Annotated in this window: 43 protein-coding genes and 1 pseudogene (1 of these 44 running past the window's edge); 33 read left to right on the top strand and 11 right to left on the bottom strand. The window is 70.8% G+C overall.

Translation table 11 applies throughout. The features are described from left to right. Both ACWC97_RS29600 and ACWC97_RS29595 read left to right on the top strand, forming a co-directional pair. A protein-coding gene (locus ACWC97_RS29600) for an amino acid adenylation domain-containing protein (protein WP_450652599.1) crosses the window boundary here: on the top strand, positions 1-3,078 show its 3' portion. Its footprint begins 2,004 nt before the window's first position; only the last 3,078 of its 5,082 coding nucleotides appear in the window; its start codon lies off the left edge, out of view; the stop codon is at positions 3,076-3,078. Between the two features lie 529 nt (positions 3,079-3,607). Further along, a complete protein-coding gene (locus tag ACWC97_RS29595; protein ID WP_352279122.1) occupies positions 3,608-4,567 on the top strand; it encodes a helix-turn-helix domain-containing protein in 960 nt (319 codons plus the stop codon). Positions 4,568-4,650: 83 nt separating this feature from the next. On the opposite strand, the gene ACWC97_RS29590 is transcribed toward ACWC97_RS29595, so the two are convergent. From ACWC97_RS29590 to ACWC97_RS29580, 3 genes are read right to left on the bottom strand one after another with little or no spacing between them, the layout of a single operon-like run. Further along, positions 4,651-5,307, bottom strand: coding sequence for a response regulator (locus ACWC97_RS29590; protein ID WP_385216014.1), 657 nt, complete (start codon positions 5,305-5,307; stop codon positions 4,651-4,653). Next, the gene (locus ACWC97_RS29585; protein WP_450652597.1) at positions 5,286-6,383 is read right to left on the bottom strand and encodes a hypothetical protein; all 1,098 of its coding nucleotides are present in this window, start codon (positions 6,381-6,383) and stop codon (positions 5,286-5,288) included. The genes ACWC97_RS29590 and ACWC97_RS29585 overlap by 22 nt, the downstream gene beginning before the upstream one ends. After that, complete coding sequence (locus ACWC97_RS29580) at positions 6,376-7,509, bottom strand: sensor histidine kinase (protein WP_450652595.1); 1,134 nt, start codon at positions 7,507-7,509, stop codon at positions 6,376-6,378. The genes ACWC97_RS29585 and ACWC97_RS29580 overlap by 8 nt, the downstream gene beginning before the upstream one ends. Positions 7,510-7,994: 485 nt before the next feature. Between ACWC97_RS29580 and ACWC97_RS29575 the strand changes: the two genes are divergently transcribed. The 3 genes from ACWC97_RS29575 to ACWC97_RS29565 all read left to right on the top strand — a co-directional run bounded on the left by ACWC97_RS29575 (position 7,995) and on the right by ACWC97_RS29565 (position 11,001). Further along, positions 7,995-8,828 carry a peptidoglycan-binding domain-containing protein gene (locus tag ACWC97_RS29575; RefSeq protein WP_450652593.1) on the top strand — a complete coding sequence of 278 codons (834 nt, stop codon included), beginning with the start codon at positions 7,995-7,997 and terminating at the stop codon, positions 8,826-8,828. Between the two features lie 151 nt (positions 8,829-8,979). Then, positions 8,980-9,753 carry a D-Ala-D-Ala carboxypeptidase family metallohydrolase gene (locus tag ACWC97_RS29570; protein ID WP_352279114.1) on the top strand — a complete coding sequence of 258 codons (774 nt, stop codon included), beginning with the start codon at positions 8,980-8,982 and terminating at the stop codon, positions 9,751-9,753. Positions 9,754-9,903: 150 nt separating this feature from the next. Next, positions 9,904-11,001: a M23 family peptidase gene (locus tag ACWC97_RS29565; RefSeq protein WP_450652591.1), complete on the top strand. Its 1,098-nt coding sequence runs from the start codon at positions 9,904-9,906 to the stop codon at positions 10,999-11,001. Positions 11,002-11,126: 125 nt separating this feature from the next. On the opposite strand, the gene ACWC97_RS29560 is transcribed toward ACWC97_RS29565, so the two are convergent. The 3 genes from ACWC97_RS29560 to ACWC97_RS29550 form a co-directional block, all read right to left on the bottom strand. After that, on the bottom strand, positions 11,127-11,714 hold the full coding sequence (locus tag ACWC97_RS29560; protein ID WP_450652589.1) for an HAAS signaling domain-containing protein: 588 nt from the start codon (positions 11,712-11,714) through the stop codon (positions 11,127-11,129). Continuing rightward, positions 11,711-12,103 (bottom strand): PadR family transcriptional regulator, encoded by a 393-nt coding sequence (locus ACWC97_RS29555; RefSeq protein WP_352279109.1) that lies wholly within the window; start codon positions 12,101-12,103, stop codon positions 11,711-11,713. The genes ACWC97_RS29560 and ACWC97_RS29555 overlap by 4 nt, the downstream gene beginning before the upstream one ends. Before the next feature lie 141 nt (positions 12,104-12,244). Then, positions 12,245-12,646 (bottom strand): PP2C family protein-serine/threonine phosphatase, encoded by a 402-nt coding sequence (locus ACWC97_RS29550; protein WP_450652644.1) that lies wholly within the window; start codon positions 12,644-12,646, stop codon positions 12,245-12,247. A 666-nt stretch (positions 12,647-13,312) separates the two neighbouring features. On the opposite strand from ACWC97_RS29550, the gene ACWC97_RS29545 reads away from it, so the two are divergent. Both ACWC97_RS29545 and ACWC97_RS29540 read left to right on the top strand, forming a co-directional pair. Next, positions 13,313-14,794, top strand: a complete 1,482-nt coding sequence (locus ACWC97_RS29545; RefSeq protein WP_450652586.1) for a sensor histidine kinase — start codon at positions 13,313-13,315, stop codon at positions 14,792-14,794. 60 nt (positions 14,795-14,854) lie between these two features. Then, a complete protein-coding gene (locus tag ACWC97_RS29540; RefSeq protein ID WP_385215984.1) occupies positions 14,855-15,559 on the top strand; it encodes a response regulator in 705 nt (234 codons plus the stop codon). Positions 15,560-15,616: 57 nt separating this feature from the next. On the opposite strand, the pseudogene ACWC97_RS29535 reads toward ACWC97_RS29540, so the two are convergent. The 3 genes and pseudogenes from ACWC97_RS29535 to ACWC97_RS29525 all read right to left on the bottom strand — a co-directional run. After that, positions 15,617-16,336, bottom strand: a pseudogene (locus tag ACWC97_RS29535) (phosphatase PAP2 family protein); the annotation flags it as partial. Between the two features lie 449 nt (positions 16,337-16,785). Beyond that, positions 16,786-18,216 (bottom strand): endo-1,4-beta-xylanase, encoded by a 1,431-nt coding sequence (locus ACWC97_RS29530; protein WP_450652584.1) that lies wholly within the window; start codon positions 18,214-18,216, stop codon positions 16,786-16,788. 787 nt (positions 18,217-19,003) lie between these two features. Then, positions 19,004-20,080: a lytic polysaccharide monooxygenase auxiliary activity family 9 protein gene (locus ACWC97_RS29525; protein ID WP_450652582.1), complete on the bottom strand. Its 1,077-nt coding sequence runs from the start codon at positions 20,078-20,080 to the stop codon at positions 19,004-19,006. Positions 20,081-20,938: 858 nt separating this feature from the next. Here ACWC97_RS29525 and ACWC97_RS29520 point away from each other — a divergent pair. Together ACWC97_RS29520 and ACWC97_RS29515 are read left to right on the top strand one after the other, a co-directional pair. Next, positions 20,939-23,530 (top strand): glycoside hydrolase family 9 protein, encoded by a 2,592-nt coding sequence (locus ACWC97_RS29520; RefSeq protein ID WP_450652581.1) that lies wholly within the window; start codon positions 20,939-20,941, stop codon positions 23,528-23,530. A gap of 38 nt (positions 23,531-23,568) precedes the next feature. Further along, a complete protein-coding gene (locus ACWC97_RS29515) occupies positions 23,569-24,684 on the top strand; it encodes a glycoside hydrolase family 5 protein (protein ID WP_450652579.1) in 1,116 nt (371 codons plus the stop codon). Positions 24,685-24,852: 168 nt separating this feature from the next. Here the strand turns inward: ACWC97_RS29515 and ACWC97_RS29510 are convergent, their stop codons facing one another. Then, positions 24,853-25,884: a LacI family DNA-binding transcriptional regulator gene (locus tag ACWC97_RS29510; protein WP_352279094.1), complete on the bottom strand. Its 1,032-nt coding sequence runs from the start codon at positions 25,882-25,884 to the stop codon at positions 24,853-24,855. A gap of 141 nt (positions 25,885-26,025) precedes the next feature. Here ACWC97_RS29510 and ACWC97_RS29505 point away from each other — a divergent pair, with 141 nt between their 5' ends. The 19 genes from ACWC97_RS29505 to ACWC97_RS29415 all read left to right on the top strand — a co-directional run bounded on the left by ACWC97_RS29505 (position 26,026) and on the right by ACWC97_RS29415 (position 46,308). After that, positions 26,026-27,327, top strand: coding sequence for an ABC transporter substrate-binding protein (locus tag ACWC97_RS29505; RefSeq protein WP_352279092.1), 1,302 nt, complete (start codon positions 26,026-26,028; stop codon positions 27,325-27,327). Between the two features lie 32 nt (positions 27,328-27,359). Continuing rightward, complete coding sequence (locus ACWC97_RS29500) at positions 27,360-28,295, top strand: carbohydrate ABC transporter permease (RefSeq protein ID WP_352279090.1); 936 nt, start codon at positions 27,360-27,362, stop codon at positions 28,293-28,295. Continuing rightward, on the top strand, positions 28,292-29,113 hold the full coding sequence (locus tag ACWC97_RS29495; RefSeq protein WP_385215960.1) for a carbohydrate ABC transporter permease: 822 nt from the start codon (positions 28,292-28,294) through the stop codon (positions 29,111-29,113). The genes ACWC97_RS29500 and ACWC97_RS29495 overlap by 4 nt, the downstream gene beginning before the upstream one ends. Further along, positions 29,110-31,581, top strand: a complete 2,472-nt coding sequence (locus ACWC97_RS29490; RefSeq protein ID WP_450652576.1) for a beta-xylosidase/alpha-l-arabinosidase — start codon at positions 29,110-29,112, stop codon at positions 31,579-31,581. The genes ACWC97_RS29495 and ACWC97_RS29490 overlap by 4 nt, the downstream gene beginning before the upstream one ends. 161 nt (positions 31,582-31,742) lie before the next feature. Then, positions 31,743-32,777 carry a 3-oxoacyl-ACP synthase III family protein gene (locus ACWC97_RS29485; RefSeq protein ID WP_450652574.1) on the top strand — a complete coding sequence of 345 codons (1,035 nt, stop codon included), beginning with the start codon at positions 31,743-31,745 and terminating at the stop codon, positions 32,775-32,777. Between the two features lie 2 nt (positions 32,778-32,779). Beyond that, positions 32,780-34,720 carry an HAD-IIIC family phosphatase gene (locus ACWC97_RS29480; RefSeq protein ID WP_450652572.1) on the top strand — a complete coding sequence of 647 codons (1,941 nt, stop codon included), beginning with the start codon at positions 32,780-32,782 and terminating at the stop codon, positions 34,718-34,720. Next, entirely contained in the window at positions 34,717-34,944 is a 228-nt protein-coding gene (locus ACWC97_RS29475) for an acyl carrier protein (RefSeq protein WP_352279086.1), read from the top strand. Before ACWC97_RS29480 ends, ACWC97_RS29475 begins: the two co-directional genes overlap by 4 nt. Further along, positions 34,941-35,741: a 2-oxo acid dehydrogenase subunit E2 gene (locus tag ACWC97_RS29470; RefSeq protein WP_450652570.1), complete on the top strand. Its 801-nt coding sequence runs from the start codon at positions 34,941-34,943 to the stop codon at positions 35,739-35,741. The genes ACWC97_RS29475 and ACWC97_RS29470 overlap by 4 nt, the downstream gene beginning before the upstream one ends. After that, entirely contained in the window at positions 35,738-36,838 is a 1,101-nt protein-coding gene (locus ACWC97_RS29465; RefSeq protein WP_450652568.1) for an alpha/beta hydrolase, read from the top strand. The genes ACWC97_RS29470 and ACWC97_RS29465 overlap by 4 nt, the downstream gene beginning before the upstream one ends. Beyond that, positions 36,835-37,629 carry a thioesterase II family protein gene (locus tag ACWC97_RS29460; RefSeq protein ID WP_352279081.1) on the top strand — a complete coding sequence of 265 codons (795 nt, stop codon included), beginning with the start codon at positions 36,835-36,837 and terminating at the stop codon, positions 37,627-37,629. The genes ACWC97_RS29465 and ACWC97_RS29460 overlap by 4 nt, the downstream gene beginning before the upstream one ends. Positions 37,630-37,764: 135 nt before the next feature. After that, entirely contained in the window at positions 37,765-38,298 is a 534-nt protein-coding gene (locus ACWC97_RS29455; RefSeq protein WP_385215933.1) for a flavin reductase family protein, read from the top strand. Between the two features lie 189 nt (positions 38,299-38,487). After that, positions 38,488-38,706: a DUF5988 family protein gene (locus tag ACWC97_RS29450; protein WP_352279078.1), complete on the top strand. Its 219-nt coding sequence runs from the start codon at positions 38,488-38,490 to the stop codon at positions 38,704-38,706. Between the two features lie 141 nt (positions 38,707-38,847). Beyond that, positions 38,848-40,491: an ABC transporter substrate-binding protein gene (locus ACWC97_RS29445; protein WP_450652565.1), complete on the top strand. Its 1,644-nt coding sequence runs from the start codon at positions 38,848-38,850 to the stop codon at positions 40,489-40,491. A 32-nt stretch (positions 40,492-40,523) separates the two neighbouring features. Then, positions 40,524-41,459, top strand: coding sequence for an ABC transporter permease (locus ACWC97_RS29440; protein ID WP_392278311.1), 936 nt, complete (start codon positions 40,524-40,526; stop codon positions 41,457-41,459). Next, positions 41,456-42,313: an ABC transporter permease gene (locus ACWC97_RS29435; RefSeq protein WP_352279075.1), complete on the top strand. Its 858-nt coding sequence runs from the start codon at positions 41,456-41,458 to the stop codon at positions 42,311-42,313. Before ACWC97_RS29440 ends, ACWC97_RS29435 begins: the two co-directional genes overlap by 4 nt. Further along, the gene (locus ACWC97_RS29430; protein ID WP_450652562.1) at positions 42,306-44,192 is read left to right on the top strand and encodes a dipeptide ABC transporter ATP-binding protein; all 1,887 of its coding nucleotides are present in this window, start codon (positions 42,306-42,308) and stop codon (positions 44,190-44,192) included. Before ACWC97_RS29435 ends, ACWC97_RS29430 begins: the two co-directional genes overlap by 8 nt. Positions 44,193-44,201: 9 nt before the next feature. After that, a complete protein-coding gene (locus tag ACWC97_RS29425; protein ID WP_352279072.1) occupies positions 44,202-44,498 on the top strand; it encodes a DUF6059 family protein in 297 nt (98 codons plus the stop codon). Positions 44,499-44,614: 116 nt separating this feature from the next. Beyond that, entirely contained in the window at positions 44,615-45,088 is a 474-nt protein-coding gene (locus ACWC97_RS29420; RefSeq protein ID WP_450652560.1) for a nuclear transport factor 2 family protein, read from the top strand. 185 nt (positions 45,089-45,273) lie between these two features. After that, positions 45,274-46,308, top strand: a complete 1,035-nt coding sequence (locus ACWC97_RS29415; protein ID WP_352279069.1) for an LLM class flavin-dependent oxidoreductase — start codon at positions 45,274-45,276, stop codon at positions 46,306-46,308. Positions 46,309-46,478: 170 nt separating this feature from the next. Here the strand turns inward: ACWC97_RS29415 and ACWC97_RS29410 are convergent, their stop codons facing one another. Beyond that, positions 46,479-47,078 (bottom strand): TetR/AcrR family transcriptional regulator, encoded by a 600-nt coding sequence (locus tag ACWC97_RS29410; protein ID WP_450652558.1) that lies wholly within the window; start codon positions 47,076-47,078, stop codon positions 46,479-46,481. Between the two features lie 229 nt (positions 47,079-47,307). On the opposite strand from ACWC97_RS29410, the gene ACWC97_RS29405 reads away from it, so the two are divergent. The 5 genes from ACWC97_RS29405 to ACWC97_RS29385 all read left to right on the top strand — a co-directional run. Then, complete coding sequence (locus ACWC97_RS29405; protein ID WP_352279065.1) at positions 47,308-48,801, top strand: MFS transporter; 1,494 nt, start codon at positions 47,308-47,310, stop codon at positions 48,799-48,801. Positions 48,802-48,919: 118 nt separating this feature from the next. Continuing rightward, positions 48,920-50,122 carry an acyltransferase family protein gene (locus ACWC97_RS29400; protein ID WP_450652555.1) on the top strand — a complete coding sequence of 401 codons (1,203 nt, stop codon included), beginning with the start codon at positions 48,920-48,922 and terminating at the stop codon, positions 50,120-50,122. An 81-nt stretch (positions 50,123-50,203) separates the two neighbouring features. Beyond that, positions 50,204-51,439, top strand: coding sequence for a cytochrome P450 (locus ACWC97_RS29395; protein ID WP_450652553.1), 1,236 nt, complete (start codon positions 50,204-50,206; stop codon positions 51,437-51,439). Positions 51,440-51,515: 76 nt separating this feature from the next. Next, positions 51,516-53,021 (top strand): FAD-dependent monooxygenase, encoded by a 1,506-nt coding sequence (locus ACWC97_RS29390; RefSeq protein ID WP_385215904.1) that lies wholly within the window; start codon positions 51,516-51,518, stop codon positions 53,019-53,021. Positions 53,022-53,088: 67 nt separating this feature from the next. Continuing rightward, positions 53,089-57,671, top strand: a 4,583-nt coding sequence (locus tag ACWC97_RS29385; protein ID WP_450652551.1) for a beta-ketoacyl synthase N-terminal-like domain-containing protein, incomplete at its 3' end; no start/stop codon positions are given.

The following is a 57,671-nucleotide window of genomic DNA, read 5'->3' as shown; positions in this document are numbered from 1 at the left end:
GACGGCGAGGCGATGCAGGAGGTCCTGCCCGGCTTCGAGCTCGGCATCACCGTCACCGACCTGCGCGGCGACCGTGATGCCGAGCACCGGGCACTCGACGTGCTGGCGGACCGCGTACGCGAACCGTTCGACCTGACGGCCGGACCACTCGTCCGGGCGCACCTGCTGCGACTCGGCCGGCAGCGGTATCAGGTGCTGGTGACGGTCCACCACATCGTGTTCGACGGCTGGTCGGCCGAGCTGTTCCTGACCGGCCTGGGCCAGGAGTACGCGGCGGCGCTGCGCGGCGCGACAGCCGGTCCGCCCGCCTTCGAGCTGTCGTACGGAGACATCGCGGCCTGGCAGGACCATCGGCACCGTTCCGGCGGGCTCACTCCCCAACTGGACCACTGGAAGCGCCGCTTCGGTACGCTGCCGCCCGCGCTGGACGGCCTCGCGGACCGGCCGGGGCGGGACGCGGGCGGACGCGGCGTGGCCGGGCGGGTCACACGGTGGCTCGATGCGGCGCTCACCGGTGCCGTACGGTCCTGCGGGCAGCAGCACGCGGTGACCCTCTTCGTCACCCTGCTCGGCTGCTTCACCGTCCTTCTGTCGCGGCTGACCGGCGAACACGACATCACGGTCGGCACCCCGATGGCGGGACGCGACCGCGAAGAGGTGCAGGACCTCATCGGCTTCTTCGTCAACACGGTCGCCCTGCGCACGGACCTCACCGGCACACCGACGTTCACCGAGGTGCTCGGCCGGGTGCGCGACGAGGTGCTCGCGGCCCACACCCACCAGGACATTCCCTTCGAGGACGTGGTCGCGGGTGTGTCGGCCGCCGGATCCGTGGGCCGCAACCCGCTCTTCCAGACCTGGTTCAACCTGCTGGGCGGCCCGGACCGGCCCCCGCGCATGCCGGGCCTGGACACCGGGATGATCGAACTGCCCGCGCACGCGGCACTCTTCGACCTCGGCCTGTACGTGACCGACCACGAGGACCGGATCCGGCTGGACCTCTCCTACGACCGGGGGCTGTTCGGTGACGCCCGGGCCCGGGTGATCCTGGACCAGCTCGCCCATGTCATCGCGGCCGTGACCGCCGATCCCGGGGTGCGGATCGGCGGGATCTCCCTGGTGACCGACGCGCATCGCGCGATCCTGCCGGACACCGGGGCGGCGCTGGAGGGTGCTTCGCCGCCCGCGCTCACCGCCGGGGTGCGCAGGGGGATGGCGACGGCGGCCGTGTACGACGCGTCCGGGACCGGGCCGGGACTCGCGGGCGGGCACCTGGCCGCGCTCGCCTCCCGGGCCACCCGCGAACTGGCCGCACTCGGGGTGCGCGCCGGGGACGTCGTCGCGCTCCACGCGGCCCGGACGGCGGCTCTGGTGCCGCTGCTGGTCGGCATCCTGGAACGCGGCGCGGCATTCGTCCTGCTCGACCCGGCCCACCCGCCCGCCCGGCTGCGGGCCCAGTTGGCGGCCGCGGCGCCGGCCCTGCTGATCCGCTTCGAGGAAGCCGGTGCGCCGCCGGAGGCGATCACGGGTTCCGGGGTGCGGGTGGCCGATGCCGGGCGGCTGCTCGGCGCCCCCGACGCGGCGACGCCCGAGCCGTCGCGGACACCCGCGCCGTCGGCCCCCGGCCCGGAGCGCCCGGCCTACATCATGTTCACCTCGGGATCGACCGGGCCGTTGCCGCGCGGGGTCCTCGGCGGACCGGCCCCCCTGGCCCACTTCCTCGACTGGTACGTCCCGGCCTTCGGCCTCGGCCCGGACAGCCGCTTCGCGCTGCTGGCCGGACTCGGCCACGACCCGCTGCTGCGTGACGTCTTCGCCCCGCTGTGGGCGGGAGGCGAACTCCACGTACCCGGCACCGAGCTGATCGGGAACCCGCTGTCGCTCCTGCACTGGCTGGCGGAGCGCCGGATCACGGTCCTCCACCTCACCCCGCCTCTCGCCCGTCTGCTGGCGATCGCCGCGGGGGAGACCGGGACGCGGCTGCCGGACGTACGCCTGATCTGCTACGGCGGTGACGTCCTGCGGCAGGGCGATGTGGCCGCGCTCGCGGCGGTCGCGCCGTCGGCCCGGCACGTCAACTTCTACGGGGCGACCGAGACCCCGCAGGCGATGGCGTTCCACGTCGTCGATCCGGGGGCCGCGGACCACGGCGCGGACGCGGCCCGCCCGGTGCCCGTGGGCAGGGGCATCGCGGACGTACAGATCCTCGTCCTCAACGGCTCCGGGCAGTTGGCCGGGGTCGGTGAGGTCGGAGAGATCGTGATCCGCACGGCGTACCTCGCCGAGGGCTATCTGGACTCCTCGGGCGCGTACTCCTCCGGCAGTGGGGGATTCCACCACGACCGCACGCCGGGGGTACGCAGATACGCCACCGGCGACCGGGGCCGCTACCTGCCCGACGGCACCGTCGAGATCCTCGGCCGTACCGACGCCCAGGTGAAGATCCGGGGATTCCGGGTGGACCCGGCCGAGATCGACGCCGTCTGCCGACGGCTTCCCGGCGTGAACGACGCGGTGACGGTCGCGAGGCAGCACGCGGAGGGTGACATCCGGCTGACCACGTACGTGGTGACGGCCGGCGGCCGGGCGTCCGAGCCGGGTCGACTGCGCGCGGATCTCGCGGCCCGCCTGCCCGAGTACATGACCCCCTCCGAGGTGATGGAGATCAGCAGCATGCCCCTGACACCCAACGGCAAGATCGACACGCGGGCACTCCCGGAGCCGGCACCGGACGTGGAGCCCGGACAGCAGGCGTCGGGAGGGGAAGTGGAGGAGATCGTCCGGGGCATCTGGCGGACCGTGCTGGACGTGGACGACATCGCGCCGGACGACAACTTCTTCGACCTCGGCGGTACATCACGCCTGATGGTGCAGGTGCAGGTGGCACTGCGCGAACGGCTGGGACGGGACATCACACTCGTGTCGCTGTTCAAGCACGCCAGCACGGGGGCGCTCGCCCGCCATCTGCGACAGGCGTCGGCACCCGCCCCCGCGGGGACCGCACCGCCCCGCGCACGCCGCCGTGACCACACGGCGGCCCGTGCTCAGCGGCTCGGACGCCGGGGCGGGCGCGCCTGACACCTCGCCAAGAAGCGTTCACCGCAGTTCGGATGCCTCGCCGACGGAGTTCCGCATGCTCCGGTCGGCGAGGCTTTTCCACGTCGTTGTGATGAGTCGGTCGCCGTTGTGACGAGAGGGTCACAAGGTTGACATGGCCGTGTCCTGGCGGCGCGCCCGGCTGGATTTGGCTGGTTAATCTAATCCGACTCCGTGACCGTGTGTGATGTCTCGGAATTCAGCTATTGCGCGATATAGAGGTACATCATGGGACGAAGTGACGTGTCGTACCGACGGGCGTGTGTGCTGGCCGGGACGCTACTGAGGCATCGCCCCGCGGTTCCAGCCGCGCACTGAGTTCGGCATTCCCCGGGACCGGTAGGCGCCCTCCTCTCGGCCACCGCGCGAGCGGGGCGGCCGGGCCCGCCCGTCCCGCGGCATCGATTCGTCGGACGGCGGTCCGAGTACTCCAAACCGTCCGGGCCCTTTCTGCCCCCCATCCGTGAGCGGCATGACGAGCCCTTGCGAAGACATTTTTCGAGAGGTTGAAGTGGCGCTTTCCGTAACCGGTCTCGAAGCACGTGCGGAGCTTCTCTACCGGAAGCTGCTCCAGCGGACCCATTGGCGGACGCAGGAACTGGCCCGGGCCGTGAAGTGTCCGGTGGGCGAGGTCGCACAGGCGCTGCAGGCACTGAGCGGCGACGGCCTCGTCGGCGTCTCGGCGGACGACCCCACCTCCTTCCGCGCGGTCGAGCCGTGCGTCGCCTTGCCGGCCCTGCTGGCACGAGCGATGTGCGAGGGGCGGAATCTGGGGCTCAACCCGGTGGAGGTCGACCGGTTCATCGCCCTCCACGAACTGGCGGCCGAGCGGGACGAAGGCGTTGCCCGCGGCCGCGGCGGCCATCGGACGGATGCTTCCAGCGTGGTCGAACGGATGGTCGCCAAGGCCGAGGAGGACGTGACCTTCCTGGTCCCCGGCTACGTCGACGGCGGATTCGCCTTCTCCCGCCCCAGCGTGGACCTGGGGCTGCGGCGAGGCATACGCCTGCGGGCCGTCTGGGCATCCTCGGTCTTCGACGTCGACGGCGCCATGGATCACGCGCTGTGGCTGGCCCAGCAGGACGTCCCGCCCCGCATGGCCGACGTGGTGCCGGTTTGCGCCATGATCATGGACGGCGCGGCCGCCGTGGTGATCGACGATTCCCGGACACCCCGTATGGTGCGCTCCGGTGCGGAGCTGGAGTCCCTGTGCTCCCTCGCGGAGCGGCTCTGGGGGCGCGGCGCGGAGGTGAGACGACTCAGACGGACGCCCGGTACGGGCGCCGCGCAGCCCCGTATGCAAATGGTGCTCCGTCTCCTGGCCGACGGCCTGACCGACGACGCCATCGCCCGTCGGCTGGGCTGCAGCGTCCGTACCGTGCGCAACGACGTGGCGGCGGCGATGGCCGCACTGGACGCCCGCAGCAGATTCCAGGCCGGCGCACGCGCCATGCGGGCCGGGCTGATCTGAGGCGGTGGCCGGGGGCCTGAGCTGCGGCCGGGGCCCGGGCTACGGCCCGGTCGCTTCGGAGCGAGGGGAGGGGAGGGCGCGGGTCACAGGTCGTCGACCTGGACCAGTCCGTCCTGGATCGCCCGCGCGAGGAGTGCGGCCTTGGTGGGCGCCTCCCTGCCGATCATCGCGTACTTGACCCGGATGTGTTCGAGGTGGGTGTTGACCGTGCGCGGCGAGATACCGAGGCGTTGGCCCACGAAGTCCTTGGACTCGGACTGGAACCACTCGACCAGCACCTCGGTCTCGCGCGCCGAGAGCGTCGGCCGGTTGGCGGAGCGGTCACCCGCCAGCGCTCCCGCCAGCGACGGCGGGGTGTACGCGCGGCCCGATGCCGCGGCGACGGAGGCTTCGAGGAGATGTTCGGCACCCTCGGCCTTCGTCAGGTAGCTCAAGGCCCCCAACTCCAGGCACTGCAGGGCGATCTCGTCGTCCGCGCGCATCGAGTAGACGACGACCCTTCGCCCCGCCTCGGCCAGCCTGCGCAGCTCGCTCATGGCCGGTGTCGGCCCGCCCAGGTGCAGGTCCAGGATCACCACGTCGGCGGCGGCGCCCTCACCGGTCCACGCGACCCGGACATCGTCACCCGACGCCGCGACCTGGATCGGTGGGGTGCCGGTGACCAGCCATTGGGCGACCCCGGCACGCACTGCGGGGTGGTCGTCGACGATGACGGCGCTCAGCTCCGTTGCTTGCGCCATCTTGCCTCCAGCCGCACGTACTCACCGTAGACATCGCACTCGACCCCGACCCGGCCGGTGGATTCGACGACCAGCTCGGCGCCGGCGTCGGCCACCACCGCGATGCGTACCTCGTCATCGGTACGCAGCATGCTCACCCTGGCACGAATCCGTGCCGCCGACAATGCCGTGACCACCGGCCCGGTCAGCTCGTGACGCACCTGCGAGGGCACCGGAACAGCGGCGCCGCTGATCGCGAACGACACGTCCACACCCCGTCGCTCCGCCGCGTCGACGCACGCGCCGACCTCGTGCACCAACGGGTCGGGAACGTCGTCGTTCTCGGCGAACAGCCTCCGCAACTGCGTCGCGGCAAGCGCGCAACGCCGTTGGGTGTCACTGTCGCGCGGGTCCAGTTCGCCGTCGGCCAGGCCCGCGAGAAGCGACAGGGTCGACCCCAACTGGTCGGCGAATGCGATCCGTTGGCCCTGCTCCCACCGCTGCGCCGTCAGTACCCGGATCTCCAGCCGGTCCTTCTGCTCGGCCACCGCCATCGCCTCGTGGGTCTGCCGGCGCAGCACCTGCGTGATCACGACGACCGCCAGCTGGACGTTGACCGCGCCGAACGCGGCGGCACCGGCCGCGCCCAGCGTGGCGCGGTCCGGAACGCCTGCCGAGAGGAACAGTCCCATGCTGGTCACCAGATGCGCGGCCAGAACCGTGATCAGCACCCGGACCCGGTCCAGCAACAGCAACAGCAGATGCCAACCCACCAGGCCGAACGACCAGTCGGACGCCTGGAACCGCTGGTCCGGAGCGAGCGCGGAAAAGGCCCCGAACGACGCCGCGAGTACCACCGCCGTGCCGGCGGCGACGAGGGCGACGGGCAACGGCTTCCGCCGCAGCACCCACCCGCAGCAGACGGCGGTGACGCAGGCCAGGGCGATGAAAGCGGCCATGGCGAGCCACCGGTGCCGGTACTCCTCTGTGAGCAGGGGGTGCAGGGACAGGCCGAACTGGAGAATGCCGGTGGCACAGACCAGGATGATCCGCGTCGTCGCGTAGACGTGGTCACCCGCCGCGCGTCGCTCACTCACCGGACCATGCCAATCCCACGGTGGTCCCCGCACCGGGACGCGAGGTGATCGTGGCGTTGCCGCCGACGGCGACCATGCGCTCGACCACCGAGCTCCGGATACCGCGCCGGGAGCGTGGCACCCCGTCCGGGTCGAACCCAACCCCGTGGTCGGCCACCGCGACGACGACCCGGCCGCCTTCCTCGCGCACGCTCAGCACGGCGGTGCCGACCTCGGCATGCCGCTCGACGTTCACCAGTGCCTCGCGCACCGCACGCACGAAGGCGAGCGCCACCGAGGCCGGAACCAGCGGGGTCCCCTCCGCGCGGACGTCGACGGCCAGTCGGCCGCGGTCGACGACGGTGTGCAACGCGGCCGTCAGGTCCACGGTGCTGTCCTGTGCGGTCGCCCCTCCCGCGGTACCGGTGAGCACCGCGAGGTCGTGCCGGGCGTACTCGGCGACCTGCGCCGGGTCCATCTCCTTCGCCTGCACCGTCACCATGAGGAAGGTCGACGCCGCCGTGTCGTGCAGCAGCGCGAGGTACTCGCGTTCCTCCCGGTGCCGGGCCAGCGAGGCCGCCTCGGCACGTGCCAGCGCCGATCGGCGTTCCCGCAGAGCGTCGACTCGCCCGGCCGATCGGCGGAGCAGCACGAATCCCAGCCGCGCCAGCAGGCACTCGAACACCAGGCGCGGCAGCAGCGTGCCCAGGGCACCGGTTCCCGCCGAGGCCAGGTCGACCGTGACCAGGTCAACCGCGAGCAGCCCGGAGGTGACGGGTACGGCGACCGCCGGGGACCACTCCAACTGGAGCGTGATCGCCGTTGTGGTCAGCATGTTCAGCGCCCACAGGTTCAGCGGCCCCCCGGTCCACTCCTGGGTGCCGCAGACCGCCGCCACCCTCAGCACCGCGAACCCCAGGGACAGCATCGCGCCGCGCCCCGTGAACCCCGCCCAGCAGTCCACCCCCGCCCCCATGAGTACCAACCCGAACAGGGCGAACCCCAGCGGCAGGGACTCGTCGGGTACGGCGAGCAGGCCGAAGACGCTGATGACGACCAAGGCGATCCCGCGCACGGGAGGGACCAGCCGCCGGGCGGACGCCAGGAATCGAGCCTCGACGCTGCCGTGCGGCGGGAGCGGCGGCATGCCGCTCACCGGGCCGGTCCGGGGGCGGGGGCGTTCGTGCCGCCGTCCGCGCGGGCGAGTGGACAGAGCCCTCGAACAGCCGGTGCGACATCGAGGGGTGACAAGACGGACATCGGTTCACCGTCCTCCTCTTGGTCCGGCCACCTCGTCCGTCGAGGAGGAGCCCCGACGACGCGGGACTATACCGAAGCCGCACGACCGCTCCCCGGGGTCGGGCGTGCGTGCCCGCCGACCGCTCAGGGGCGGGGGCGGAAGTGTAGGCGCCGGGTGAAACCCGACCGCCGCCGGGAAGGAGCGACACGGCGGACATGTCGTGTTCCGTACGTCGGTCGAACACCCGATGCCGACCGGGCCCGGCCGTTGCTACTTTTCGGCCCGCACTATTCCTCGGCGTAGGAGTCGGGTTGATATCGGAAACAAGAATCGGACGCGCGTGGGTCGCGATCACCGCGGTGTGCGCGGCTCTGGTGGTCTCACTCGGAGTCGTGCCCTCGGCCACCGCCGCTCCAGCCTGGCCCGCCCTCGGCAAGGGCACGACCGGTGCGAACGTCGCCACCGCCCAGTACCTGTTGCGTGGTCACGGTTACGGCCTCGCGGCCGACGGTGATTTCGGCCCGGCGACCGAGAACACGGTGGTCGCCTTCCAGGAGTCCAAGGGATACGCCGCGGACGGTGTCATCGGGGCCGAGACCTGGCCGGGGCTGATCGTCACGGTCCGGGAGGGCAGCAGGAGCGAGGCGGTCGCGGCGGCGCAGACCGCTTTGAACAAGTACGGCTACGGACTGGCCGTGGACGGTCAGTTCGGTCCGGCCACCGCCTCCGCGGTCACCTCGTTCCAGAGAGACAAGGGCCTGTCCGTGGACGGTGTCATCGGCCCCGAGACCTGGCAGAACCTCGTCGGCCAGGGCGGCGGCGGTGGCGGCGGGGGCTGCACGGTTCCCGACGACCCCGATCCCGAGGTGCTCAGGGTCGTCCACCGCACCGGCGTCGGACTCGGCGTCAGCGACCGGGTGATGCTCGCCGGGTTCGAGGCGGGCGTGGTCGAGTCCCACATGAACAACCTGGACTGCGGTGACCGGGACTCGCTCGGAGTGTTCCAGCAGCGTCCGTCGCAGGGCTGGGGCACGCCGGACCAGATCATGGACGTGTCGTACGCGTCGAACTCGTTCTTCACCCGCGCCATCCGGGTGGCGGCGGACAACCCGGACCTGTCCGCGGGGCAGGTGGCGCAGGCCGTGCAGGTCTCGGCCTACCCGGACCGGTACGACGCGGTGGAAGGCACCGCCCGCGAGTTGATCGAGCGCGCATCGCACCTCTGAAGTCCCGGCGACCCCTCCGTCACACCCGGTGCAGCCGACCTCCCGCCATGTCCCTTCCCGACCGGACCTTGATAGCGGATGGTCCGATTCGCGAGGCCGCCCCCCTGACCGTCCCATCCGTCCATGTCTTCCTCCGAACAGAGGCCCCCACATGACATCGCGTCCCTCCCTGTTGCTCGCGTCCGCCCTGACCGGCGTCAGCCTGCTCTTCGCCGCACCCGCGTCCGCGGCCACCGCACCGTCCCCCGCGCCCGCCTCGGCAGCCACCGGCCTCGGATCCGCCGCCGGCTGCTTCACCTGGGGCCGGTCCCTGAGCGAGGGAACATCCGGCGAGGACGTACGGCAGCTCCAGATCAGGGTTGCCGGATACCCCGGGTACGGCGGCGAACTCGCCATCGACGGCGAGTTCGGCCCCGCCACCAGGGTCGCGGTGCAGCGCTTCCAAGCGGCGTACGGGCTGGAGGCCGACGGCATCGCCGGTCCGATCACCTTCGGCACGATCTACGACCTCCAGAAGGGCGACTGCTCCCCGGCCAACTTCGACTGGTCGGAACTCAACCAGTGCGGCACCGACTGGTCCGGCGGCCAGGTCGACGCCGCCACGGTCCGGACCAACGTCCTGGTCACCATGTGGAAACTGCAGGCCCTGCGGCACGCGATGGGCGACCGGCCCATCGGCATCAACGACGGCTTCCGCGACCACGCCTGCAACGACGCCGTCGGCGGAGACCCCGACAGCCTCCACATGTACGGCCTCGCAGCCGACATGAGCGCCGGGTCCCAGGGCTTCTGCGCCCTGGCCTTCGAGGCCCGCGAGCACGGCTTCACCCAGATCCTGGGACCGGGCTACCCGGGCCACGACGACCACGTCCACGTCGCGGGCGGCACCGGCCGGTACTGGTCGGCCCCCACCTGCGGCCTCTGACCCACCAGGCCCCCAGAGCCGGCCGGTCCCCTTCGGGAAGTGCCCGTCGGCCCTTCGGCGTCACCAACTCGTCCGGCGTGCCGCGCGTTCCTCCACACTCCCGCTACCGGTCGGCCCGGCAAGTCCTCTTATGCAGAAGGGATACCTCCCATGCTTTCCAAACCGTTGGTGAGAACCGTCCTCGCCGTCTTCGCCGCCACCGGGCTGCTTGCCGCCGCGCCCTCGGCGGTGGCGGGCAACCGCCACTCGGCCGCGACGGCGGCCTCGGTGGCCGCCGCCCCGTCGTCACCCCCCGGTGTCACCGTGAAGATGCCGGCCACGATCGCCGACCGCCTCGGCGCCGACCGCGAAGCACTGATAGACGCCGTCTCCGCCGATGTCCTCTCCCGGTCCCACGACGCCAAGGGCCTCACCCCCAAGGCCGCCGTCGCTGAACTCGCCGCCGAGGACCGCAAGGTGGTCGTCGACGTCCGGACCGCCTCGCGCGACTGGGCACGAGGCGTCGCCTACGTCGAAGCGCCGCGCACACGACACGGCGAGCCGGAGGGCTGGCTCTACATCGCCCACCGCACGGGCGGGCGCTGGGTCGCGGGCCTCGAAGGGGACCGCGAATTCGCCGACCACGTGGCGAAGTCCCCGCTGGTCGGCACGGCGGAGCGGCAGACCATGACGGCATACGCGCAGCGCAAGGCGGCGCCGCAGCCGCAGACGTCGTCGGTGGGGGCCATGGCCAACACCAACGGGCTGCTGCTGCCCTGGATGCCCGACTACTACATGACCCTGACCGGCGGCCCGCACTCCAGCGACGGCTCGACCGGCTACTGGAGCAGCCTCGACTTCTCCGGCGGCAACGCCAGTGGCCGGGTCCGCTCCTCCCGCGAGGGCACGGCGACCTCGATGTGCGGTGCCGGCGGCGGCTGGACCAGGGTGATCCACCCGGGCGGCTTCTCGACGGACTACTACCACATGTGGAACGCCACCTACTACAACGGGACGTCGATCGCCCGCAGCGCCCTGCTCGGCAACATCGGCACCGACACCTGCGCAGGCGGTTCCGCGACCGGAGCCCACGTGCACTGGAGTCTGCGGACGTACGACGCGAACTACGTCGGCCAGTACACCTGGCTGAACGGCCGCACCATCGGCGGCTGGACCTGGTGGAGCGGCGCGAGCCAGTACAACGGCTGCGCCACCCGTTCCGGCGTCACCGCCTGCCCCGGCACGGCGATCTACAACCGCATCAGCTGACAACCCGCTCCGCGGCTCCGCACCCGGCCCCGCGCCGGGTGCGGAGCCCCGTGGGCCGGGCTCGTGGCGGAGAGGGCGGTGTTCTGCACTCGTGGCGCCGGGACCAGAACCCGGAACCTGCGTGATCACGGGCGCCTGGTGCGCCACAGCCATCCCGCGCCGCCCAGAGTGAGGACGAGGCTGACCGCGACCAGTGGCCAGCGCCAGGTGTCGATCACCGAGGTGTTCCCGGGAGCGACGAAGGCCAGGTACCAGGTGGTGCTGATGATCGCGGGAAGGAGTGTGGTCAGGGTGAGCCCGATCCACTTCCGGGCCGCCGTCCAGTGGCGGGAGCGGCACACCATCACCACGGCGGTGACCTTCATGACGAGGCCGATCCAGTTCAGCAGGACGAGGTCACCCACGTAGGGCAGCACAGCGCTGATCGTCAGCAGCACGAGAGGCAGCCAGGCCGGGGAGCGGCGACGGCGGGAGGTCGGGGGCTGCGGCTCGCCGGGGTGGCCGAACTCGTGGAGGGCGGTGCTCGCGATCACGCGAGGGTCGCCCACCTCGCGGAGGATCGTCCGGACCTCGCCGGGCCGTTCCGCGCGTGCGACCTCTATGTGCTCGCTGAGGTCGGCGATGAGCTCCTGGCGGGCCGCCTGGGGCAGCGCCGTGCTCTCTCGCTCGACGGCCGCGAGGTACTCCTGGACCAGAGTGTCGTTGGTCTTCAAGGCTGCGCCTTTCCGGGGGTGCGCCGATGCGTGGTGGCCGGCGTGAGGAGATGGTCGACGGTGTCGCGGAATCCTGGCCAGATCCCGGCGAACGCGGTGAGTGCCGCGCGTCCGGTCTCGGTCAGTTGGTAGTACCGCCGCGGAGGGCCGGACGCGGACTCCTGCCAGGTCGTGGCGACGAGTTCGTCGCGTCGCAGCCGTGACAGCAGCGGGTAGACCGTGCCCTGGCCGGTGGCCAGGCTGCCGGTGTCCTGCAACTCGTTGAGCAACTCGACCCCGTACTTGGGGCCGTTCCACAGAAGGGCCAGGACGCAGTACTCCAGAACCCCTTTGCGGAGCTGGACCTCGACCTTCTCCAGTGCCTTGTTACTTGCGGAGCCAGGTTCCATGCATAACAAGGTACCAGTTGATGCGACCATGATGGGACGTGGAGTGCGACGCCGGAAGTTCCCCGAACCGGCGGTCCGCCGCCACCCCGGCGCAGGGGGAGGAGTCCCCGCTCCGCAATCACGCGGCGGGGGAGGGCGAGCTCAAGGCTGCGGAGGCTTCCACTCGAACATCAGGATGGTTGCGTCGTCCCGCAGGCCGGTGCTCTCCGATTCCAGGAGGGAATGGGTGAGCCGGCGCAGCGTTTCCGGAGCCAGTTCTCCGCTTGCGGCGGCGCGTACGACGTAGTCGACGAAACGTTGGAGTCCGAACTCCGTGCCGTTGCGCATACGGGACTCCGTCGCGCCGTCCGTGTACATCAGCACACGGTCTCCCGGCTCCAGGGTGATCTCGTGAACGTGACGTCGGCCGGGCACAAGGGTCGACGGGAACCCCATCGGCGGGTCCGCTTCCTTCTCCATCGCATGGGTAACGAGCGCCTGGCCCCGGATGAGGAGAGGCGCCGGGGATTTCGTTGTGCGGGCCGACGGTGTCCCGGACCTTATCGGCGATCTTCCCCGCGGCCGCCGACACCGGGTTCTTCTTCTCGCTCACTGGTATTCCAATCCTGGGGACGGATAGTGCCGTGCGCGGAGTGGTCGGCACGCGCTGGGGACGGCATCGCCCGACGCGTACCCCTTGGCCCGTGACAGGACACAACGGTTGAGCCATCCGCCCCGGCGGCCCGTTCCAACGAGCGACGTGCTGTCGGTCGGCCGCCCTCCACCGTCCGTCGGGGCACGCCGGGCATACGGGCTCCGTGAAAGCGTCGCGAGCCCGGAAGAGGAGGAAGCCGTGCCCGGGCGGTGCAGGGCCCTGCTCCCTCGGCCTGCTGCTGGAGGTCCTCAGAGGCGTCCGGGAGCCGGACTGGAGGTGGACGGCTTCCCCACGGGCCAGGCAACCCATGGTCCGGCCCAGCCCCCGATCTCCCCAGGACCGGTGAAGGAGAGGCTGCCCCCGCCGCTGCCCGACGGTGTCGGGTTCGGCCCTGTCCCGGGTGTCACTGCTGTCCTGCATAGCGTCGGCCATGGTCAATGACTTGGGACGATGGCTACGGAAGCTCCGTATCAGCCGGACGACGGCCACCCGGAATACGTTTCCGGGCCCCGGGCGGTTTCGGACATGACTTTCGACAGATCCGCTGAGGCGGCGGTCCTCGTAGGGTCGTGGGCATGAGGATGAGTGGGGCGGCGCTGCCCGTGGTGGCGTCGGTGTGTGTGGGGCTCGGTGTCACGAGCCTCTGGTGGGCGCTGCCGGCGATCGGTTTCTCCTTTCTGGCCGGGCTGCGGACGGAGCGGGTGCGGCCGGCGGCGGTGGTCTTCGCCGTCCTGGTGGCGGCCGGGGTGCTGGTGGTCGGCTTGGTGCCCTCCTGGCTCGTGCTGGGCCTGCGGTTCGTCGTGCTTGCCGTGAGCACCGGGATGGGGCCGTGGCTGCTGGGCCGGTTCTGGCGGCAGTCGCAGGAGCTGGTGCGCGCCGGGTGGGAGCGCGCCGAGCGACTGGAACGCGAGCAGCAGTTGGTCGCCGAACAGGCCCGGCTGCGGGAACGGGCCAGGATCGCCCAGGACATGCACGACGCTCTCGGGCACGACCTCAGTCTGATCGCCCTGCGCGCCGGGGCGCTCAAGCTTGCCCCCGGTCTCGCCCCGCCCCATCGGGACGCCGTCCAGGAGATCCGGGCGGGTGCGGCCGCCGCCGTGGAGCGGCTCGGCGAGGTGATCGGCATCCTGCGCGACGGGGACGAGAGCGACGTCGGCGCGCCCGCGGTCCGGGGACCGGCCGACTCGGACATCCCGCATCTGGTGGCGGACGCGGCCGCCGCCGGTCTTGACGTCCGCTCGGAGATCACCGGGGCCCCGGACGGGTTCTCGCGCGCCACGGAGCACGCCGCGTACCGGGTGGTGCAGGAGGCGCTGACCAACGCGGCCAAGCACGCGCCGCGATCGGCCGTCGTCGTGGAGGTGGCGTACTCGGCCGACGGCGCCCGCATCCGGGTGGCCAACGGCCCCGCGCCCACGCCCGCCGCCCCCGCAGCGGCGTCGGCGGCGCCCGCGCCAACCCCGCGTGGCGCAACTCCCACCACTGCCTCCGCCCCGCCCTCCCCAGTTCGCGCCGGTGGTGGGCGCGGTCTTGTCGGGCTGACCGAGCGCGTCCGGCTCGCGGGCGGCGCCTTCGCCCACGGGGTCCGCCCGGACGGCGGGTTCGAGGTCGTGGCCGCGCTGCCGTGCCGGGCCACCGGGCCCGTCCCGCCCGCCGCCCCGCCGTCGCCGGTGCGCGAACTGCGACGGGCCCGGCGCAGGGTCGGCCGGACGCTGGCCGGCGTGGTGCTCGTCCCGATGGTGACGGCCGCACTGCTGACCGTGGCGCTGCGCGTGTGGACGGTCTATGTGGTCAGCCTGTCGGTGCTGGACCCGGAGGTCTACGCCACCCTCCAGGTGGGGCAGGAGCAGGCTTCGGTCGAGCGGCTGCTGCCGGGCCACCGGCTGCCGTACCACCCGCCGAGCGGGGCCTCGACGCCCGCGCCGCCGTCCGGGGAAGGGGTCTACTGCACGTACTACGCCATCACCGCCGAACTGTTCGTGGACCGGGCGGGCGATGCCTACCGGCTCTGCTTCCAGGACTCCCGGCTGGTCTCACGGGAGGTGCTCCGCTCCTGACGCCCGCCGCCCCTCCTTCCCCTCACCACCTCCACACCGAGCGACCGACAGGAGCCGCCGATGACCACCGCACCGATCCGGGTGCTGCTCGCCGACGACGAACCCATGATCCGAGCGGGACTGCGCGCCGTCCTCACCACCGACCCGGGCATCGAGATCGTCGCCGAGACCGGGGACGGCCGGGAGGCCGTCGAACTGGTCCGGCGCCACCGGCCGGACGTCGCCGTCCTGGACATCCGGATGCCCGGGACGGACGGCATCACGGCCGCCGCCGAGATCCGCCGCAGCGGGCTGGCCGGCGGAGTACTCATGCTGACCACCTTCGGTGAGGACGACTACATCCTGCGCGCGCTCAGCGGTGGCGCGAACGGATTCCTGATCAAGTCCGGCGAGCCCGAGGAGCTGCTCGCCGGAGTGCACGCGGTGGCCGGAGGGGCGGCCTACCTCTCACCCAAGGTGGCCGCCCGGGTGGTCGCCCACCTGGCCGCGACCGGGGCCGGAGGCCCCGCCGACCGGCGTGCCGGCGCCCGGGGCCGGGTGGCCGCCCTGACCACCCGCGAACGGGACGTGCTGACGCTGGTCGCCGCCGGGCTGTCCAACGGTCAGATCGCCCGTCGACTGGGAGTGGTGGAAGGTACGGTGAAGGCCCATGTGAGCTCCATCCTGGCGCGACTGGGCGTGGCCAACCGGGCGGCCGCGGCCGTCCTCGCCCACGAGGCCGGGCTGGCCCTCGGCGAGACCTGCGTGGGCGGCCTGCGGGACTGAAGCCTCCGCGCCCGGGGCCGGTGGCGCCGACAGCAGCCGTCCGAGGCCCGGTACACCGGTCAGGGCCGACACGGCGGTGGTGGCCGCCGGCCGCAGAGCGAGGACCGCAGCCGCCGTGACCGTGGCGCCGAGCGCGGCGCCGGCGAGGACGTCGTGGGGGTAGTGCACCCCGGCCGCCACCCGCAGCACGGCTGTGGCCCCGCCGACGGGTACGACCAACAGGGCCCAGCGCGGGCGCAGCAGCACCAGCCCGGTCGCCAGCGCGACCGCCAGAGTGGCGTGGTTGCTGGGGAACGACCAGTCACCCGACGGCGGGCACCCGGCGATCGCCGTGCTCGGCAACTCGACCAGTGCCCGGCATGGCCGCTCCTCGTCGAGGAGTACCTTCAGCACCTCGCTCGCCCCGTAGGCCAGCACTGTGCCGAGCCCGACCAGCGCCACCCCCGCGACTTCCCCGGCGGCCCGTCGGACCCGAGCCGTCCACCAGCACAACGCCAGCAGCAGCCCGAGCACCAGCAACCCGGCCTCGGTGGCCGGCTTCAGCAGCGCGGCCACCGACTGCGGGGCATCGCCGACGGCCTCCGCCACCCGCTGGTAGCCGTCGGCCGACCACCCGGCCGATACCTGCGTCGGCCCCGCCCCACCACCCCGCTCCGGCGCCAGCCACGCCACCGCCCCGGCCCCCGCGCAGAGGACGGCCGCGGCAAGGACGGGCCTGGACCCGGCAGCGCCGCCTGTCGCGCCGGTCCTCCTTGAATTCCTGTGCGTGTATGTCATGGTCCGGACGGTAGAAGCCGAAGCGTTGTTTCCACCCGACCCGAAAGTCAAGCGGGCCCCTGACGATCGTCAGGGTTGACAGCACGCCGAAATCCTCCGGCAGGCTGGACCGTCCAGGAGCAGCGATGCGGTCTCGGCAGCCGTCCCCGCCTTGTTATGTCCTTCGCGGTGATGAGAGGTCCGAGCACTGGATTCGTTCGAGCCGGAAGAGCTCTCCGTCCACTGCCCCGGCGGGAGGGAACCGGCACCTATGACGGGCGTCGTACGGAGTCCACCCGTCGTGGCCCCGGCGGGCACCGGATCCGGAGCGGGCAGGGCAGCCGATCGCCCGGGCCGCCGCCGCTACCTCGGCGGCGGCCCGGGGCCATCAACGGTGTCTTCCTGGAGGGTCGGGAGAAGCCGCACTGCCGGCTCTCACGGTTTCGCCCTTTCGTCGGTGGCAGGTCCCGTCAGGTGCGGGTCCAGCGTTGGTTGCTGCTGTTCGAGCAGGAGTAGAGCTGGATCAGGGTTCCATCGGCGGTGCCGTTGCCGACGGCGTCGAGGCAGAGGCCGGACTGGACGCCGACGATGGAGCCGTTGGAGTCGAGGCGCCATTTCTGGTTGTCGCCGCCCCAACAGCTGTAGATCTGGACTTTGGCTCCGTTGCCGGTACCGGCGGCATCCAGGCACTTGTTGCCGTAGACCTGGAGCTCCCCTGCGGCGGTGGAAACCCACTGTTGATTGGAGTTGCCGTTGCAGCTCCACAGCTGCAACCGCGTGCCATCGGCGGTGCCGGAGTTCGGCACGTCCAGGCACCGGCCCGAACCGACACCCCTGATCTCTCCGGAACCGGACGGCGGTGTGGACGAGCCGCCGTTGAGCGCGTTGAGGACGGAGGTGTAGGCGGACTTCTTGCTGCCGTCGTTGTTGAACAGCAGCGGTGTTTGCTCCGATCGCCAGGAGTCGCTGTCGCGCACGCCCCAGACGGTGATGCCGAGGCAGCGTGGGACGGCCAGGCAGTCGTTGGTCACGGCGGCGAACGTCGAGGCGGGGGCGCCCTGGATGTCGAGTTCGGTGATGGCCACATCGACGCCGAGGGCGGCGAAGTTCTGGAGAGTGGTGCGGAAGTTGCTGTTGTAGGGACTGCCGCTGTTGAAGTGCGACTGGAAGCCGACGCAGTCGATCGGCACGCCGCGCTGCTTGAAGTCCCGGACCATGGCGTACACGGCCTGGGTCTTGGCCCAGGTCCAGTCCTCGACGTTGTAGTCGTTGTAGCAGAGCTTGGCCGCCGGGTCGGCGGCGCGCGCGGTGCGGAAGGCGACCTCGATCCAGTCGTTTCCGGAGCGCTGGAGGTTGGAGTCCCGCCGGGCCCCCGAGCTGCCGTCGGCGAATGCCTCGTTCACGACGTCCCACTGGGTTATCTTGCCCTTGTAGTGGGCCATCACGCCGTTGATGTGGTCATTCATCGCCTGGCGCAGTGCGCTGCCACTGAGGTTCTGCATCCAGGCGGGCTGCTGGGAATGCCAGGCCAGGGTGTGACCGCGTACCTGCTTGCCGTTCTGCACCGCCCAGTTGTAGACGCGGTCGGCGGAGGTGAAGTCGAACCGGCCCTGCTGCGGTTCGGTGGCGTCGATCTTCATCTCGTTCTCGGCCGTCACCGAGTTGAACTCGCGGCCGGCGATCGTCGTGTACGCCGAGTCACCCAGCTTGCCCGAGGCGATGGCAGCGCCGAAGTACCGGCCGCTCTGTGCCGCCGCGCCGCCCAGCGTGCTCTCGGCGGCGTGCGAGACCGGCGGGGACACCAGGGTGGTGACCACACCGAGGACACCGACGACCAGTGTCAGCAGCAGGCTGCGGATCTTCAGGCGGACAGGAGGTCTGGGAAGGGGATAGGAGCCCATGACTGTGCCTCCAAGCTAGAAATCACTGAACGGCGGGTAAGGAGAGCCCCATTCGCGCCCGGTCGGCGGACGGGACGGCCCGGAGCCCGGGCAGTACCGCATCACCGCACACCCCGGTCACGGCATGGGCGGGGACGGTTCATGGGCTCCCCGAGACCGGGGGACCGGAGTGTTCGTACGGTCGGCTGCCCAGACAGGAATGATTGAGGGGATGGCATGCATCGTCAATACCATCGACAGAAAACATTTCCTCATTCGTTCCGAAAGTTTCGAACCCGACTGAGATGAACGGTTCACCCTGGCACGGCCGTCGGCGGATGCCATGCAGTCGGGGCCGGAGCGGGGGGGAGCGGATGACCGCCGAGCGGTGGATTCGGCCGGGGCTGCGCTGCGCGACCAGTGGGTCGGCCGGCCATGCGTCGGCCTTCGAGCAGCGGATCCACGAGGTCACGCCGACCGGAGGGGCCTGTGGCCGCAGCAAGGAAGTGGTGCGGCGGTGCGGGTGCCGGAGGTCTGTTCTCTCCGGTCCGGCACGTCGGCACCGGCGCGGACTGCTGAGCTCTCGGCGGCTGTGCAGGCTACCCACCCGGCGTCGAGCGCGATGCGGATCGGTCACCGCATGCTGGGGTGCGTGGCGTAGTCGTGCGCGGCTGCCGAAAAAGTTTCGGACCTGTAGAGGTATGCGCGAGGGGCGTTCACGCTGTTCATCGGCTCGGCGATCGAGTGTCACGCACGGCAGAGGCCGGTTCCCGCGCACTGCGGGAACCGGCACTGCGCGCATCAGCGGCTACGGGGCTACGCAGCCGATCGAGCCGACCGGGAAGTTGTTGCCGGTCGATGTCGCCGTGAACCCGAAGGTGACACTGCCTTCCGGTTCGATGGTGCGGTTGTGGTCGAGGTTCCTGACCGTGACCGTCCCATCGGGTGCTGTGGTCAGCGCACCGTTCCACACACTGCCGACCTTGGTGTCCAGGCCGGGTTTCCACTGCACGGCCCAGCCCTCACGCGCCGTCGTCCCATGGTTCATGACCTCGACGGAGCCCTGGAAGCCGCCGTTCCAGGAGTTGGTCACGCTGTAGGAGGCCATGCACCCGGTGTGCGGGGCCGTAGGGGTCGGAGTGGGCGTCGGATTCGGGGTGCCGCCCGAGCCGCGGATGCCGGTCACCTCGCCGTTGCCGCCGTCGAAGACGATGTCCGAGCAGGAGAAGAAGTTCTCCTGGCTGTCCGAGCGCACCCACTGGATGAACATGACCGCGTCGCCCGAGCGGCCCGAGGGCAGGTTCAGGTCCCAGTAGTAGTGGCCGCCCTCCGTCCCGGGCCCACCTGCCTGCGGCGGGTCGGTGACGGTCTGGATCAGTTCCAGGTCGTCCCAGCCCAACTCGGTGCTGGGCGAGTAGCCGGGCTTGGACAGGTACACCCGGAAGGAGCCCGGGTGCGCTGCCCAGTTGCTGTGCTTGACCTGAATCGTCTTCCCGGACGTCAGGTGCGTCCGGGGCCAGTCGGAGCGTGGGGCGTTGTAGGCGGTGAAGTTGTACGGTGACCGGTCACCGGCACTGCACAGCTTTCCGTCCGGGACGTAACCCGCCCCTCGTCCGACCGCGTTGGAGTCGAGCACGGCGAACCAGTTGTACAGCGCCGTCGCGCCGCTCTCGTCGAGCGCGGCCCTGCATGCCGGGTTCGTCGGGTCCAGAGCTCCGGTGTCGGTCCTGGCGTCGAGCATGCAGAGGTAGGTACGCGATCCCGGTGTCATCGTGACGCCGTGTGCCTGCGCGTTGCCCTGGCCCATTAATGTCAGGCCGATTCCGCCGAGCAGGGTCGCGAACACCGTCGCCAGGGAGGCGAACAGTTTTTTGCGTCGGGCCATGAGGTCTCCTGTGCCTGTGTAAGATGGATTTCCGGTTGTGCTTCTCTCTTGCGGTCGCCGTCGGTCGAGGCGTCTCGGGGTACTTGGGTCAGGAGGGCGCCGGCCCCGGCGAGTGCGGTGGTCGGGATCGTCGTGGCCGGTGGGGGCCAGGGCCGTCGGTCCTGCCGGAGGCAAAGCTGCCGGAGCCGGGCCGCGGTCGCAGAGGGGGACCGGCTGCCGCACCGCAGGAGTGGGCGACGCCCGGATCGGGACGTGCGGTGCGGCGAGCATCACCGTGGTCCGCGCCTTGTACAGAGGCGGGTGATGGGGGCGGAGTCGAGGGGCCGACGCCGACAGGAGCCATGAACGGGCTGCGCGTGGGAGTGGGGGAGTGTGGTGACGCTCGCATGCGGGGCCTCCCTGGGAGGGGCGACCGGATGGGACGAATACGGATTCCGCAGCGTCGGCTGCCGGCCAACTATGGGAGCGCTCCCACCCGTTGACACCACAGGACTGTAGGAGGACTGCCGTGCTCCTGACAACCCGTCGGTCGCCAGTCCGCTTTCGTCCCCGCCGGTGCGACGGTGCCGGGCCTCGCCCGCTCGGGGAACGGGCGGCCGTGGCGGGTCCGGGGGTTCGCCCATCACGACTCCGGCGGGGCGGCGAATTCTGTCCAATCGCTTGACGGAGCGTCCTGCGGCCTCGAACTTGGTGGGAGCGCTCCCACTCCTGTCCGTACCCCGCCGGACGCAAGCCGGTGCCCCAGCCGCCGCGTGCTCCGGCCCCTCCCGTAAGGACTTCGGCGTGCCGAGACACCAGTCGCTCGCTCCCCGCCCGTCCCGTTCGTTCCGCCGATCGGACCGCTCCAGACGCGTCAGCGTGTGGGTAGGTGCCGTAGCCACCGCAGGGCTGCTGGCCGGCGCCCTCGCGGCACCCGTCGGCGCGGCCCAGCCCCCCGACGAGGCCCCCGAGCTCATCGTCAACGGGGACTTCTCCGCCGGTACCGCCCCCTGGTGGTCGACGGCCAACAGCCCCGTCACCGTCTCGGACGGACGCCTCTGTGCCGACGTACCCGGGGGCACGGCCAACGCCTGGGACGCCATCGTCGGGCAGAACCGGCTCGCCCTCGCCGCCGACGAGGAATACACCCTGAGCTACACGGCGACATCCACCGTGCCGGTCACCATCCGCGCCAACGTGCAGATGGAGACCGAACCGTGGACCACGGAACTCGCCACCACGCAACCGGTCGGGGCGACCGCCGAACGCGTCACCGAGACCTTCACGGCCGGAACCGACCACGACGCGGCGCAACTCGTCTTCCAGATCGGGGGCAGTGCCGAGGCATTCACCTTCTGCGTCGACGACGTGTCGCTGCGCGGCGGAACCGCGCCGCCACCGTACGAACCGGACACCGGATCCCCGGTCCGGATCAACCAGGTCGGATACCTCACGCACGGCCCCAAGTCCGGCACCGTCGTCACCGACGAAACCGACCCGCTGCCCTGGACACTCGACTCGGCCGCCGGAACACGCGTGGCCGAGGGCACCACCACTCCGGCGGGCGTGGACGCCTCCTCGCGGCAGAACGTCCACACCTTCGACTTCAGTGCGGTGACGACCCCGGGGGACGGATACACCGTCACGGTCGCCGGGAAGAAGAGCGAGCCGTTCGCTATCGGCGACGACCTCTACGCGTCGCTGCGCACCGACGCGCTCGCGTACTTCTACCACAACCGCAGCGGCATCGAGATCGACGCGGACATCGTGGGCGAACGGTACGCGCGGCCCGCCGGTCATCTCGGTGTGAGCCCCAACCAGGGCGACAACGACGTACCGTGCAGGCCGGGCGAGTGCGACTACCGCCTTGACGCCGCCGGGGGCTGGTACGACGCCGGTGACCACGGCAAGTACGTGGTCAACGGCGGTATAGCGGTGGCCCAGTTGATGTCCGTCTTCGAGCGGACCCTGTACGAGGAGAACGCCGACGCCGAACCGCTCGGCGACGGCGGACTCCGGCTGCCCGAGCACGGGAACGCCATCCCCGACATCCTCGACGAGGCGCGCTGGGAGCTGGATTTCCTCATGCGGATGCAGGTGCCCGCAGAAGAGCCGCTGGCGGGCATGGCCCACCACAAGCTGCACGACAGGGCGTGGACCGGACTGCCGCTCAGGCCGGACCGTGACCCCCAGCCCCGGGAACTGCATCCGCCGACCACGGCGGCCACCCTCAACCTGGCGGCGACCGCGGCCCAGTGCGCCCGCCTCTTCCAGGTCTACGACGCGGACTTCGCCGCGCGGTGCCGGGCGGCCGCGCGCTCCGCGTGGACAGCGGCCAAGGCCCATCCGGACGTCCTCGCCGATCCGCAGGACGCCACGGGCGGCGGCGCCTACAACGACGACGACGTACGGGACGAGTTCTACTGGGCGGCGGCGGAACTCTTCCTCACCACCGGCGAGGACGGATACCGCCAGGAACTCCTCCGTTCCCCGTTGCACGGTGACACCGAAGCGGTCTTCCCGCGCGGCGGCATGTCCTGGGGTTCGGTCGCCGGGCTCGGCGCCTTGGACCTCGCGAGCGTCCCGGGCGGGCTGTCCGCCGAGGAACTCGCCACGGTACGCCGCACGGTGACCGAAGCCGCCGACGGATACGCGGCCGACTCGGACGGGGCCGCGTACGGTCTTCCGTACGCCCCCGACGACGGGCGCTACGTATGGGGATCGAACAGCCAGGTCGCCAACAACATGGTCGTCCTGGGCTCGGCGTACGACCTGACCGGCAGGACCGCCTACCGTGACGCTGTACTGCGCGGACTCGACTACCTTCTGGGCCGCAACGCGCTGAACCAGTCCTATGTCACCGGGTACGGCGAGCGGGACTCGCGCAATCAGCACCACCGGTTCTGGGCCAACCAGCTCGACCCCGCCCTGCCGCATCCCGCACCGGGATCCCTGGCCGGCGGTCCGAACGCCTCCATCGAGGACCCGGTCGCGCAGGCCAAGCTGAAGGGCTGCGCACCGGCGATGTGTTACATCGACGACATCGAGTCCTGGGCCACGAACGAGATCACCATCAACTGGAACGCTCCGCTCGCCTGGGTCGCGTCCTTCGCGGATGATCTGGGCGACGGTGAGCCCGCGAAGAGTCAGTGCGAGGTGACCTACACCTCGCAACGCTGGAGCAACGGCTTCACCACCCACGTCGCGCTGAAGAACACCGGCGACCACACGGTCCGGCCCTGGCGGCTCGACTGGACCTTCGCCGACCAGCAGCAGGTGACCGACGCCTGGGGCGCCGACATCGGACGGACCGGCCCGCGGGTCACCGCCGAAGCCCTGAACTGGAACGCCGCCCTCGCGCCCGGCGACACGGTGCGGTTCGGCTTCAACGGCCGGCCCACCGGTCTCGTGCACGACCCCCAGGTCTTCAGGCTGAACGGCAGGGCCTGCGGGACGGCATCACGACGATGAGCGGCCGACCCGTCCCACCGCGCACGAGGAGAATCGCTGTGAACCGATTGCTGACGCTACTGACCACCTGCGCGATGGTCCTGGGCCTGACGGCCCTGCTCGGCCCCCAGGCGGTGACCGCCGCCGGATGCGGGGGCGGCCACCTGGCCAACGGTGTCGCCTGTACCAGCTCCGTGGCGGACCCTCCGCACGCCGACCCGCCCGCGAAGCGCACCGGCACCCCCGTGGACATCAACGGGAAACTCCACGTCTGCGGCGTGCACCTGTGCAACCAGTACGACCGCCCCGTCCAGCTCCGGGGCATGAGCACCCACGGCATCCAGTGGTTCGGCAAGTGCTACAACGCCGCATCCCTGGACGCGCTGGCGGAGGAGTGGAACGCGGACCTGCTGCGCGTGGCCATGTACGTCCAGGAAGGCGGCTACGAGACCGACCCGGCGGGCTTCACAGGCCGGGTGAACGGCCTCGTCGACATGGCCGAGGCGCGCGGCATGTACGCCATGGTCGATTTCCACATCCTGACGCCCGGCGATCCGAACAACAACCTCGACCGGGCCAAGACGTTCTTCGCGTCCGTCGCGGCCCGCAACGCCGACAAGAAGAACGTGATCTACGAGATCGCCAACGAACCCAACGGAGTGGGCTGGACGGCCATCAAGGACTACGCCGAACAGGTCATTCCGGTGATCCGGGCCGCTGACCCGGATGCCGTCATCGTCGTCGGCACCCGCGGCTGGTCCTCACTGGGCACCTCGGACGGGTCCAACGAGAACGAGGTCGTCAACAACCCCGTCCGAGCGGACAACATCATGTATGCCTTCCACTTCTACGCCGCCAGTCACAAGGACCCCTACCGCGCCACGCTGAGCCGAGCGGCCTCACAACTTCCCCTGTTCGTCACCGAGTTCGGCACGGTGAGTGCCACCGGTGGGGGAGCGATGGACCGGGCGAGCACGACGGCCTGGCTGGACCTGCTGGATCAGCTGAGGATCGGCTACGCGAACTGGACCTACTCCGACGCGGACGAGAGCAGCGCGGCCTTCAGGCCGGGCACCTGCGACGGGGGCGACTACAGCGGCAGCGGGGTGCTGACCGAGTCGGGGGCGTTGATCAAGAACCGCATCAGCACCCCCGACTCGTTCCCCACCGGCTGACCGGCCGGCCAGGGCGGGACGGATCCAAGGGCCTCGATCATCCACGTGAGGACGGGCGGCCGAAGGGCTGCCCGTCGCTCCGGACGGCAAGGCCCGTGGAACGCTGTCCCCCACCCGCCCGGGGGTCGTGGCCCTTCGCCTCGCACGGGCCGTGGTCCCGTGCCGTGCTCAGTTCCCGGGCGGTGGCGCCGTGCTCTTGCGTACGACCAGGCTCGTGGCCAGCTCCAGCCGCGTGGACACCGGTTCCTGGGCCCGTAGCCGCATCAGCATCTGCGCGGCCTCCTCCGCCATCTGGCGCAGCGGCTGGTGGACCGTGGTCAGGGCCGGGCTGGCCCAGCGGGCGATGGACACATCGTCGTAGCCGACCACCGACAGATCGTGGGGAACGCGCAGGCCGTGCACCCGGGCGGCTTCCAGTACGCCGAGTGCCTGGAGGTCGCTGCCCGCGAAGATCGCGGTGGGTGGCCGGGGGCGGGACAGCATCTCGGTGGCGCGGTCGTATCCACCCTCCACGTGGAAGTCGCCGAACAGGATGAGTCCGGGGTCCACCTCCAGCCCGGCCATGGTCATCGCCGACCGGTAGCCGTCGAGCCGGGCGCGGGAGCAGAGCATGTCCTCGGGTCCGGTGATGACCCCGATGCGCTGGTGCCCGCACTCGATGAGGTGCCGGGTGGCGGCCAGCCCGCCATTCCAGTTGGCAGAGCCGACCGAGGGTACGTCGGGGTCGGGGTCGCCTGCCGGGTCGATGATGACGAACGGGATCGAACGAGCCCTGAGCTTCTGTTTGACCTCGCTGGGCAGGGCGGAGAAGACGAGGACGACACCGAGCGGCCGCCGCTGGAGCATCGCCTCCATCCAGTCGGGGCTGGGCGAGTGACGGGTTCCGCTTTCGGTGAGGACGACGCCGGCGCCGTGGTCCTTGGCGACGTTCTCCACCCCCCGGATCAGCTCCATCGCCCAGATGCTCTCCAGCTCGTGGAAAACGATCTCGATGAGGGGCGCCTCGCTGGCCGACCGGGTGGTGCGCCGGTAGGCGTGGGCCTCCAGCAGGCGCTCCACCTTGACCCGCGTGGGGGGCGCCACGTCCTGACGTCCGTTGAGGACCTTCGAAACTGTCGAAATGGAGACGCCGGCCCGCTCGGCCACTTGAGCCAGGGTGATGCGGCCCATTTTCTCGTCATCGCGCATGGCGAGGAGCATAAGGCACAGGACAACTGCCGCCCAGGCGTAACGCTTTGATAACGCGGTGACCGAGGGTTGACCCCCTGAGACGGGGAGTCCTAGCGTCCCGGTCCAGGAAGTTTCGAGAGCTGTTCCGAAATAGTTTCGAAAGGTGTGCCGATGAAACAACACGCACGGTTCTCGCGGACCGTTGCCGTCGGTGGTGCCGTGCTGTCCCTGGTGCTGTCCCTGTCCGGGTGCGGAGGAGACTCCGGTGCGGCCGGCGACGACACCATCCACGTCCTGGTCTACGGGGACGCGGGGAACAAGGTGGAGAAGGAGATCGTCGCCACCTTCAACAAGACGTCGAAGGTGAAGGCGGTCCTGGACACGGTCCCGGGCGCCGACTACCAGGCCAAGCTGCAGACGATCATCAACAGCAAGCAGGCGCCGGACGTCTTCTTCAACTGGGGCGGCGGCAGCATCAGGCCGTTCGTCCGGGCCGGTCTGCTGCTCCCGCTGGACCCCTTCATCGCCAAGGATCCCGACCTCAAGGCGAAGTTCCTGCCGTCCGTGTTCGACAGCGCGGTGGTCGACGGCACGTCCTACGGGATACCCATGCGCGGCACACAGCCCGTGCTGCTCTTCAACAACGGCAAGGTCCTCAAGAAGGCGGGTGTCCAACCTCCGAAGACCTGGGACGACCTGCTGGCGGCGGTCAAGGCGCTGAAGGCCGAAGGCGTCACCCCGATCGCCCTGGGCGGCGGCGACCGGTGGCCGACGCTGATGTGGTTCGAGTACCTGTACGACCGCATCGCCGGCCCCGAGCTCTTCCGGAAGGCCCTGGACGGCGACCACGACGCCTGGGCGAGCCCGGACAGCCGAAAGGCTCTGAGCAGGATCAAGGAACTGGTGGACGCCGGAGCCTTCGGCACCAACTTCGATTCGGTGAAGTTCACCGACCAGGGTTCCCCCACGCTCCTGGCGACCGGCAGGGCCGGCTTCGAGCTGATGGGCTCGTGGGAGTATGCGACGCAGCAGGACGCGTACCCCGAGTTCGCGAAGAGCGACCTCGGATACAGTGCCTTCCCCTCGGTCGGAGGCGGCAAGGGCGATCAGGCGAACCTCGTCGGCAACACCAACAACTTCTACTCCGTGCTGAAGAAGACGAAGCACCCACAGGCCGTCGCCGAGTTCCTGAAGCTCATGTACTCGGAACAGTTCGTCAAGGCGCAGCTCGCCATCGGCAACCTGCCGACCACGACGAACACCGAAGACTTCCTGGACGCCGCCGCCAGCCCCGAGTTCGCGAAGTTCCAGTACGGCATGGTCAAGGCGGCCCCGGCGTTCCAGCTCTCCTGGGACCAGGCGTATCCCCAGTCGGCGGCCACCGCGATGTACCAGTCCCTCCAGCAGTTCTTCAACGGCTCGATGGACGAGGACGCCTTCATCAAGGCCATGCAGGCGCTGCCGACCTCGTGAGCCCACTGAGATCCGGACCCGGAACACGTGACATGACCCGAACCGCACCTTCCTCCACAGACGGTGACACGACCAGGAGGGCCCGCTCGTCCGGCAGTGGAGCGGGCCGCCCGGGAATCCTCTGGGCAGTCCCCGCCGCCGTCTTCTTCGGCTTCTTCGCCATCGTCCCGCTCATCATGGTCGCCGTACTCTCCTTCGCCGGCTGGGACGGTCTGAGCGACCCGGAATTCGTCGGCCTCGACAACTGGAGGACGCTTCTCGACGATCCCGTCGTGATCAAGAGCCTCTGGCTGAGCGTCCTGCTCACCGTGGCCGGGGTCGCCGTCCAGACCCCACTGAGCATCCTGCTCGGGGTCTGGGCGGCGGGGCACCAGCGCAACCGTGCCGTCCTGTCCGCCATCTACTTCGTCCCGATGCTGCTCTCCGTCGCGGCCGTGTCCGTGCTGTGGCGCGCCGTCCTCGACCCCAACCTCGGTGTCCCCGCGCAGGCCACCTGGCTGTTCGGCGACGGCAACCTGTTCGGGAAGCAGGCCACCGCGATCGGCGTTCTGGTCTTCGTCAGCACCTGGCAGTTCACCCCACTGCACACGCTGATCTACCAGGGCGCGGCACGTGCGGTGCCGCGGGTCCTCTACCAGGCGGCGCAGATCGACGGCGCGGGCACGGTACGGCAGTTCTTCCACGTCACGCTGCCGCAGCTGCGCAATTCGATCATCACCTCGATGATCCTCATGGTGGTCGGCGGGCTCACGACCTTCGACACCGTGCTCATCCTGACCCAGGGCGGACCGGGGAGCGACACCACCATCACCGCGTACTACATGTACCAGAAGGCGTTCAAGAGCTTCGACTACGGGGCGGCGTCCACCATGGCCCTTCTGCTGGTCCTCGTCTCCACGGTCATCTCGCTGATCATGGTGCGGCTCTCGGGGTACGACAGGATGCGCAGCACCATGGAGGGACTGTGAGGAAGAGCCGTCCCAACTACTTCGCCGGCTTCGGCTCGCTGGTCTGGCTCCTCGTGGTGGGGCTGCCGCTGTACGTGATGCTCGTCGCCACGTTCCAGACGCGCCCCGACTACGCGGCGAACGGCCCGCTGTCCTTCCCCGAGCACTTCACGCTCGACAACTACGCCAACGACCTCAACGGCGGCTTCGCGCAGTACTTCCTCAACACCGTCATCGTCACCGTGTGCGTGGTGGGCATCGTCGTCCTCCTCGTCCCGCCGCTGGCGTACACCATCGTCAGGAGCCGGGGCCGCGCCACCACCACGGTCTTCCGGCTGTTCCTCCTGGGTCTGGCGATCCCTTCGCAGGCGGTCATCGTCCCGATGTTCTTCGTCATCAGCGAGGCCGGCCTCTACGACCACCTGATCGGCGTCATCCTGCCGACGGCGGCCTTCGCCATGCCGGTGTGCGCCTTGATCCTCACAGGCGTGATGCGGGACATCACCCCCGATCTGTACGAGGCGATGACGATGGACGGCGCCTCGTCCCGGCGGGTCTTCTTCCAGCTGGTGCTGCCGCTGTCCAGGAGCGGGATCTCGACGATCGTCGTCTTCTCCGCGCTCCAGGCATGGAACGGCTTCCTCTTCCCCCTCGTCCTGACACAGTCGGCGGAGACCAAGGTGATCACTTTGGGGCTCTACGACTTCCAGACGGAACACGGAGTCGACACCCCGGGCCTGCTCGCCGCCGTCGTCCTGTCCATGCTCCCCATCCTGATCGTCTATCTGTTCGCACGCCGTGCCCTGGTACAAGGGCTGATGGGAGTGGGAGGAAAGTGACCGCCAACATCGACAAAGCCGGCGCGCGGACACCCGCCGGGAACACCGGAACCGGGGCGCCGGTGTCCGGCGCCCCGGCGGACCGCCTCACCGGGCCCTGGCACGATGCCGCTCTCACTCCCGGGGCCAGGGCCGACGCCCTGATCGCCGCCATGACCCTCCGGGAGAAGGTCGCCCAGCTCTTCGGCGTCTGGGTGGGCGCCTCCGACGAGGGCGGCGAAGTCGCTCCGTTCCAGCACGACATGGAGGAGCCCGTCGCCCTCGACGACCTTCTTCCGGACGGCCTCGGCCAGCTGACCCGCCCGTTCGGAACGGCCCCGGTCGACCCGGCCGTGGGCGCCCTCTCGTTGGCGCGCACCCAGGAGCGCATCGCTGGGGCGAACCGATTCGGTATACCGGCGATCGCCCACGAGGAATGCCTTGCCGGCTTCGCCACCTGGGGCGCGACCGCCTACCCGGTCCCGCTGTCCTGGGGAGCCACCTTCCACCCCGAGCTCATTCGCGAGATGGCCGCCGCGATCGGCCGTGACATGCGCTCCGTCGGCGTGCACCAGGGGCTCGCCCCCGTCCTCGACGTCGTACGCGACGCACGCTGGGGCCGCGTCGAGGAGACGATCGGCGAGGATCCGTACCTGGTGGGGACGGTCGCCACCGCCTACGTGCGGGGACTGGAGTCGGCCGGGGTCGTCGCCACGCTCAAGCACTTCGCCGGGTACTCCGCCTCACGGGCCGGCCGCAACCTCGCCCCCGTCGGCATGGGCGCGCGGGAGCGGGCCGACATCATCCTGCCCCCGTTCGAGATGGCCGTACGCGAAAGCGGCGTACGGTCCGTCATGCACGCCTACACCGACACGGACGGAATCCCCTCCGCGGTCGACGGACCGCTGCTCACCGGTCTCCTCCGCGACACCTGGGGCTTCGGCGGGACCGTCGTCGCGGACTACTTCGGCATCGCGTTCCTGAAGACGCTGCACGGTGTGGCGGGGACCTTCGGAGAAGCGGCCGGCGCCGCGCTCGGCGCGGGTGTGGACGTGGAGCTGCCGACCGTCAAGACATTCGGCGGCCCGCTGACCGACGCGATCGCCCAGGGCGTCGTACCGGAGGCGCTGGTGGATCGTGCGGTACGCCGAGTCCTCGTCCAGAAGGCCCAGTTGGGGCTACTCGACGCGGAATGGAGGCCGGTGCCGCCGGTGCTCGCCTCAGGCGCGGACGGCTCGGCGGACGGAGACCCGGAGGCGCTGCGCGGGACCGTCCGGCTCGACACCGACGAGAACCGCGCGCTCGCCCGCCGCGTCGCCGAACAGGCCGTCGTGCTCCTGCGCAACGACGGCACCCTGCCGCTGGCGGCGGACGCGGCCGCCGGCGCCCCCGCCCGTATCGCACTCATCGGGCCCAACACCGACACCCCGACGGCCGTCCTCGGCTGCTACGCCTTTCCCGTCCACGTCGGGGGCCAACACCCCGAGACCCCGTTCGGCATCGAACTGCCCACCCTGCGCGAGGCGTGCGCGGCCGAGTTCCCCCACAGCGAGATCGTCACCACGCGGGGCGCGGACATCGACGGCCCGGACACCGACGGGTTCGGCGAGGCCGCCGAACTGGCCAGGAGCGCCGACCTCGTGATCGTCGCACTCGGCGACCGGGCCGGTCTCTTCGGGCGCGGCACGAGCGGGGAGGGCTGCGACGCGGAGAACCTGGCGCTCCCCGGCGTCCAGCAGCAGCTGCTCGACACGCTCCTCGACACGGGCACCCCCGTCGTCGTCACCCTGCTCGCCGGACGTCCCTACGCCCTCGGGCGGGCGGCGGACGAGGCAGCCGCGATCGTGCAGTCGTTCTTCCCCGGCGAGGAAGGAACGAGGGCCATCGCCTCGGTGCTCAGCGGCCGCGCCGAACCCTCCGGCCGGCTGCCCGTCAGCGTGCCGCGCCACCCGGGCTCCCAGCCCTGCACGTACCTGGCGGCGCGGCTGGGCCACTCCAGCGACGTGTCCAGTGTCGACCCGACCCCGGCCTTCGGATTCGGCCACGGACTGACGTACACCGCGTTCGAGTGGGGCGACCTCGTCGTGGAGCACGGAGAGGCTTCGACGGAAGGGGAGTTCACGCTCTCCTGCACCGTCCGCAACTCCGGTGCCCGGGAGGGGACCGAAGTGATCCAGGTGTATCTGCACGACCCCGTCGCCTCCGTGGTCCAGCCCGTTCAGCGCCTCATCGGGTACGCACGCCTCGACCTGGGGCCGGGACGGGCGGCCAGGGTGCGCTTGACGGTCCCGGCGGACCTCGCGTCCTTCACGGGCCGCGACGGCCACCGGATCGTCGAGCCGGGCGATCTCGAACTGCGGCTGAGCGCGTCGAGCACCGACCCGCGCCTCACGGCCCGGGTCACGCTGACCGGGCCGGTGCGGACGGTCGACCACACCCGTCGGCTGCACATGGGCACCGCGACGGAGATTCTCATGGAGGCGCCGTAGCCCGGCGCACACCGGCGGGAGCGGCCTTCCGGGTGGCCGCACCCGCGTCCCCCCACATCTCCGCCAGGACAAAACGCTCTTTAAGGCCACCGTAAGTCGGCCTTTAGGAACGCTCCGCACGATGACGCCGGGAGCCCATGAACACCTGAGGAAGGACCGCGATGGACATCCCGGACATCCATATACGCTCGGTCGGAAGCGCTCTTCCCGGCCCGCCCATCGACAACTCCGCCCTCGCCCGCCGCTTCGGCATGGACGCGCTGTGGGAGCAGTGGGTGGACGCGTTCATCGGCACCCGCTCCCGGCATCTGGCGATCGACCTGGACTCCGGTGACCTCGCTTTCTCCCTCACGGAGCTGGCGGCGGAGGCGGGCAGCCGCGCGCTGGTCGCGGCCGGGCTGGAGCCCGGTGAGATCGATGTGCTGGTCATGGGTACCGCCACCCCCGACCAGCTGATGCCGGCCACCGTCAATCTCGTCGCCGACCGCCTCGGCATCAACGACGTACCGACCTATCAGCTGCAGTCCGGCTGTTGTGGCGCCGTGCAGGCACTGGACGTCGGCCGTCGGATGCTGCAGTCGGCCGGGCACACCAACGCGCTGGTGCTCGGCGGTGACGTGTGTGCCCAGTTCTTCGACCTCGACGCCGACCTGATGAGCCTGCGGCCGGAGGAGCTCGTCAACGCGGTGCTCTTCGGGGACGGGGCCGGGGCGGCCGTGCTCACCACCGAGTCCGCCCCCGGGCGCCCCGCCATCCGCGGCGTGCTCAACAGGCTCACCGGGCTCGGGCAGGAGCCGGGACAGGTCCTGCGGTGGTACGGACCTGCCCAGGGCAAGCCCCCCGAGGGGGCCGGGGTCGCCGAGGACTACAAGGCGATCGAGGAGCGGGTTCCCGTGATGGCCGCGGAGATCATGGCGGAGCTGCTGGATGCGCTGGACTGGAAGCCGGACGACGTCGGTTATCTGCTGCCGCCGCAGCTCTCCGGCCGGATGACCGGGAAGATCGTCAAACAGCTGAACCTGCCGGGGGCCCGGGAGATCACCTGCGTCGCGGACACCGCCAACACGGGCAACGCGCTGCCGTTCCTCCAGCTCGAACGCCTCGTCGGTGTGCTGGAGCCGGGCGAGCGTGCCATCGGCATCGCTGTCGAGTCCAGCAAGTGGATCAAGTCCGGCTTCGCCCTGGAAGGGGTCTGAGCGTGTCCACCACGACCACCGGGCCCACCGAGGCGGCCGAGGAGCTGCGGTCCCTGTTCCGCGCGGGCCGTCTCGCCGCCGCCTACCCCGACCTGCCCCGGCTGCTGAAGGAACTGCCCGAGGACCAGCTGCTGCCCGCCGGGCAGCTTCTGAGCCGGATCGGGGCCGACGAGGTACTGCGGGCGCACCCCGGCCAGCCGACGATCACGATCGCGGTCACCGGCCATGGCACCCTCTCCGCCCTCGTCCCGGCGCTGACCGTGGAACTCGCCCGGCACGGGGTGCTGTTGAGGCCCTTCGTCGGTGAATTCGACTCGTACGTCTTCGAACTCGCGGACCCCGGCAGCGCGCTGTACGCGGCCGCGCCCGCCCTGGTCGCCTGTGTACTGGACGCGAAGGCCGTCTTCGACGAGGTGCCACTGCCCTGGACGCCGGGGGACGTGGCCAAGGCCCTCGAGGACAAGCTGAGCCTCGTCGAGCAGCTGGCCGCCCGCTTCGAGGCGGACGGCAGCGGCACGCTGCTGCTCAACACCCTGCCGCTGCCGCACTCCTTCGCCGCCCAGCTCGTCGACCACCGCTCGCGTGCGGTCCTCGGTGCCGTCTGGCGCGAGGCCAACGCCCGGCTGCTGAGGCTGGCCGAGCGCAACCAGGCCGTCGTGGTGCTCGACCTCGATCCGCTGATCGCCGAAGGCGTGCCGGTCAGCGACCCCCGGATGAGCGTCTACGCCAAGGCCCACCTGTCCACGGAGCTGCTGGCCCGCTACGCCCGCGAGGCCGCCCACCTGGCGCGCGGGCTGCTGGGCCGTACGAAGAAGGTCCTGGTCGTCGACCTGGACGAGACGCTGTGGGGCGGGATCCTCGGTGAGGAGGGGCCGGACGGCATCGAGGTGGCCGGCAGCTACCGCGGCGAGGCCTTCCACTCCTTCCAGCGCGTCCTGAAGCAGCTCGCCTCCCAGGGCGTACTGCTGGCCGCGGTGAGCAAGAACGACGCCGAGCCGGTGCGCCACGTGCTGCGCGACCATCCGGACATGGTTCTCCGCGAGGACGACTTCGTCCGCGTCGTCGCCAACTGGCGGCCCAAGTCGGAGAACATCAGGGAGCTGGCCCAGGCGCTCAACCTGAGCGTCGACAGCTTCGTTTTCATCGACGACAGCCCCTACGAACGCGGCCTGGTGACACGGGAGTTGCCGGAGGTCGCGGTCATCGCGGTGGACGGGGAACCGGCGCTGCACCCGGCGCGGCTGCTGAGCGACGGCTGGTTCGACACCCGGGACGTCACCGACGCGGACCGCGGCCGCACCGAGAAGTACCGCGAAGAGCTGGTGCGCACGGACTTCCTCCACACCTTCTCCTCCCTCGACGACTACCTGCGCGAACTGGGGGTGACGGTACGGCTCGCGGCCGTGGCCGAACGGGAGCTGCCCCGCGTCTCCCAGATCACCCTGCGCACCAACCAGTTCAACCTGACCACCCGCCGCCTGCAGCAGGCGCAGGTACGGCAGCTGGCCCAGGGCCCGGACACCCGGGTGCTGGCCATCCACTCAGCCGACCGGTTCGGCGACAACGGGCTGGTCGGCGCGGTCTTCACCCGCACCGTCGGCGAGCGGCTGTACATCGACAACTTCCTGCTCAGCTGCCGGGTCTTCTCCCGCGGCATCGAGCAGGCGTGCCTGGCGGCCGTGATCCGGCAGGCCGCCGGCTCCGGGGCCCGAGCCGTCGTCGGTGCGTACCGCAAGTCGGCGAAGAACGGCGTGGTCAAGGACTTCTATCCGCGTCACGGGTTCACTCCCGTCGACCGCACCGCGCTCGCGGAGCCGGGCGGGGCCGCCGCGGAGGCGGACGGCGACGACACGACGGAGTACTTCGTGCACCGCCTCGTCGACCCGCCGGCCGTGCCGGACCACATCAGCTTGACCGAGAGCTTCGAAGGGGACGCCTGGTGAACAGTATCGATGAGCTCATCGCGCTACTGCGCGACGAGCTGGGGCTGCCGATCGGCCCCGAGGACGCCACGCGGAGCCTGGACGAGCTGCCGGGCTGGGACTCGCTCCACCTGCTGTGGCTGATCACTTCCCTGGAGAAGCGGACCGGTCGCGCCCTGTCCATTCCCGACGTGCTGGAGGCCGAGAGCGTCTCGGCCGTGTACCGGCTGGCGGTGGACGCATGAGCGCCGCACCCGTCGCCCGGCAGCGCCGCCACACCCTGTACTTCCTGGACGAGATACGCGGCCACAAACCGGTGTTCCTGGACACCGAGGTCGACATGACCAGGATCGAGGAGCACCGCACCGCCGGCCGCCGGACCTCCGTCCTCAGCTATGTGCTGTACGCGGCGTCCCGGGTGCTCGCCTCGCATCCCGAGGCCAACGCGGCCATCCACGGCCGACTGCTGCCGAGGATCGCCCGCTACTCCTCGGTCAGCGGAAAGATCGCGCTGGACAAGCGCGTCGGCGGCCGACGGGTGGTGCTGGCCGCCGTACTGCCGCGCCTGGAGGAGACCGCCCTGAGCGAGATCCAACGACAGGTGGAGTACTACCGGGACGGCGACCCCGCCACGCTGCCCGAGTTCGCCGGGGTGCACACCCTGCACCGGCTGCCCTGGCCGGTGGCGCGGCTGGCCTACACCCGCACCGTGCGCCCCCTGTCCCGGCGCGCGGGGAAATTCGGGACGCTCGCCGTCAGCTCGCTCGGTCACCGGCCGGTGGACGGGTTCCACTCGGTCGGCGGCACCACCCTCACACTCGGCCTCGGCCGGGTCACCGACCGGCCCGTCGTGTGCCGCGACGCCGTGACGATCGCCCCGGTCATGCGGCTCAACCTCGCCTTCGACCACCGGGTGATCGACGGCGCGGAGGCGGCCGACATCCTCGGCGAGATCAAGGCGGCGCTGGAGGACTTCCAGGAGGACGCGCCGCCCGGTCCGGCGGCGTCGGCCGTGGTGGCCGGGAAGGGAGGCGGACGGTGAACGACGTCGACGAACTCAAGGAGTTCGTGATCGTGCACACCCGGGCCCAGAACCTGGACCCGGAACGCTGCCGGGCGCTGCTCGGCCGGATCGACAACGACCATGACGGCGCGGCCGGTTCATGGGCAGCGGAGTGGAGCCGGGACGCCGCCGAACTGGAGCGGGACGGCGATCTCCTGGAAGCCTGCCGCTACTACAACATGGCCCGCTTCCCCTACGTGGACGGCGCCGCTCGTGGCGCGGCGCTCGACAACTGCGTACGGGTCTTCGACCAGTGGCGGCAGGACCACCCCGACATCCAGCGGCTGGACGTGGAACTGGGCGGCGGGCGGGTGCGCTGCTGGACCTCGGGCCTGTCCCGGACCACCCCCCGGCCGCTGCTGCTGTTCATGGGCGGCATTGTCACCATCAAGGAGCAGTGGGCACCGGTCCTGGTGCAGGCCCGGCGGCTCGGCATGGCCATGGTCGTCACCGAGATGCCCGGCGTCGGGGAGAACACCCTGCGCTACGACGAGGACGGCCCGCGGATGCTCGGCGCCGTCCTGGACGCCCTGGCCGACCGGGCGGACGTCGGACACACCTACGCCGTCGCGCTCAGCTTCAGCGGCCATCTCGCGCTGCGCCATGCCCTGGACGACCGCCGGATCCGCGGCATCGTCACCTCGGGCGCTCCGGTCAGCGACTTCTTCACCGACACGCAGTGGCACTCGACGCTGCCCCGGGTCACCGTCGACACCCTCGGCCATCTCGCCGGGACCAAGGGCGAAGAGGCCCTGGCCCGGATGACCGACTGGGCCCTCACGGACTCCGAACTGGCCTCGCTGGACATCCCGGTGGCCTATCTGGCCAGCCGGCGGGACGAGATCATCCCGCCGGGGGAGACCGCACGGCTGCGCCGCCGGCTGCGCCACCTCGACATCCTGGAGAACGACGACGTGCACGGATCACCCAACTACGCGGTCGAGGCGCGGCTGTGGACGGTTCTGTCGGTACTGCGCATGCGCAGGGTGCACAACCTCCAGCGGGCGGCTCTCTCCGCCCTGCTGCGGCTGAGGCTGCGCGGCGCCCGGCGCCGGACGGCCGGAGCGGGCGCATGACCGGGGCGGGCCGCGGGGGGACCGCCCCGGTCGGCCTCGGCTTCGAGAACTATCTCGCCGCACCGCCGCCGGACGACGGCAGGCTCCGGCTGTTCTGTTTCCACCACGCGGGCGGCGGCGCCACGGCCTACTCCTCCTGGCAGCAGGAACTGGGCCCCGACGTGGTGGTGCTACCGGTTCAGCTCCCGGGCCGCGAGACCAGGGCCAGGGAACCTCGGATCACGGACATGGCCGAGCTGACCGGTGTGCTGGACCGGGTGCTCGGCCCGGCACTGCGCGCACCGTTCGCGTTCTACGGCCACAGCATGGGGGGTGCGGTCGCCTACAACCTGACGCTGGCGCGTCAGCGGCGCGGCGCGAGCCTTCCCGAACGGCTGCTGGTGGGGGCCTTTCCGGCGCCGCATCTGCCCGCGGTACTCGCTTCCACGGAGGAGATGTCGGACGAGGAGATGGCGCGGGTACTCGTCGGCATCGGCGGGATGTCCGAGATGATGCTGCGATACCCGGACTGGCTGACGGCGGCCACCGATCAGGTCCGTGACGACCTGCGGGTCTGCACCAGCTACGCTCGAACGGAGCTGCCGCTGCTCGCCTGCCCGGTCGAGGTCTTCTCCGGGGTGGACGATCCGCTGCTGCCCGCCGGGGACGCCGAGGCATGGGAGTCGCACGCCCCGGCCGGTTACCGGCTGCACAGGATCCCCGGTGGGCACTTCTTCTTCCGCGAGTCGCCCGGCGAGTTCTTCCACGCCCTGCGCGGCGCGGTGGCCCGGATGGCCACGGCGCCGCGCTGAGCGGTCCGCACGGGGCCGGTGCCGCCGGGCGGGCACCGGCCCATTGAAAAACGGAGGCACCCTCCGTATTGTGGGGGCATGCGATGTCAAGGATGGGCGCGCCATGCGTCCGGCGATGACGAAGGGCGGACCCGCATGCCGAACCAGCAATCCTCAGCGCTGCGCGTACCCGAGGCGGACGCCTCCGTGGACCCGGCCGAATTCCGGCGGGTGATGGGGCACTTCGCGACCGGCATCGTCGCGGTGACCGCGCACGATCCGCTCGACGGCGAGCCGGTGGGCCTGGCGGCCAACTCCTTCACCTCGGTCTCGCTCTCCCCGGCCCTGGTCTCCCTGTGCGTGGCCCACACCAGCACGACCTGGCCGCGCATACGTCGCGGCGGCCGCTTCTGCGTCAACATACTGGGGGAGCGTCAGCAGGCGGCCTGTGCCCAGCTCGCGCGCAGCGGGGGCGACAAGTTCCGTGATCTGGACTGGTCGGTCGCGCCCGGCGGTCTGCCCGTGCTCCCCGGCGCGCTGGCCCGCCTCGAATGCTCGGTGACGGCCGAACATCCCGCCGGTGATCACGTCATCGTCGTGGCCCAGGTCCACGCGATGGAGGCCGGACCGGTCGGCGGCGACGGACCGCTGCTCTTCTACCGCGGTGGCTACGGAGGATTCCGCGGCTGACGGCGTGCGGTGCCGGGCGCGTGGCGCCCGCGGTTCCCTGGCGCACGGCCGTTCCGGTCGACTGCTCCTGTGCGAGTACTTTGAGACACATTGTGGAGGTAAGAACCGCTTTAGGTCTCCTGGGCATGCTGGTGCTCGTCCTCACAGGTCCAGCCGCCGCGGTGAGGCCGCGCGGGAAGGAGCATTCGGATGTCCGTGAAAGAGGTCAGTGTCCTGCTGTGCGGAGGCCCTCTGGAAGGTGCCCCGGAGTCCGAGCGACTGGTCCGCGTCAGCGACCCGCAGCAGACCTTCAAGCTCTTCAAGGGAAACCGCTACGAGCACTTCCTGCCGTCGTCGGAGTCCCGTGTGGTGAGCGGCCAGGAGGTACCGGTCTTCCTCTGGAGCCACCGCACCTTCGTGGCCGAATAGCCGCCCCCGGCCGGTCGGCCCGGACATGGCGCGTCCGGTGGCCCGTCCCCACCGCCCGCTCCCGTGGCGGCGTGACCGCCGACCGGCCGTGCGGCACACCGTCTTAGATCGGCTTTAGACACGCTGCCCACCATCGGGCAGATGAGGAAATGGACCTTGGGGCGCTCGTCCGCCGGCGGCAGACGGGTCGGCACCCTGCTCGTGCTCGCCCTGCTCGCCGGGGCGGCGGGGACCGGATGCGGAACGGACAGTGGACGGGCGGCGGGAACGGGACTGATGGTCGCGGTGGAGGCCGAACCGGAGTGTCTCGACCCACAGGTGAGCCCCATGGACGTCACCGCGCTGGTCGACCGGAACATCTTCGACTCGCTGGTGGACATCACGCCCGACGGGACGGTCCACCCATGGCTGGCCGAACGGTGGACCGTCTCCGGGGACGGCCTGATCTACACCTTCCACCTCCGGGCCGGTGTGACCTTTCACGACGGCACACCGGTGAACGCGGCGGCGGTCAAGGCCACCCTCGACCACGCGGTCGACCCGGAGACCAAGTCCAACTACGCGGCGGGGCTGATCAAGGGCTACGCCGGTGCGGAAGCGGTCGACGAGCACACCGTACGGATCACACTCAGCCGGCCCAACGCCGCGTTCCTGCAGGCACTGAGCACCGCCTACCTCGGCATCCAGTCGCCGCGCTCGATCCGGGAGAACAAGGGCCGGCTCTGCACCAACCCGGTCGGGTCAGGACCGTTCCGGTTCACGGGCTGGACCAAGGGGCGTGAGATCACGCTTCGGAACTTCCCGCGGTACCAGTGGGGCCCGGCCTCGTCCAGCCACACCGGTCCGGCCCGGATCGACGGCCTCACCATCGCCTTCATCGCCGAGAACAGCGTGCGCTACGGCGCGCTGGCCAGCGGGCAGACCGATGTGATCGACGCGGTGCCACCGGAGCGGGTCAAGTCCCTCAGGACCGACGAGGACCTGCGCTACCAGCGCTTCGAAGCACCCGGCGGGGTCTACACGCTCTTCCTCAACACCGAGGGCGGGCCGCTCGCCGACGAACGGGTGCGGCAGGCGCTGCGCAGCTCCGTGGACGTCGGCGCCCTGGTACGGGCCGTCTACTTCGACCAGTACCGGCGGGCCTGGAGTCCGCTGAGTCCGTCGACACCGGGTTACGAACCGAAGACCCGCGACTCCTGGGACTACGACCCCGGGCGGGCGGACCGGCTGCTGGACGAGGCCGGCTGGACGGGGCGGGACGACGACGGCTACCGCACCAAGGACGGCCGCACGCTCACCCTGCGCTGGCCCGCCACCGCCTCGCTCCAGGCCGCCCAGCGCAACAGCCTGGCCCAGGGCATCCAGGCACAGGCCAAGGAGGTCGGCATCAAGATCGACTACGCGACGAAGGACGTCGGCACGTACACGAGCGAGGTCCTCGAACGCCGGCTGGACATCTTCGCCAGCAGCAACATCCGTGCCGACGCCGACATCCTGCGCACCAACTTCGCCTCGGACCAGAAGCCGATGCAGGGCGGCGGCAACATCTTCCACGCCGCCGACCGGCAGCTGGACCACTGGCTGAACGGCGGGATCACCGCCCTCGACAAGCGGTCCCGGGCCGCCGAGTACCGGGCGGCACAGCGCTACCTCGTCGACCGGGCCTTCGTCATCCCGATGTACGTGCCCGCCCACCTCGTCGGCAGCTCCGCCCGGGTACGCGGCATCACCGCCGACGGCCAGGCATACCCGCGGTTCTACGACGTCACCTTGGAGGAGCGATGAAAGGCGGGAACGAAGAAGGGGGGACGGCGCGGATGAGCGGACCCGCACGCTGGCTCGTGCGGCGGCTGGCACTGTCCGTGCTGGTCGTGTTCGGCGCCTCCACGCTCGCCTTCTTCGCACTGCACCTCGTGCCCGGCGATCCGGTCCGCACCATGCTGGGACCGACGATGTCCAGCCCGGAACTGGTCTCCCAGGTCCGCCACGAGCTCGGCTTCGACCAGCCCCTGGCGGTCCAGTACGGGATGTTCCTGGGCCGGCTGCTCCAGGGCGACCTCGGCACCTCCTACCAACACCAGAGCTCGGTATGGGAGTTGCTGACGAGCCAGCTCGGCCCCACCGTCGAACTCGCGCTGGCGGGATTCGGCATCGCGTTCGTCGCGGCGCTGGTGCTGGCCGTTGCCACGGCGGGCCGCCGCCCCGCCGTACGCCGGCTGTCCTCGCTGCTGGAACTGGCCGCCACCTCCAGCCCGAGCTTCTGGGTCGGCGTCCTGCTGCTGAGCCTGTTCTCCTTCCGGCTGCGGATCTTCCCGATCGCCGGCGAGGGAGGACCGGGAGCGCTGGTGCTGCCCGCGGTCACGCTGGCCCTCGGCATGGTGGGCGTCTTCGCCCAGGTCATGCGCGACGGCATGGAACGAGCCCTGGAGGAACCCTTCGTGCTCAGCGCACGTGCCCGCGGCACCGGTGAGACCCGCATCCGCGTCCGGCACGCCCTTCGGCACACGATGGTGCAGATGGTCACCCTCGCGGGCTGGTCCGTGGGGTCCTTGCTCACGGGCGCGGTGATCATCGAGACCGTCTTCAGCCGCCAGGGAGTCGGCCGGATCCTGGCCACCGCCATCGAGAACCGGGACCTGCCCGTGGTGACCGGAGCCGTGGTGGTCTCCGCACTGGTCTTCGCACTGATCAACCTGGCCGTCGACGCCCTCTACCGCGTCCTCGACCCGCGCGTGAGGGAGGTGACGGCATGACCGCCGTACAGCGGGCAGCCGCACTGCCCCGGCCGCGAATCCGCCGGATCCGTCCGGGCACCGTCCTCGCCTCGGCCGTTCTCGTCCTCCTGGTCGTCGCCGTGTTCGTACCCGGCCTGCTCACGGGCTACGACCCCGAGGCGGTCGACCCGGCGAACGCCCTCGCGCCGATCAGCGGTGACCACCTCTTCGGCACCGACCAGCTCGGCCGTGACGTCTTCAGCCGGGTGGTGTACGGAGCGGGCCCCTCGCTCTCCATCGGGATCGGCGCCACGGTGTTCGCGGTGGTGGCCGGAGCACTGCTCGGGGTCCTCGCCGCGATCGGCGGCCGGGTCGTCGACGAGTGCGTCATGCGGGTGACCGACGTCCTCATCGCCTTCCCCGGACTGCTGCTCGCGCTGCTGATGGTGGCGGTGCTGGGCCCCAGCTCCTTCAACGCCACGCTGGCGATCGGCTGTTCGGTGCTGCCGGGCTACGTCCGGCTCGCCCGCGGCCAGGCGCTGGTGGTGCGCCGCTCCGACTTCGTGCGCGCCGCCGTGACGCTGGGCCGCCCCGGCTGGGACATCGGACTGCGGCACCTGCTGCCCAACGCACTGCCACCGCTGATGGTGCTGTCCCTGGTCAACGTCGGCACCGCCATCGTCGCCGGCTCCTCGCTCAGCTTCCTGGGCATGGGGCCCAAACCGCCGGCGCCGGAATGGGGCGTGATGCTCTCGGAGGGCCGGGACTTCGTGGACAGCGCCTGGTTCGCGGCGTTCTTCCCCGGAGCGGCGCTGGCCGTCTCGGTGATGGCCCTCAACGTCGTCGGCCGCCGACTGCAACACCGCTTCGAGGGGAGAATCACCGATGTCTAGCCAGAGCGACCGGCCGACGACGGGCCGGGATTCCGGCGCGCTGCTCACCGTCGAGGGGCTGCGGGTGTCGTTCGCGGCCCGGGGCGGCCGCACGGACGCGGTGCGCGGCATCGACTTCACCCTGCACGCCGGGCAGTGCCTGGCGATCGTCGGCGAATCGGGATCCGGCAAGAGCGTCACGGCCCGCACCCTGGTCGGACTGACCGGACCCGGTTCCCACGTACGGGCGGACCGCCTGGAGCTGGCCCGACCCGAGGCGGGCGCCGCGCCGTGGGACATCACCGCCCTGTCCGCGCGTGACTGGCGCGCGGTGCGCGGTCGCGCGATCGGGCTGGTGCTCCAGGACGCCCTGGTCTCGCTCGACCCGCTGCGGCGGGTCGGCGCGGAGGTCGGCGAGGCGCTGGAGAACCACACCGCCCTGCGGGGCGCCGCCCGTAGCCGGGAGGTGGCCCGGCTGCTCACACGGGCCGGTGTGCCCGAGCCCGAGCTGCGCGCCCGGCAGTATCCGCACGAACTCTCGGGCGGTCTGCGGCAGCGCGCCCTGATCGCCTCCGCGATGGCCGCCGCGCCGGCCGTGCTGGTGGCCGATGAGCCGACCACGGCACTGGACGTGACGGTGCAGGCCAGGATCCTGGAGCTGCTCGCCGAGCAGAAGGCGGCGGGTACGGGCGTGCTGCTGATCAGCCACGACCTCGCGGTGGTGGCGAAACTGGCCGACCGGATCGCCGTCATGTACCGGGGGGTCTTCGTCGAGGAGGGCCCGGTCGAGGATGTGCTCGGGGCGCCGGCCCATCCGTACACCAGGCAGCTGCTGGCCTCGGTGCCCGCCCGGCGCCCCAAGGGCGCACGGCTGTCGGCGCTCCGTACCAACACGTCGGCCGACGGGTCGGTACGGGCCGACGGCTGCCGCTACGCCGCGGGGTGCCCGCTGGTCACCGACGAGTGCCGTAAGGCCGAGCCGTCCCTGCGCCCGGCCGGAACCGGACGGCTCGCACGGTGTCTGCACCTCGGCCGTGTGCAGCCGGTGCCGGAGGACGCCCAGGTGCCGCCCCTCCAGGCCGTCGCCCCGGCCACGGAGCGGAAGCCGGTCCTGGAGATCGACGGAGTCACCAAGCGGTACCGCGGACCTGGCCGGACGGTGCGGACCGCGGTGCGGGACGTCTCGTTCGTCCTGCACGAGGGCGAGTCCCTGGGCGTCCTGGGAGAGTCGGGGTCGGGCAAGTCGACGCTCGCGCAGCTGGCCATGGGGCTGTTGGAGCCGGACGCCGGAACCGTACGGCTGCTGGGGCGCCCGTGGTCGGGGCGGCCCGAGTCCGAGCGCCGGGCGCTGCGCCACCGCATCCAGCTCGTCCAGCAGGATCCGCTGAGTTCGTTCGACCCCCGCCACACCGTCGAGCGGATCCTCGGAGAGGCCCTGGGCGCCCCGGGGCGCAGGTCGGCGCGGGCGAGCCGGAACCGTGCCGCCGAACTGCTCGACCGGGTCGGCCTGGACACGGGGCTGCTCGGCCGGCGCCCCCGGCAGTTGTCCGGCGGCCAGCGCCAGCGGGTCGCGATAGCCCGCGCGCTGGCACCGAAGCCCGAAGTCATCGTCTGCGACGAGCCGGTCTCGGCCCTCGACGTGTCGGTACAGGCGCAGATCCTCGATCTCTTCAACGGTCTGCGAGCAGATCTCGGTGTCTCGCTGGTGTTCATCTCCCATGACCTCGGGGTGATCTACCACACCAGCGACCGGGTGATCGTCACCCGGGCGGGCCGGGTGGTGGAGCACGGGGACGTCGAGGCGGTGTTCCGCGCGCCCCAGGATCCGTACACCAAGGAGCTGCTGTCGGCCCTGCCCCGGCCCAGTACCCCGTTCGACACGGGCCGGGCCCGGGCGTAGGGGGAACCGATGAGCAACTCCGGCCGTCTGCGCGCCTGGTGGGACTCCTTCACGGCGGCGACGGGCCGCGGGCTGATCGGCCTCGGCGGCTACTGGTGGACGGGTCTCGGCCTGCCTCCGCTGGAAGGCTGTCCGGGTACGTGCCCCGTACCGGGGTGCGGGGCCCCCGACTGCCCCGGCGATGCCGGGCGCGAACCGGCGCCGCGGCTGGAGCGGCCGCCGGACGGGCACCCCGAGCGCCTCTGCGCCGACCAGCCGCTGACGGCGGACGAGCTGGTGTTGTGGAAAGGGATTCTGGGCAAATGACCGATCATTTCTGCCCTTTGGCCACGCGGCGGCCGCAGATGCGAAAGAAATGACGCACGGCGGCCCACTGCCACGCCGTCAGCCCGTCAGTTCATGACTTCTCCAGGAGGATCCCCTTGTCGAAGATATCCGCGGCCGATGTCGTCGAGATCCATCAGGTGCTGGGCCTGTTCACCCATGTGATGGACAACATGGAGCTGGACGCGTTGCATCTGGTGGTCACCGAGGACGTGGTCATCGACCCCGTGGGGGAGGGCGAGTCCGACCCCGAGCCCATCCACGGCCGGGAGACCTTCCGTGGTCTGGTGGCACTGCGGACCGGAGCGGCCGCCGACCACCACACGCTCGATCCGGTCGTGCTGGTCGACGACGACGGCACGGTACGGGCGCGCAGTCGCTTCCTGGCGGTGGGGCCCGACGGCTCGGTGAGCAGCGGCGAGTACCGCGATGTGCTGCGCCGCACCCCTGAGGGCTGGCGGATCAGCTACCGCCGGGCCTTCCACCGAAAGCCGCTGGTCATCGCCCCGTCGGCGGGGCTCCCCAGCGGCGCCTGGGGGGCGCACGGCGGGAACGTCCCCACGCTTTCGTGATGGCGTGGCGTCGCCACCATTGTCAAGCGGAGGATGCCTCCGTATAGTCCTTCGCGAAGGCTCGAAGTCGCGTTCCCCGGTTGTTGGGACGAGTTTCTCCGGTTGCCCGTTGCATGCCATCACCCGGGCGGACGCGCGCCTTGCCGAGCACCCTGACCGTATGCCGTACCGACGGAGACACTGATATGAGCGAATCGCGGCGAATACCGCTGTCCGTGCTCGACACCGCCCCGGTGTTCGAAGGGGCCACTCCTACGCAGGCCCTGCGCGGCTCCCTCGCCCTCGCCCCGGAGGTGGAACGTCTGGGCTACACGCGGTACTGGTTCGCCGAGCATCACAACACTCCCAGCCTGGCCACCTCTTCGCCGGCCGTTCTCATAGGCCGCGTCGCGAGCCTGACCAGCACGATGCGCGTCGGCTCCGGCGGTGTCATGCTTCCCAACCACCCGCCGCTGGTGGTGGCCGAACAGTTCGGCACCCTGGAGGCCATGCATCCGGGGCGGATCGATCTCGGCATCGGGCGGGCGCCGGGTACCGACCCGGTCACCGCCAGGGCGCTGCGCAGGGACGCGGCCTTCGACTTCCCCCAGCAGATAGCCGAGCTGGTCGAGTACTTCACCAACTCCGGCTCCGGCCGTCCCGCCTCCGGCATCGCGGCGATCCCCGCCCAGGAGAACCAGCCGCCCCTCTGGATGCTCGGCTCCAGTCCCAACAGCGCGCGATTCGCCGGCGTGCTGGGACTCCCGTTCGCTTTCGCCTTCCACTTCAGCCCGCATGCGGCCGAGGCCGCGCTCGCCGCCTACCGCGACGCCTTCCGTCCCTCGGTGCATGTCGACCGTCCGCACGCGATCCTCGCGGGATTCGGGATCGTGGCGGAGAGCGACGAGGAGGCCGAGTGGCTGTCCGGGCCGGTGAAGCTGTTCACGGCGCGCGGCCGGCTGAACCCCCGCGGACTCTTTCCGCGCCCGGAGGAGGCGGCCGCGTACACCTACTCCAGTGAGGAGCGCGCGCTGATCCGGGAGTTGTTCGGCCCGCAGCTGATCGGCTCGCCGGAGACCGTGCGCAAACAGGCCGTCGAACTGCTGGCCCGCACCGGTGCCGACGAGTTGATGATCGCGACCTCGGTCCACGACCACACCGCGCGGGTGCGCTCCTACGAGCTGCTCGCCGAGGCGCTGGCCCCGGAGGGCATCGGCGGCGGTCTGCGGACCGACATCTAGGGCGTGCTCCGGAAGCAGAGTCGTCCGCCCCGGGCGGACGGGACTTCGGATCCGCTCGTCCATGGCATCGGCGAACAGGTCGTGTGCCGTCCCTGAACGCCAGGGCCCCTGCCCGTCTCCCCCGTCGGGCAGGGGCCCTGTGCTGTGTGCGGGCCCGGACCCTCCGGTGTTCAGGGCGTGCGCAGCCCCTCCATGGTCAGGGTGAGCAGCCGTGTGGCCAGCGGCCCGCTCTCGCTCCTGGACGTGCTGGTCTCCTCCGCCGCCCAGGCAACGGAGTTGGCCAGTGTGTAGAGGTCGGCCGCCGAGACGTCCGGCCGGATCCGGCCCGCCCGCTGTGCGCGCTGGAGGAGTTCGGCCCCCGCGGTGAGTACCGCGCCGCAGGACGGGGAGAGCGGTGATTCCTCGTCGCGTACACCGAGGAGCAGCGCCGCCGCCAGTCCCCGGTATCGCGTCGCGTGCAGGGCCACCGACCGGAGCCAGTCCAGCAGTGCGTCGGCGGGGGCGGGGTGGTCCAGCAGTACGACCGCCTCGCTGTGCAGCGCTTCGAGGCGATCGTGCAGGACGGCCTGGAGCAGCGCCTGCCGGGTGGGGAAGTGGCGGTAGAGGGTGCCGATGCCGACACCGGCCCGGCGGGCGATCTCTTCCAGCGGGGCGTCGGTGCCGTATTCGGCGAAGGCGTCCCTGGCCGTGGCCAGCAGTCGTTCGCCGTTCCGGCGGGCGTCGGCCCGCTGGGGGCGGGGCGGGGTGTCCGGTGCGGGGGAAGGGGTCATCGGAACTCTCCTGAGCCTGTTGCGAATCGGAGGCTGCCTCCGTATGCTACCTAACCGGAGGGTTCCTCAGATTACTGCGCAGTGTCCAGGCCCTCCATCCGCATCGCGTTCTTACAGGTCTGCTCCGCGGCGCGGCGTCGCGGAGCTGCCGATGACGTCAGTGCCGGGCGCACCCCCCGCGCCGCACTTCCCGCTTCCCCGTTACGTGTTGTTCGTTGGAGGTAATTCGATGTCGACCAGCCCGACATCCAAGGTGTCCCCGGCCGCCGGTGGCTCACCACAAGTCAAGCAGCGCACCGGCCTCGTGCTCGCTGTCATCGTCATCTCGCAGCTGATGATCATCCTCGACACCACCGTGGTGACCATCGCGCTGCCGGATATCACGGAGAGCCTGCACCTCTCCGCCACCAGCGGCTCCTGGCTCATCAACGCCTACACCCTCGCATTCGGCGGACTCCTGCTCCTCGGCGGCCGGGCCGGCGACATCTTGGGCAGAAGGCAGGTCTTCATCGCGGGCATCGCCATCTTCACCGCCGCCTCACTACTCGGCGGCTTCGCCCAGAACGCGGGCTGGCTGCTGGCCTGCCGCGCACTGCAGGGCCTCGGCTCGGCCCTGGCATCGCCCACCGCGCTCGCGCTGATCGCCACCAACTTCGAGGAAGGCACGCCGCGCAACCGCGCCTTCGGCCTCTACGCCGCGGTCTCCGGCGCCGGCACGGCCATCGGCCTGATCCTGGGCGGTGTGCTCACCGAACTCGTCTCCTGGCGGTGGGTGTTGTTCATCAACGTCCCCATCGGCGTGCTGGTGCTGCTCGGCGCCGTGTCCATCCGCAACTCCGAGCGAATCGCCGGCCGCTTCGACCTGGGTGGAGCACTCGCCTCCACCGCTGGTGTCACCGCTCTGGTCTACGGGTTCATCCGCATCTCCGAGGAGGGCTGGGGCGACGGAATGGGACTCGGCGCCATCGCGCTGGGTGTCGTGCTCCTCGCGGTCTTCGTCGCCATCGAGCAGAAGGCCCGCCAGCCGATCACACCGCTGCGGCTGTTCGCCAACCGCAACCGCGCCAGCTCGTACCTGATCATGCTGCTGCTGGTGGCCAGCATGCTCGGCATGTGGTTCTTCCTGACCCAGTTCCTCCAGGAGGTCCTCGGCTTCAGCCCGATCAAGGCCGGCTTCGCCTTCCTCCCGCTGACCGCCGCGATCCTGGGCTTCACCCAGGCCTCCACCAAGCTGATCGCCCGCTACACCCCCAAGGCGCTGATCGCCACCGGCGCGGCCATCATGCTCGTCGGCATGGGCTGGTTCACCCGGATCTCCGACGACAGCACCTACCTCTCCGGCGTACTCGGCCCGATGCTGCTCCTCGGCATCGGACTCGGTCTGCTCTTCGTCCCCGCGACCGCCACGGCCATGTCCGCCGTCGCCCCCGAGGACAACGGCGCGGCCTCCGGCCTGGTCAACGTCATGCAGCAGATCGGCGGCTCGCTGGGCCTGGCGATCCTCGTCACCGTCTTCGGTACCGCCACCCGCAACTCCGCCGAACACGTCCCGGCGGGCTCCACCCCGGAGGAGGCGAAGAAGTTCGTGCTCTCCGACGCCATCTCCACGGCCTTCACCGCCGGCGTCATCTTCAGCGCCGCCGTCCTCCTCGTGGCCCTGTTCGCCATCAGCAACAAGAACCAGCAGGCCGCTCACGAGGAGGCGGCGGGCGCCCCCGCCTGATCCACCCGCTTCCCCGTACGCAAGACCGGCTTTGGCGTGAGCGAAGGCCGGACTTAGCCCGCCCCTCCACTGTGGGTGCCGACAGCAGACCGGCAGCGACAGGGAGGGGCGGAGCAGCATGTCTGTGCAGCAATCCACCGAACGGGACGTCGAGAGGCCGGCCGGACCGGCCCCCGGCAGCCGGCTTCCCTCCCTGACCGGACTCCGCTTCGTCGCCGCGGCCCTGGTCTTCCTCCACCACGCCATCTACACCAACGTCTTCGCCGACCCCGACGTGGTGCGCGTGTTCCACGATCTGTTCATCAACACCGGACAGATGGGCGTGGCCTTCTTCTTCGTCCTCAGCGGATTCGTCCTGACCTTCGCCGTGCGGCCCGGCGACACCACGCGCCGCTTCCTGCGCCGCCGCCTGGTGAAGATCTACCCCAACCACGTCGTGACGTTCCTGCTCGCCGCCGTCCTCATCATCCCGGCGCTGCACTGGACCGAAGCGGTTCCCAACCTGCTGCTCGTGCAGACCTGGTGGCCGCGGTACGAGAACCTCTTCAGCGGCAACCCGCTCAGCTGGTCGCTCGCGTGCGAGGTCTTCTTCTACCTCGCCTTCCCGCTGCTGCTGCGCGCAATCCGGCGGATCCGTCCCGAACGGCTGTGGTGGTGGGCCATCGGCACGATGGCGGCCATCGTCGGCGTCACCCTGATCGTTTCCCTCGCGGTACCCGCCACGCCCGCCATGCCCGACGGCCAGCCCGTGGGACTGGTCCAGTTCTGGCTGATCTACACCTTCCCGCCGGTGCGCGCCCTGGACTTCCTGCTGGGCATGCTGCTCGCCCGGATCGTGCTGACCGGCCGGTGGATCCGGCTCGGAACGGCCCCCGCCACCTTGCTGGTACTCGTCGCCTACCTGGCCGGCATGCGACTGCCGTACATCTACGGCCTCAACGCGCTGACCATCGTCCCACTGGCGTTCCTGGTCGCCGCGGCGGCCACCGCCGACCGGGAAGGCCGCACCGGTCTGCTGGGCAGCCGCCCGGCCGTCTGGCTCGGCGAGATCTCCTACGCCTTCTACCTGCTGCACGGCATGCTGCTGATCTGGGGGCGACAGCGGTTGGGCACCGGGAACGTCTACGGTCTGCCCGCCGGCATCGGACTGCTGCTGCTCGCCCTCGTAGTGACCGTGCTGGCCGCAGCGGCCCTGCACGCGTTCGTCGAGCGTCCCATGATGCGGCGCTTCAGCTCCCCGCGCCGCGCCCCCGCACCGGAGCCCACCGAGCCCGTCGAGCCCACCGAGCCAGGCTTTAGGGCGCGCCAAGAAGTCCCTTAGCGCCCGTGAAGACGGTGCTTAGCCGCACCGCACAGGGTGGAACCACGCGGATGAACGGCACGTAGAACACAGGGAGTTGATATGCCGGAAGCGGTGCAGAAGGACGAGGCGGCGGCCCAGGCGCCGAAGGAGCTGGAAGAGCGGATCCGTCGTTGGAGCGTCTTCCAGCCGTGGCTCCAGGAGGATCCCATCCCCTTCTGGAAGGAGCTGCGCGAGCACGGGCCGATCGTACGGTCCGAGGAGTTCGGCGGCTTCTGGATCTTCACTCGCCTGGAAGACATCGAGTGGGCCGCCCACCACCCCGACATCTTCTCCAGCAACGAGCCGACCATCCCCTACCGCACGATGTTCCGGCACAAGCGCATCCCCATCGAGCTCGACGGGGTCGAACACACCGAATGGCGCCGCACCCTCGACGCCGTCTTCAGTACCTCCTTCGTCGACCACTTCACCCCGCAGATCGCCGAGGCTGCCGCCGGACTGGTCGACGCGATCGTGGCCCGGGGCCGCACCGAACTGATCGACGAGTACGCGTTCAAGCTCCCCGCCGAATCCTTCCTGATCACCTTCGGCGTGGGCCGCGAGAAGCTGCCCGAACTGCTGGAGCGCCGCGACTGGGTGCAGCGCAACTGGCTCAACGCCACATCGGACGAAGAACTGTTCGACGCCGCCGCCCCGCTGCACGACTTCATCCGCGCCTCCGTCGAGCGCCGCCGCGCCGAGGGCACCGCCGGCCGCCATGACGTCATCAGCCGGCTGCTGGCGTCCACCTACGACGGCCGCACCCCCACCGACGACGAACTCGTCAACGCACTCGTCGACTCCATGATGGCCAGCCTCGACATCACCAACGCCATGCTGGGTCTCGCCTTCCTCCAGCTCGCCGAACGCCCCGAGCTCCAGGCGCGCGTCGCGGGCGCCACCCCCGACAAGCTCCCCGCCATCGTCGGAGAACTGGCCCGCCACGAACCCGTCATGTCCACCGCCCGTGTCCTGACCCAGGACATCGAGCGGCACGGCATCACCCTCCACAAGGGCGAGCGGGTCTTCCTCTCCTGGGGCATGGCCGGCCTGGACCCCGAGGTCTTCGAGAACCCCGACGAGATCGACTTCGACCGCCCCCAGGAGCGCGTTCCCTCCTTCGGCATCGGCGCCCACCGGTGCCTGGGTGAGAACCTGGCCCGGCGGATCTTCGCCGTCGCACTGCGCGAATGGCACGCCAGGATCCCCGAGTACCACGTCACCGAAGGCACCTCGCCCACCCACTTCTACAGCGGGCTGCGCCGCCTCGGCAGCCTTGACATCAGCTTCGGCTGACGGCCCCGACCGGGCCCCGACAACCCCGCCGCGCCGCCCAGGGCCGGACCTGATGCGAACCACCGAGGAGTAATCAATGAGCAGCCCTGTCCTGATCGCCGGCGGCGGTCCCACCGGCCTGATGCTCGCCGGTGAGCTGGCGCTGGCCGGCGTGCGGAGCGTGGTCCTGGAGAAGCTGGCCACACCCCCGCAGGAGTCGCGCGGCATGACCCTGCACGCGCGCGCCATCGAGACGCTCCAGCAGCGCGGCCTGTGGGACCGCTTCCCCAAGGAAGACATCCCCGAATGGCACCGCGTCCACTTCTCCCTCTTCTGGCTCGACCTGGACGACCTCGGGGAGCACGAGTACACCCTGCTGCTGCCGCAGTGGCGCACCGAACGCTTCCTGGAACAGCGCGCCCTCGAACTGGGCGTCGACATCCGCCGCGGCCACGAGGTGCTCGGCTTCGAGCAGGACGCGGACGGCGTCACCGTACGCGTGGCCACCGCCTCCGGCGAAGAGGAACTGCGCGGCAGCTACCTCGTGGGCTGCGACGGCGGCGGCAGCACCGTACGCAAACTGGCCGGCATCGACTTCCCGGCCAGCGGACACACCTACTACGGCGTCGTCGGCGATGTCGAGATCCCCGATGGCGGCGGCGACCACGTCGCCCCCGGCCTCTACCCGGCCGGAACCTTCGGCATCACCGTCACCTCGCCCGGCCAACACCGCCTGACCGCGATCGAGTTCGACGGAAACCCGCCGCCCAGGGGAACACCGGTCACCCTCGACGAACTGCGGGGCGCCATCCGGCGGGTCATCGACGACGAACCGAAGATCGACAAGGTGCACTGGCTCTCCCGCTTCGTCAACACCACCCGCCTCGCCGCGCAGTACCGCGCCGGCCGGGTCTTCCTCGCCGGCGACTCCGCCCATGTGCACTTCCCCGCGACCGGCCAGGGCCTCAACGTGGGCATGCAGGACGCCATGAACCTCGGCTGGAAACTCGCCGCCGAGATCAACGGCTGGGCCCCCGACGGCCTGCTCGACACCTATCACAGCGAACGGCACCCCGTCGGCCGCGAGGTCTGTATGAACACCCAGGCCCAGATGGCCCTGATGCACCCGCTCGACCGCATCGGCCCGCTGCGTGAACTCTTCGGCGAGCTGGTGCAGTTCGACGAGGTCAAGCGCCACCTCGTCAACATGGTCACCGGCCTCAGCAGCCGCTACGCCATGGACTACACCGACCGGCCGGGCGACGGACCCGAGGCCCATCCGCTGCTCGGTCGCCGCGTCCCCGACGCCCCGCTGGAGACCGCGGGCGACGGCCCGGCCACCGTGTCGCAGACACAGCACGCCGGCCGTCCCGTGGTGCTCGACCTCAGCGGCGGCACGGCGGAGCTCGGCGATCTCAGCGCCTGGGCCGACCGCGTCGAGGTGGTGACCGCCGCCCCCGCACCCGCGATCGAGGCGGCGGTCCTGGTGATCCGCCCCGATGGCCATGTCGCCTGGGCCGACCGCACAGGATCCGACACCGAGGGCCTGCACCTGGCGCTGGGCGCCTGGTTCGGGTCGGCCACCGCCGCCCGCGGCCGGTAACACCTTCCGGCCCCACGCCCGAATCACGTCCCCCGTACCACGTGAACTTGAAGCGGATGGATGCCCCATGGCGAACGAGGACAAGCTTCGCGACTACCTGAAGCGCGTCACAGCCGACCTCGCGCAGACCCGCAAGCGCCTGCGCGAGGTCGAGTCGGAACGAGCGGAACCCCTTGCCATCATCGGCATGGCCTGCCGCTACCCCGGCGGAATCGCCTCGCCGGAGGACCTCTGGCACCTGGTGGCATCCGGGGGCGACGCGATCGGCGACTTCCCGGAGGACCGAGGCTGGGACCTGGACCGGCTCTACGACCCGGACCCGGCCCACACCGGCACCTCGTACGCCCGGGAAGGCGGCTTCCTCTACGACGCCGCCGACTTCGACCCCGAGTTCTTCGGCCTCAGCCCCCGCGAGGCGCTGGCCACCGACCCGCAGCAGCGACTGCTCCTGGAAGCCTCCTGGGAGGCCGTGGAGCGGGCCGGTATCGACCCGGCCACCCTGCGCGGCAGCCGGACCGGTGTGTTCGCCGGTGTCATGTACAACGACTACGCCTCGCGGATCCAGGAGATGCCGCCAGGCCTGGAGGGCTACCTCGGCAACGGCAGCGCCGGCAGCATTGCCTCGGGCCGGGTGGCCTACGTCCTGGGCTTCGAGGGGCCGGCCGTGTCCGTCGACACGGCCTGCTCTTCCTCCCTGGTCTCCCTGCACCTGGCCGGCCAGGCCCTGCGCAACGGGGAGTGCGACCTCGCGCTGGCGGGCGGCGTCACCGTCATGTCCACCCCCTCGACCTTCATCGAGTTCAGCCGCCAGCGCGGCCTGGCCCCCGACGGACGCTGCAAGCCGTTCGCGGCGGGCGCCGACGGCACGGGCTGGGGCGAGGGCGTCGGCCTGCTGCTGGTCGAGCGGCTCTCGGACGCCCGTCGCCACGGCCACGAGATCCTCGCCGTCGTCCGCGGCTCGGCCACCAACCAGGACGGCACCAGCAGCCAGCTCACAGCCCCCAACGGTCCGTCGCAGCAGCGGGTGATCCGGCAGGCCCTGGCGAGTGCCCGGCTGACGGCCGCCGATGTGGATGTGGTGGAGGCGCATGGGACGGGTACGCGGTTGGGTGATCCGATCGAGGCGCAGGCGTTGCTGGCGACGTACGGGCAGGGCCGTGCGCCGGAGAGGCCGCTGTGGCTGGGGTCGGTGAAGTCGAACATCGGGCACACCCAGGCCGCGGCGGGTGTGGCCGGCGTGATCAAGATGGTGCAGGCGATGCGGCACGGGGTGCTGCCGGAGACGCTGCATGTGGATGAGCCGTCGCCGCACGTGGACTGGTCGGCGGGGGCCGTCGAGCTGCTGACGGAGGCGCGGGAGTGGCCCGAGGCGGAGGACCGTCCGCGCCGGGCTGCCGTCTCGTCCTTCGGCATCAGCGGGACCAACGCCCACGTCATCCTCGAACAGGCGCCGACCGAGGAAGCACCGGACGAGGAGGCGCCGGCCGAAGAGGCGCCTGCCGTCGGTGACAGCTCCGCAGCGCTGCCTGTCGGAGGCGTGGTGCCGTGGGTCCTGTCGGCCAGGAACGGCGCCGCCCTGGCCGGCCAGGCCCAGCGGCTCCACCGGCACCTGACCGGTTCCACGGCCCGGCCGATCGACGTCGCGCACTCGCTGCTTGCCACCCGCACACTCTTCGCCGAACGCGCCGTGGTCCTCGGCACCACCCCGAGCGAGTTGCTCGACGGACTGGCCGAGGTCGCCGCCGGCGAGCGGAGCCGGAGCCGCTCGGTGGTACGGGGAGCCATCGGATCGGGTGGTACGGCGTTCTTGTTCGCTGGTCAGGGGAGTCAGCGGGTGGGGATGGGGCGTGGGTTGTATGCGTCGTTCCCGGTGTTCGCGGAGGCGTTCGACGCGGTGGGTGAGGCGTTCGAGGGTCTGCTGGGGCTTCCGTTGGCCGATGCGGTGGGTGAGGGGGTGGTGGACGAGACGGCGTTCACGCAGCCGGGGTTGTTCGCGTTGGAGGTGGCGTTGTTCCGGTTGTGGGAGTCGTGGGGTGTGGTGCCCGATTTTGTGGCGGGGCATTCGGTGGGTGAGCTTGCGGCGGCGCATGTGGCGGGTGTGTTGTCGTTGGGGGATGCGGCGCGGTTGGTGGCGGCGCGGGGGCGGTTGATGCAGGCGTTGCCGGCGGGTGGTGCGATGGTCGCGGTCCGGGCGGGTGAGTCGGTGGTGGCGCCGTTGTTGGAGGGGCGTGCGGGGGTTGCGCTGGCCGCGGTGAACGGCCCGTCGTCCACGGTCGTGTCGGGTGACGAGGCCGCGGTCCTGGAGGTCGCGGGCCTGTTGGAGGAGGCGGGGTACCGGACGCGTCGCCTTACGGTGAGTCATGCGTTCCATTCGCCGTTGATGGACGGGATGCTGGACGATTTCCGTGCGGTCGCGGGTGGGTTGGAGTTCTCGCCGCCCCGTATTCCTGTGGTGTCGACGTTGACGGGTGGGGTGGCTTCGTTCGAGGAGCTGTCGTCGGTGGACTACTGGGCGGCCCATGCCCGTAACGCGGTCCTCTTCCATCACGCGGTACGCACCCTTGAGGGTGAGGGGGTGGGGACGTTCGTCGAGCTGGGTCCGGACGCCACGCTCACCGCCCTCGCCCAGGAGGGAACCGAAGGCGAGGACGCGGTCTTCATCCCGTCCCTGCGCAAGGACGGTCCGGAACCCCGGAACGTCACCGCCGCACTGGCCTCGGCCTTCGCGCGGGGGCTTCCCGTGCGGTGGGAGGCGCTGCTCGGAGAGAGCGGTGCGCGGCCGGTCCCGCTGCCCACGTATGCCTTCCAGCGGCAGCGACTCTGGCTCGACGCTCCCGCCGCCCGATCGGACGCCGCCGGGCTCGGCCTGCAGCCCGTCGGACACCCGCTGCTGAGCGCGGCAGTGTGGCACGCCGACGGTGCGGGCGCGCTGTTCACCGGCCGGGTCTCCCTTCGGAGCCAGCCATGGATCCGTGATCACAGCATTCACGGCACTGTCCTGGTGCCGGGCACCGCCCTCGTCGAGCTGGCGATCCGTGCCGGTGACGATGTCGGCTGCGGCCGGGTCGAAGAACTCACCCTCGAAGCGCCCCTGGCGTTGACCGAGGAGGGCGACACCGGCCTTCAGTTGCTGCTGGGCGCCCCGGACGAGGAGGGGCGCCGGTCCGTCGACATCTACTCCCGGCCGGCGCCCGAGGAGCAGTGGACGCGCCATGCCACCGGACTGTTGAGCCGTGTCTCCTCGGTCGGCGCCATGGCCTCCGAGCCTGCTGCGTGGCCCCCCGAGGACGCCGAGCGGATCCCGATTGAGGGGTTGTACGAGCGGCTGGCTGCCGATGGTTACGGGTACGGGCCGGTGTTCCAGGGGTTGCGGGCGGTGTGGCGGCGGGGTGAGGAGACCTTCGCGGAGGTGGTGCTGTCGGAGGAGGCCGTGCAGGACGCGGACGGGTTCGGGATCCACCCGGCGCTGCTGGACGCGTCGCTGCACGCGCTGCTGCTCGGTTCCTCCGATGAGGCCGAGGAGCCCCTGAGGCTGCCGTTCTCCTGGACGGGAACGGAGCTTCACCGGACCGGAGCACGGTCCGTCCGGGTCCGACTGGTCAAGAAGGGCGGCACCTCGCTCTCCCTGGTCGTCGCCGACACCGAGGGCGCGACCGTCGCGGTGGTCGAGTCCCTCGCGCTGCGGCCGGTTTCGGCCGACGCCCTCGTCGGGGCCTCCCGCGTGCGCCGGGACTCGCTCTTCGCCGAGGAATGGACCACTGTGACGCAGGGCGCCGCCGCTGAGACGCCGTGGCAGCTGCTGTCCGACGTTCCGGACGGCGAAGTGGTCCCGGGGGTCGTGGTGCTGCCGGTCGCCGCGACGGACGCGGAGCACGTGCCCTCGGGAGTTCGCCAGGCGCTGACCGCCGTACTGGAGCCGGTTCAGGCATGGCTGGACGACCCGCGCTTCGACGAGTCCCGGCTCGTCGTGGTGACACGGGGTGCGACGGGCAGTGTGGGCGACGCCGCTGACACGGACCTGGCTGCCGCATCGGTGTGGGGCCTGCTGCGCTCGGCGCAGTCCGAACACCCCGGGCGCATCGTCCTGCTGGACCTGTCGCCCGAGACCGCCCTGGACGAGGCGCTGAACCGTGCCCTTGGCTGCGGTGAAAGCCAGATGTCCTTCTATGAAGACGAGTTGAGGGTGCCGCGACTCCAGCGCGTCCCCGCTCCCACGGGGACACCGGAACTCCTCGACGGTGGTGGTGATGGCTGGACGTTGGTGACTGGGGCGACGGGGACGTTGGGTGGGTTGGTGGCGCGGCACTTGGTGGTTGGGTGTGGTGTGCGTCGGGTGTTGTTGGTGAGTCGTCGTGGTGTGGGTGCTGAGGGTGCTGTGGGGTTGCGTGACGAGTTGGTGGGGTTGGGGGCCGAGGTGGCTTTCGAGGCGTGTGATGTGGGGGTGCGGGAGGAGGTGGTGCGGTTGTTGGCTGGGTACCGGTTGTCGGCGGTGGTGCATGCGGCGGGTGTGTTGGACGATGGTGTGTTCGGGGGTCTGTCTTCTGGTCGTGTGGATGGTGTGTTGCGTCCGAAGGTGGATGGGGCGTGGTATCTGCATGAGTTGACGCGGGATCTCGGGTTGGTGGCTTTTGTTCTGTTCTCTTCGGTTGC

The organism is Streptomyces sp. NPDC001108 (assembly GCF_053598535.1).
This window is presented reverse-complemented; position numbering and strand designations above follow the sequence as displayed.

Coding starts and splice junctions, on each gene's coding strand:
- ACWC97_RS29590 (WP_385216014.1), bottom strand. CDS start 5,307: ATGGCGCAAGCAACGGAGCTGAGCGCCGTCATCGTCGACGACCACCCC.
- ACWC97_RS29580 (WP_450652595.1), bottom strand. CDS start 7,509: ATGCCGCCGCTCCCGCCGCACGGCAGCGTCGAGGCTCGATTCCTGGCG.
- ACWC97_RS29570 (WP_352279114.1), top strand. CDS start 8,980: ATGACATCGCGTCCCTCCCTGTTGCTCGCGTCCGCCCTGACCGGCGTC.
- ACWC97_RS29565 (WP_450652591.1), top strand. CDS start 9,904: ATGCTTTCCAAACCGTTGGTGAGAACCGTCCTCGCCGTCTTCGCCGCC.
- ACWC97_RS29555 (WP_352279109.1), bottom strand. CDS start 12,103: ATGGAACCTGGCTCCGCAAGTAACAAGGCACTGGAGAAGGTCGAGGTC.
- ACWC97_RS29545 (WP_450652586.1), top strand. CDS start 13,313: ATGAGGATGAGTGGGGCGGCGCTGCCCGTGGTGGCGTCGGTGTGTGTG.
- ACWC97_RS29540 (WP_385215984.1), top strand. CDS start 14,855: ATGACCACCGCACCGATCCGGGTGCTGCTCGCCGACGACGAACCCATG.
- ACWC97_RS29530 (WP_450652584.1), bottom strand. CDS start 18,216: ATGGGCTCCTATCCCCTTCCCAGACCTCCTGTCCGCCTGAAGATCCGC.
- ACWC97_RS29525 (WP_450652582.1), bottom strand. CDS start 20,080: ATGGCCCGACGCAAAAAACTGTTCGCCTCCCTGGCGACGGTGTTCGCG.
- ACWC97_RS29510 (WP_352279094.1), bottom strand. CDS start 25,884: ATGCTCCTCGCCATGCGCGATGACGAGAAAATGGGCCGCATCACCCTG.
- ACWC97_RS29505 (WP_352279092.1), top strand. CDS start 26,026: ATGAAACAACACGCACGGTTCTCGCGGACCGTTGCCGTCGGTGGTGCC.
- ACWC97_RS29500 (WP_352279090.1), top strand. CDS start 27,360: ATGACCCGAACCGCACCTTCCTCCACAGACGGTGACACGACCAGGAGG.
- ACWC97_RS29485 (WP_450652574.1), top strand. CDS start 31,743: ATGGACATCCCGGACATCCATATACGCTCGGTCGGAAGCGCTCTTCCC.
- ACWC97_RS29470 (WP_450652570.1), top strand. CDS start 34,941: ATGAGCGCCGCACCCGTCGCCCGGCAGCGCCGCCACACCCTGTACTTC.
- ACWC97_RS29460 (WP_352279081.1), top strand. CDS start 36,835: ATGACCGGGGCGGGCCGCGGGGGGACCGCCCCGGTCGGCCTCGGCTTC.
- ACWC97_RS29455 (WP_385215933.1), top strand. CDS start 37,765: ATGCCGAACCAGCAATCCTCAGCGCTGCGCGTACCCGAGGCGGACGCC.
- ACWC97_RS29450 (WP_352279078.1), top strand. CDS start 38,488: ATGTCCGTGAAAGAGGTCAGTGTCCTGCTGTGCGGAGGCCCTCTGGAA.
- ACWC97_RS29445 (WP_450652565.1), top strand. CDS start 38,848: ATGAGGAAATGGACCTTGGGGCGCTCGTCCGCCGGCGGCAGACGGGTC.
- ACWC97_RS29440 (WP_392278311.1), top strand. CDS start 40,524: ATGAGCGGACCCGCACGCTGGCTCGTGCGGCGGCTGGCACTGTCCGTG.
- ACWC97_RS29435 (WP_352279075.1), top strand. CDS start 41,456: ATGACCGCCGTACAGCGGGCAGCCGCACTGCCCCGGCCGCGAATCCGC.
- ACWC97_RS29430 (WP_450652562.1), top strand. CDS start 42,306: ATGTCTAGCCAGAGCGACCGGCCGACGACGGGCCGGGATTCCGGCGCG.
- ACWC97_RS29425 (WP_352279072.1), top strand. CDS start 44,202: ATGAGCAACTCCGGCCGTCTGCGCGCCTGGTGGGACTCCTTCACGGCG.
- ACWC97_RS29415 (WP_352279069.1), top strand. CDS start 45,274: ATGAGCGAATCGCGGCGAATACCGCTGTCCGTGCTCGACACCGCCCCG.
- ACWC97_RS29410 (WP_450652558.1), bottom strand. CDS start 47,078: ATGACCCCTTCCCCCGCACCGGACACCCCGCCCCGCCCCCAGCGGGCC.
- ACWC97_RS29405 (WP_352279065.1), top strand. CDS start 47,308: ATGTCGACCAGCCCGACATCCAAGGTGTCCCCGGCCGCCGGTGGCTCA.
- ACWC97_RS29400 (WP_450652555.1), top strand. CDS start 48,920: ATGTCTGTGCAGCAATCCACCGAACGGGACGTCGAGAGGCCGGCCGGA.
- ACWC97_RS29395 (WP_450652553.1), top strand. CDS start 50,204: ATGCCGGAAGCGGTGCAGAAGGACGAGGCGGCGGCCCAGGCGCCGAAG.
- ACWC97_RS29390 (WP_385215904.1), top strand. CDS start 51,516: ATGAGCAGCCCTGTCCTGATCGCCGGCGGCGGTCCCACCGGCCTGATG.